This is a genomic window from Nostoc sp. CCY0012, assembly GCF_963920855.1.
Classification (GTDB): Bacteria; Cyanobacteriota; Cyanobacteriia; order Cyanobacteriales; family Nostocaceae; genus Cyanocohniella.
On the sequence record NZ_CAWUDM010000011.1, the window covers coordinates 1 to 57,671 of the forward strand.

A 57,671-nucleotide genomic window follows, 5' to 3' on the forward strand; every position below is an offset into this window, starting at 1 on the left:
GAAGAGGCAGGGGGCAGGGAGCAGGGGGGAATACTTCGGGCTACCACAATCTTCCAGTCCCTAGTCCCTAGTCCCCTACTAAGCCACCACAAAAACCCCGCCTCCATTGTGGCAACGGTTTCCTAGCTTATGTTTGGGGTGAGTTTGAACAAGTAAGCTGTCAGTTAACGTTGATCGATGGGGGTATACGGTACGTCGTGTCTACCGTTGTAAATCTGGGTAGGCCGGAAGATGCGGTTTTCTGCTAGTTGTTCTTTCCAGTGAGCTAGCCAACCAGCAACACGAGCGATCGCAAAGATTGGTGTAAATAAGTCTGTAGGAATACCCATTTTCCTGTACACCAAACCAGAGTAAAAGTCAACATTAGGATAAATCCCTTTGCCAGACAGTTTCTCAGCGACTACCTGTTCCATTTCTAGGGCAATGTCATAGTATTTGTCATGCCCAAACTTAGCGAACAACTGTTCTGCTAGGTTTTGCAAAACTGTAGCGCGTGGATCTTTGACTTTGTAGACACGATGTCCAAAACCCATAATCTTCGCTTTGCGTTGTAGAAGATTGTCTACATATGGGCGCACATTTGCTACAGAGCCGATTTCTTCTAACATCTGAATGACTTCTTCGTTAGCTCCACCGTGCAGAGGACCTCCCAAGGTTCCTACAGCACTGGCAACTACAGCATAGGGGTCAGTTAAAGTTGATGCTGTTACTCTGGCACTAAAGGTGGAAGCATTCATTGTATGCTCAACATGCAGTATCAAGCAGATGTCAAAAATTTTAGCTGCTAATGCATCCGGTTCTTTCTCGTTGAGCATGTAGAGAAAATTGGCAGCATATCCTAAATCATCACGCGGCTTTACAGGATCATTGCCTTTTCGCATCAATTGGAAGGCCGCTACCATTGTGGGAATAGTGGCTAACAGGCGCACTACAGAATCCCGAATGTAGACAGGATTATGTAAATCCCGGCGCGAATAAAACAAGCCTAAAGCCGCAGCAGAGGCTTGTAGAGCATCCATTGGGTGTCCGCTTTCCGGGAAGCATTTCATCATGTCCCGAATACGGTATTTAATTCTTCTGTGGTAAAGAATCTCATGCTCAAACGCTTCCAATTCTTCTTTACTTGGCAGTTCACCCCAGATCAAGAGATAAGCAGTCTCCAAAAAGGAACTTTTTTCTGCTAGTTCCTCAATCCGGATGCCACGATATTCTAGAATTCCCTTCTGCCCATCAACATGACTAATACTCGATTGGGCGGCGGGAATGCCTTCTAAACCAGGCTTATATTCGCACACCATCATGGCAACACCATTTGCTTATTGAAATATCTGATTGTGCAAAGCACACGCTAACTTACCAGAAATTAATGTCGTCATAACAGTAGCTAATCTCACAACATTTTTGAAAGAAATGTTGAAAAGCTGTTACAACAGGTACTTAGGCGGTGTCAACCAAAACATGTGACTCCGACCCAGAGGTGAACCTATTTCTGGTAGTTTTATCCCAATCATACCTGCTTTTTTCAAGACTAAACTGTCTTTGGTTTCTCCCCAAAGTAGATTTTCTGCCCAATTACTCAAATCAGGTTCATGCCCAACTAAGGCTATTTGGGCTTTTTGGGGATAATTTTTCGGTTCTAGCCAATAATTTAGCCAACTGGAAATATTCCCGTTGGGGGCAAGATGAGGAGATTTTTCCAATTGGGTACTTAGTCCAGTTGCTACTAGGATTTCCGATGTTTGGTACGCCCGTACTAAGGGACTGGTGACAATCACATCAAACTGTAAACCCAGTTGTTTAATTCTCTGAGCCACTTTCTGGGTTTTTTGCTTTCCTTCTTTGGTGAGCGATCGCTCTTCATCTTGGGTATCTGGTTGTCTTTCTTCGGCGATACCATGTCGGATTAAGTATAAGTTCATGATTTAAGTACTGCTATGAATATGGCAATAGATTTAAGTTGGGAATAAACTTGTAATCTCTTTGATTTTTTGTAATTAACGGATAATTCCATACTATTGCTGTCGCTGCAATTAGACTATCAGCAATCAGTAAGCCATGACTGAGCCGATAAGAAAGCAGTAAATTCACAGATGTGTCTGATATAGCTTGATCCAGTTTAATTATGCCAAAATACTTGAGAAAACTTTCTAAAGTTTTTAGTTCGGTTTTGTTAGCACAACCAACTATCAGCTCCATGTGGGTGACGATACTAATTGCCAAGCCAGAACTAGCTTTGAGATTTTGTAAACAGTTGACTGCTTCAATAACACCGCGACTAACATCAATAAGAATATCAGTATCAATAATGGTTGAGTTAGTTTTAGTCATAACCCTATTACCACTCACGTTCTCGCACAGCACGTACCCAGTTAGTACTATCAGTTAAATCTTGGCGATCGCTCCACATTCCAATGAAGTTATGATTGATTAAATCAATATCTGGTGACTGCGAAGCAGGTTCAATTACTGTATATTTTTGTCGTAAAAAAGCGATAAAATCTATAACTTGACGCTGTGCTTCAACAGGCAAGGATAAAAATTCATTTAAAAATTCTGACTGTGACATTTTTAGATATCTTTACCAGTAAAACTAATACATATATTACCTCTAAATTTATTTCTCCGTTACGAAATTAAATGATGAAAATTAATAAGGGTTTAGCAATGCTAAACCCCCGATAAATAAATGTTGTCTTTAAGTTAGTTGTAACGGACTTTTACTGACTATTTCCTGGGTAATTAATCACAAAGTTTACTCTGAGTCAATGGGGCTATCTTTGGGATTGACTAACTTCAATAGTTTTTGTTTGATTTGAGAATCATACACTTCCCATTTCATTTTGGCGTAAGTCGGATTTTCGTTACTGCCAGATAAGAAACCCATGGGAATTTCAAAGCCACCGGCACCTGTGCGTCCGCCACCGAAAAAGCGCCCTGTACTATCTTGTCCAAAGGCTTCTTTGATGAATTCGTCAGGGTCTAGGGTGAGTTTGGCGGTTCTCAAGGAACCAATGACTACTTCTAATTCGTCATCTTCATCGTGAACTATGCCATAAACTAGTGCAGTGTGGACGTTTTCTTCGGTGACTAGAAAATCCGCTGCTTGGGGAATAGCATCCCTGTCTTCGTAGCGGAGATAACCAACACCAGCAATGGAAAAGTTATTTTGGACGATACGATTTTTGAGCGATCGCTCGATCACATCCATGACCCGTTTGGAACGATTCGCCTGTAAAATGGCGTTCAGTAGCTGGGCATCATAAAACCGACTCAGATATGCTGCTGCCATGAAGTCTTCTTCTTGGGCTTGCATCAGCCGATTGGTATCTGACCGTAAGCCGTGCATTAAGGCAGTGGCACACTTGACGTGTTGACTGATGCTGCTATCTAAGGTCAGTAAACCTAATTGTAGGTACTGAGTAAAAATCGTGGAGGTTGCCCGCACATTTGGCCGGACATCAATAAACTCTCCTTTGAGTTCCGCCTGTAAACTGTGATGGTCAATGACTGCAACTAGGGGAATACCTGCCTGTTGCACTGCTGACAGTAGCTGACTTGTAGTTCCTTGGTTATCGATTAATACGAAACCTTGGTAAGATGACAAGTCACGATTCTTGGCTGTTTGTGCTGCCCAACGCTGGGCAGGTAAACCAGTAAGTTTGACTAAGGCAATATTTTCTTGATGGCTTAGGGTACCAGCATAAATAATTTCACATTTAATATCATATTGCTGCACAATTAACTGGTAGGCCCAAGCACAAGAGAGGGCATCAGGGTCAGGAAAATCTTGCAGAATTACTAAATGACGCTCATTTTGATGGGCTAAGAGGGTTCTTTGTAGTTCTTCAGATTTCTGAACAGCCACTGAATTTACCCGTTTACCTAAATATTTGCCATTTCCTCCTTCAGCATTTGATGATGGCAAGATTGGCTTGTTGAGTTCAACTTCGACTGCGTTCTTATCTATGTCAGCGTCCTCTGGGCTAAGTTCTGTGGTCGGTAAAAAACTTTCTGATTGCTTCAAGGAAGAATTCAATTGCATAGGGGACATTTTTGTAAGTGCGAGCCTCCGTTGATATGTTAAGAAATGATACAACCAGTGTTGTATTAATTTAGGAAGTTAGAGACATATTTTGATCTTCGCAAAAATCTAGTGATATGTGGATACTTATATAGGTCTATTTTTTGTGAATTAAATGGGTGAACTATCGGCTCAATTCCACCAAATTGTATATAGACGGTGAAAAGAAGGTTTTATGCTGATAATGGGACTTTTAACCAAATATGTTGAATATTTTTAACAAACAAAACTTCCTATGGAATATTTTTCTAGAAACCCATGTTTCTAGGACAATTTTGAGTCGATTTAGTTATTTTACAATATCTTGAGGTACAATGAAAGGCTTGGATATCGGTTGCCTAGAAATTTAGCAAATGGCTGTGGCCATTGCCGAAAAACATCTTTAACTATTTGTAGGCACAACAAATCCAGCAGACACGCAAATATGACACCTATGGCAGGTGACAATGCTTTTGGTCTGTTAGGGTTATTTTCTGATGCTCAAAGACCTATCACATATTTTTGCCACTCGTTATGCAGTCCACTTTTCAGATGTTTACTGACTTCAAAATAAAGGCTGCTGTAAGGTTGGCGTGGTGGATGGCGCAAAGGCATATGCGCTTCATATGGTGTGCGATTTCCTTTTTTGACATTGCAACGCACACAAGCCGTAACAATGTTTTCCCAAGTATCGCCTCCGCCCCGCGATCGCGGAATTACGTGGTCAAGTGTCAACTCATCTCCGGTATAACCGCAGTACTGACAAGCATGACTGTCACGGTGTAAAATATTTCGGCGAGTTAGCGGAATTTCTTTATAGGGAACACGCACATAATGACGCAACCGAATCACAGTCGGCAACGGAAAATCTGTGTACAAGAATTTACCGTTATGTTCAATGCGTTCTGCTTTGCCTTTAATTAACAGAATCACAGCGCGACGCCAGCTCGTAATATTGAGCGGTTCGTAAGAGGCGTTTAGGACTAAAACCTTCCCCATTGGTTAGCGCTCGAGGTATTAGTTTTACATATATTAACACAAAGATACCCTTCTTGGGAGATGAGAATAAATTATACTTTCGGAATAATTCAAGAACTAAAATTTACGAACTACTAATAATTTCTGGCAAATCCCGACAGGAAGAGACTTAAGATGTTTTTTTATGTCCCTAAAAAAATAGTCGGGTAGTCGTCATCAGCCCTCAGGCTTAAAAAAAATTTATTATTGACGGTGAACAAATGCCGAAATTCCTCGTACTGGCAGTATTAGCCAAACTGATGTAGCTCAACAATGATCAGCTACAAATGTTGCTAACAAAGAAAAATACAGCATTTTGATAACCAAAACCAAGATGAATTAACTCATCTGCCACCTCAGTATCTTGTGTAAATTCCCTAATCAACGGTAAACTTCCTGATTAACTCTGATGTGGCTGTTAATACTGTGCATAAGAATATATAGACAATCTAGAAGTGCAACAGTGGTGTGATAGGAGTGTATAAAAATGTTAAGTGGCAAACAAACCCCTACTTTTAGTGATCAGCAACAGTGCGACACCTACGCTTGGTTCTCGCAACGTGCTTGGGTAGAAATTGATTTAGGTGCGTTATCGCATAATGTACAGCAATTAGTAAAGTTGTTGTCGCCACCTACCCAATTGATGGCAGTAGTTAAAGCTGATGCCTATGGTCATGGCGCCGTGACAGTAGCTCAAACAGCAATACAAGCGGGAGCTAGTTGGTTAGGAGTTGCTACAGTTCCAGAGGGCATTCAATTACGAGAAGGTGGAATAAAAGCACCAATTTTGATTTTAGGTGCAACTCATACGCCAGAACAAATTCATGCGATCGCCCATTGGAAACTACAGCCTACTTTGTGCAGTCCCAAACAAGCTTTTGTTTTCTCTAATGTTTTAGAAAGCATTAATTACGGTTCTTCGGTACCTGTACACATTAAATTAGATACGGGAATGTCGAGATTGGGAACTGATTGGCAGCAAGCAGGTGAGTTTGTCCAGTTAGTCCAACGCTTACCATACTTAAATCTTGCCAGCATTTACTCACACCTAGCCACAGCCGATAGTCCTGATCCGGCAATCATGCAAGAACAGCATAGACGATTTGAGCAGGCGATCGCCCAAATCAAAGACATGGGAATTGAGCCACCCTGCTTACACTTAGCTAACTCAGCAGCCACTCTTGCAGATCCAGCATTACACTACGATATTGTGCGCGCAGGTTTAGCTATTTACGGACTATATCCAGCCACTCATTTACAAAATGTAATTAACCTCAAGCCCGTTTTGCAGTTAAAGGCACGAATTACCCACGTGAAAACAATTGCCGCCGGTACAGGGGTAAGTTACGGTCAACAATTTATTGCCCCCCGTGAACTCCGTATCGCCGTCGTTGGCATTGGTTATGCTGATGGTGTGCCGCGCAATCTTTCCAACAAAATGCAAGTATTAATTCGTGGTCAGCGCGTACCCCAAATTGGTGCTATTACAATGGATCAATTAATGCTTGATGTCAGCGCGATTCCAGACTTACAAGAAGGCGAAGTAGTTACCCTACTGGGAGAGCAAGGAAAAGCAGAAATTTCAGCTAACGATTGGGCAGAACAACTAAATACTATTTCTTGGGAAATTCTCTGCGGATTCAAGCATCGTTTACCTCGTGTTGCAGTTATGTGATGGGGATTAGGGATTGGGGAAAAATCTTCCTAATAAAAACACTCGTTGAAAGTGTCTTTAGACCGGAGAGTGTCAACTCCTCATTCCCTCTTCCCATATAAGATTTCGTGTGTTATCATAAAAAACTGATGCGGATGTGGCGAAATTGGCAGACGCGCTAGATTTAGGTTCTAGTTCCGAAAGGAGTGAAGGTTCAAGTCCTTTCATCCGCACTTTCAAAGCCAAACTAAAAAGTAGACTCAGAAGAGTAAGTGTAGGTAAATATTAATACTTTACCCACAGTTGCTTTTTGTTTTGAAATCATTTTGGCTGTTTTAACTGCCTACTTTTGCTTTGAGACTTGAGCGAGCCAAAGCTGTAGGCCATAACCATTTTCACAATGTCGAAATATGCAGGATGGTTGTCTTGGTTCACGACTGCCAAATATATCGAGCCAGCGACTAAAATAACCAAAATTGGCGAAAGAATTTCTGCTGGAGAACCGTTGCCATTGTTCTTTGACATGAATTATCATCTCCTGATGTGAAGCCCTTAGCTAAGTTGTAATTTAGTTAGCCAAAGGCAATGAATTAAGGGTTCTACTGAGTCAAGGGGCAAGAAATTAATTCCAGGACTCAGTTACAATTGCGATCGCAAATAAACAGAACAGAGAGATGGCTATTCTTGCCAGCCATACCCAAAAAATTGGAGATTCCAGCAGCCTCATCATCCAGGTAAAGTCAAAAACGCCGGATAGAATAAAGGCGATTGTCAAACCAAGCAGTGACAGTAAAAAATACTTGAGGCCTCTGCAAGCTAAATTGAACAGTAGATTTTGGTTATCTTGAGGATTGGATTTCATAGGTTTTTTCCTGTTGTGTGAGTACTCAATGGAAGTAAAAAAACTTAAGCAAAAAGCCGGTAAGTGCTTGAATTACACCTCCGGCTTGTAAACTTCTCATTTATCGAAAGCCAAATGTCCCAAAAAAAGGTAAATATTGAGTTGTACTAATACACTTTATTCAGCTACCAATCGTCTCAACCCTAAAGTAGCTGTAAAGCCTAGACAGCCTTAAATGAATCAGGTTTTTTTACGATATTGTTGCCAAAAAACTCCATAAATTCGGTCGTATAGTTGTTGCATTTCCTCTAACTCCTGGGGACTTAATTTGTAACGGTGACTAATATGTCCACACAATTCCACCATAGTTTCGTATTTGCCTTGCTTGCTGCGAGTAACGAACTCACCATGTTGTGTTTCTGCCAGTGTTTCAATCAATAAAAAACTCATGTGACAGAAAACTGGAGGTAATTCGACTGAATAAAAGGGTTGTGGAAAAAACTCCGGTTTCTCTTTAGCTGCTGGCTTAACTATCGGTGAGGTTCCCAGAAAGTGATCTTTTATCTTCAAATGCATGGTGATGGTGTGTGAATTCCTGATAAACTCTGGCAATCGTGAGAAGTTGGTCATATTCATTGCTCCATAAGACTGACAGTTTACATCTACCCTTACCTATCTGTCGCTCTCACACACATATACTATAGGTATAAGATACACACATTTGCTCAAAATTATCAAGTAGATAAATTTAACTAATTTTTAATAAAGGTCAGGATATGTAAAATTTTGTATAGTATTTAACCTGCTATCTCTCACATAACTATACAAAAAGAGTACTGAGTGTTTTTTGAACCAATAAATTATAAATGCTTTAAAAAGCAACGATCTTTCCCATATTACGTACAAATCTTACCCTGTATTTTAGTCTTACCTGCTCTAGGCAATCATGGACAAAAAACCAAAAGGCATGATTAACAGTAACTAACAAAATGTATGGTTATTGTGAAATAGAGATCAATACTCTTTTCCAGATTAGTGAGTCGTGCTATAAATTAATATCTCACATACTGATAATTAATAGATTATGTGGAGCTAGGACGAGATGAAAAGCCTTGCTGATATGTCTCAGCTTCCTGAAGATTTCATTACAGGAATAGCAAGCAAGTATGGTGTTACTCAAACCGAGTTAGACGCGCTTATACTGGCACTAAATGATTGTTCTGGTGCGGAGATTGCTAATAAGTTAAATATTTCTCAACCAGCCGTCAGAAAAAGACTAGGAGAAAGTTACCGTAAATTGGGCATAGATGGGAGAGGTAACAAAAAAATCAATTACCTCAAGCAAAAGCTATCGGCCCAATATCAAGCTAGTCCTGATCATGTCTTCTCAGTACATGAAGACTGGGGTGAAGCAGTTGATGTAGAAGGTTTTCGAGGTCGAAAAGAGGAGCTTTTAGAGTTAGAGCAATGGATGGTGGATGATCATTCCCTGCGCTGTCGGTTAGTGGCAATATTAGGAATTGGTGGTATTGGTAAAACAGTGATAGCCGCCAAAATTGCCAAAAAAGTTCAACCCAAATTTGATTACTTGATTTGGCGATCGCTGCGTAATGCACCACCCCTCGGAGACATTCTCACACAACTTTTGCGCTTTTTGCCCAATGATGCTGAAGCATATGCGGCAGATAGTGATAACAACAAAATTTTGCGCTTAATTGATGCTTTAAGAAAAAATCGTTGTTTAGTGATTTTAGATAATGTGGAATCAATCCTCAGTAGTGGTAAAGGTAAAACTCACGAACGGGCGGGAGAATATGAACCAGGATATGAAAATTATGGTTATTTATTCAAAAAGGTAGCAGAAGCAGCCCACCAGAGTTGTTTACTATTGACTAGCCGCGAAAAACCCAAAGAAGTAGCAGCACTAGAAGGTAAAAATTTACCTGTAAAAGTGTTACAACTTTCGAGTTTAAACTTAGCAGAGGCGAGAAAAATTTTACATGACAAAGGATGTTCTTGTTCTGATCAACAGTTAAAAGAACTAGTAGAAAGATACTCTGGTAACCCCTTGGCATTAAAAATTGTTGCTACAACAGTTTACGATTTATTTAGTAACGATATTAGAGACTTTTTACAACAAATTAACCAAGCTAGTGCAGTTTATGGAGATATCCGGGCTTTATTAGATCAGCAATTTAATCGCTTGTCAGACTTAGAAACCAAGGTGATCTACTGGCTAGCGATTCACCGAGAATATGTTTCTTTAACAGAACTCAAAGAAGATTTAGCAACTACAGAATCAGTTTTCCAAATTTTAGAAGTAGTCGAATCTTTGTTACGGCGATCGCTAATTGAAAAAGCAGCCAATACCAGTAGATTTCGTCAGCAGTCTGTTGTCATGGAATATGTGACCGAGCGCTTAATTGAGGAAGCAATTCAAGAAATTAAGTCGGGGGAGAAGTTAAAGATTGTCAATACCTATCCGTTAATGAAAGCGCGATCGCTTGATTATATCCGCCATACACAAGAAAGACTGATTTTAGAACAAGTCAAAAAAGAGTTACTGAATGTTTTTGGCAAAGAACTAGAGTCTCATTTACGGCGTATATTAGCCGCTTTACAGCAGGAGCCTGCGTTGAAAAAAGGATATGCGGCTGGCAACTTAATTAATTTACTGCGGCAACTTCAGATAGATCAATCGCAAATTGATTTGAGTGGGCGTGATTTTTCGGATCTCACTATTTGGCAAGCATATCTCAAAGATGTCAAGCTCCAAAATACCAGCTTTGCCAATGCTGACCTCACCGGTTCTGTATTCACTGAAACTATGTCAAGCGTGGTATCAGTAAGATTTAGCCCAGATGGCCAGTTCTTCGCCACAGGTTTAATCAATGGCGAAATTCGCTTGTGGCGAACTGCCGACAATCAGCAACTGCGGATTTACAAAGGTCACACTGTCTGGGTTTGGACACTTGCCTTTAGTCCAGATACCCGCGTCCTTGCTAGTGCTAGTGCCGACTACACCATTAAACTCTGGAATATTCATACTGGTGAGTGTCTGCATACACTTCAAAAACACACTAATAAAGTTTATTCTGTGGCTTTTAGTCCAGATGGCAGCATTTTAGCCAGCGCTAGTCAAGACCAGACAATTAAGCTTTGGGACGTGAACACAGGTGAATGCCTGAAAACACTACATGGTCATACTGACTGGGTGTGGTCAGTTACCTTTCAACCATCCCCAGCGATAGATAATACACCCTTACTTTTAGTCAGTGGTAGCGCCGACACCACCATCAAACTGTGGGATATCAATACAGGTGAATGCCAAAAAACTTTCATAGGTCACACCAAAGTGGTTGACTCTGTAGCCTTTAGTCCAGATGGGCAAAAAATAGCCAGTGGTAGCGAAGATAAAACTGTCAAACTGTGGGACATGACCACAGGCAAATGTGAGCAAACATTTTTAGGACATACGAAAAAAGTATACTCTGTCCGCTTTAGCCCCAATGAAAAAATTCTGGCTAGTTGCGGTGAAGACCGCACCATCAGACTATGGAATACCGAAATTAATGAATGTTTGCGAATTTTAGTAGGACATCACAGCCAAGTGTGGGCGATCGCTTTTAGTCCCGATGGACGGACACTAATTAGCTGTAGTGACGACCAAACAGCTAGGCTTTGGGATGTGGCTACAGGAAATTGTTTGAACGTCCTGCAAGGTTACACTCGTGATGTTTATTCCGTGGCATTTCATCCCCAAAATAGCCAAATTCTCGCCAGTGGTCGTGATGACCATACAATCGTACTGTGGAACTTACAGACAAGTGAACACCACATCATCAGAGAACATCAAGGTAGGCTTCGTTCTGTAGCTTTTCATCCAGATGGGCAAATGCTTGCTAGTGGTAGCGCCGATAATACTATTAAACTTTGGGATATTAAAGATATCTGCCACAGTCGATATATCCGGACGCTCGCAGGACACAGTAATTGGGTATGGACAGTTGTATTCAGTCCCAATGGGAAAACACTCGCCAGCAGCAGCGAAGACCGCAGCATTCGTCTGTGGAATATTTATACAGGAGAATGTCTCCAGAAATTAAAAGGACACACTCACTGGGTATGCACGGTAGCATTTAGTCCCGATGGGAAAACACTCGCTAGTGGCGGGGCTGATAGTCAGGTCAAGCTTTGGGATGTTGCGACTGGTGAATGCCTTCAAACCTTCGTAGATCATAAAAATATGATTTGGTCAGTAGCATTTAGTCCCGATGGGAAATTTTTAGCTAGTGGTAGCGAAGACCAGACAATTAAATTATGGAATCTCAGCACAGGAAAATGCTGGCAAACCTACACAGGTCATACAAAACAAGTTTATGCCGTGGCATTTAATCCTGATGGGCAGATTTTAGCCAGTGGTAGCGCCGACAGCACCGTGAAGTTGTGGCAAGTCAGCACCAATATTTGTTTAGATACTCTCAAGCGTGGACATACAGCAGCGATTCGTACCTTAGCCTTTAGTCCTGATGGTAAGTTACTGGCCAGTGGTAGCGAAGATGAAAAAATTCAGCTTTGGGATGTAGAAAAGTGTAGTCGATTGCGATCGCTTCAATCTGATCGTTTGTATGAGCGGATGGAAATTACTGGCGTTACCGGGATGACAGAAGCTGAAAAGTCTTCTTTAATTATGTTGGGTGCAATTGAACAACAGTTTTCTTAAACTCAACCCTAGGATTAGTCCGCCCAGCTACTTTGACAAGGCTCAGTACAAGTCAGTCGAGCCGCAACTTCTAGTCGCCAGGTATTTGTGCTTGAGGTTTAGTTAGCAGAGATCAGCAAGGAAGATATGCGATCGCACCACTAGCAGCTTTTGCAAAAATCTCAAATTGAGAAGAGAATTTTATCCCATCACATTAATATTAGTTCCTGAAGTGGGAATTATATAAACAATTGCACTAATACGAAGTTGAGGTATAGTTCATTGTTAATTTATATAAATCTCCCGTAAGTTTACTTAATTAGCCGTCTGAGATTCCTACTCTCAAGTGAATCTAAGTGTAAATACTGTCAAAAGCCAAGTGGAATTTTGTTAATTTAGCAGTACTGTTTCTCCGACTTTTTCTGAAAAATCCATCAGAGCCAAATGGCTGTATTTGGTCTTTATCTTTGCCTAAAATCTCATGATTAATTAGTAAGTAAATTTGCTTGTACTTACTTTGCAAAGAGAGATTTAAAATCACAACTGCTGCCTTTAAGTTTAACCACAAATTCCCCAGTGACATTTTTGTACCTGTGACAACGAAACGCTATTAACCAATATTTATTGGGAATTGTGGCCAAGCTTCTGCACAAATTTAGCTGAAGTAAAAGCAAAATGAGTACAACTTCTATAAGTAGTTATCGGTTACCCCAAAAACTACATCCATTATCTCTATTGGCTCAACTAACTGGTCGTCACGCTACGGGTTGTTTACGCATATTTACTGAAACAGCTTCTTGGTCAATTAATATAGAGGACGGTAAACTTACTTACGCCTCTTGTTCAGATAGACTGTTTGAGCGGCTTGATTACCAGTTGCAGCGCCTCAGTCAACAAATTCCCACTCTTAACAGCGCCATTCGTGTGCAAATGCGGTTGATGTTTGAACCGAAAAATGAACATCAGTCCATGCCATATGCAGATTATCAGGCAATTTGCTGGTTGGTGAATCAGGAATATATCACCTCCATCCAAGCAGAAACTCTGATATACGAATTAGCCAAAGAAGTGCTGGAGTCATTTCTGGGTTTAATCGAAGGGAATTATGAATTTTCTCCTGATAGTTCCTGGGAGGAACTACCAAAGTTTTGTTATTTGGATTTGCGTTTACTAGTCGAACATTGTCAAAGGCAGTTAAGAAATCGGACAAATGTCCAGCCACAAGTTAATCCGGGTAAGGGTTATTCACTTTTATCTAAAATCAAGCCGCCTGCCATTCAGACTAAATTTTCCCATAATCAACAATTTGCGCCATCAAAAACTTTTGAGCCGCCTGAACACATTCATCACAAAAATGACCAGCAGGTTATCAAAAAAACTTTATATACAATTGCCTGCATTGATGATAGTCAAACAGTGTTGAATTCCATCAAAATGTTTTTGGATGGCAAGACGTTTTCAGTGGTTACAATCAACGATCCTGTCAAAGCTTTAATGCAAATACTCCGCAGTAAACCAGACTTAATTTTACTAGACGTAGAAATGCCCAATTTAGATGGCTATGAACTGTGTTCTTTATTAAGGAGACATTCAGCATTTAAAAATACCCCAATTATTATGGTGACTGGAAGAACAGGATTTATTGACAGAGCAAAAGCAAAAATGGTCAGATCATCAGGTTATTTAACTAAACCTTTCACACAACCAGAGTTACTAAAAATGGTGTTTAAATACCTTGATTAATTCTCATGAATCTAGAAAAATCATGCTTAATATTGTTTTTCGCATCTGAAATAATTCTCACCATAGTTTGCATACAAGGTTTTTAATTACTAATTGATATTTTCAGGAGAGGAAAAAATGAACTTAACTTTAGTTGGCACAATTTTAATTGTTGAAGATTCGCCTAGTGAATTAGAACTAATGAGTTATTATCTCAAAGAAAGTGGTTATAACATCATTAAGGCAGTCAGTGCAAAAGATGCCTTAGAACAAGCCATATCACAGCAGCCAGACGTAATTATTACCGATGTAGTCATGCCGGGAATGAGTGGATTTGAGTTGTGTCGTTCCCTCAAAAAACATCCTATGACTCAAAAATTGCCCATAGTAATTTGCAGTTCTAAAAATCTAGAAATTGATAGATTATGGGCGATGAAACAAGGAGCAGACATTTATATTACCAAGCCTTATACACGAGAACAGTTACTGCGTGCTATTAAATCAGTTGTACTTTAAATAAATGAATAATTCTAAAATTATACTTGACCAAACACTTGACAAAAAACCTAAAAAAAATAAATTAGGAGATGGTTATCTCAAGTTTCAACTAAATCAGCAAATTACTGCTATTGTAGCTATGAATTATACGCAAGAAGCAGTTATTGTACCTGTTGAGTCTATAACTTCTATGCCGAATATGCTGCCTTGTATACTCGGTTTAATGAATTGGCGGAGTCGGATAATTTGGGCTATTGATCTACCCAGAATGCTCAATTTAGAATCTTTAGATAACAGATTGAGACAATACAATGTCATCGTTATCAAGGTGGAATCACTGCTTTTAGGCTTAGTTGTGCAAGAAATCAAAGGTATAACTAAGTTTATGCCTGATGATATTCAGTCTCCTGTGGGACAAGTCGCATCTAGCTTAGTACCTTATTTACGTGGATGTGTTGTTCAACAAGAGGAAATATTACTGGCATTAGATGCCCAAGCTATTGTGCATTCGCCTATTTTCCGCAGTGATTAGGTGCTACTAAAATCTAGATTTTTAGTGTTCTCATTTACCTATTCAAGCGAATTAGATTATGTTTAATAAAACTGACACGGCTAAGAGTAATAATACTCAAAAACAGGCAAACTTTTTTTCATTTCCTAAAATTACTGATCAGCAACTAGATTTGCCGATGCCAAATCATCCGGCAACGAATAACCATGCTCATAAAAATCAGGTAGTTGGATATTTACACCGACTCAGCTTGAGTAAAAAAGCAATAATTGTAGCGATAGCTATTGGCACTTTACCAACTTTGGTAATGGGGGCGATCGCCTATAGATTGGCTCATAAATCTATTACTCAACAAATCGCCCAATCTCAAACAGCGGCAGTTACTAGTCTATCAGATCAGGTAAACCGCTTTATGTTGGGAAAGTATGAAGATATTCAAATTCTCTCAAGTTTACCGTTTTTAACCAATGATAGAGTTAGTAGAAGTACCACTGCTGCCGAAAAACAGTTAGTTTTAAATCGCTTTGTTGAACCCTATAAGACATATAGTAGTATCGCCGTTTTTGATATTGAAGGTAACTTGATAGTCCAATCTGTCGGCAAACCTTTAGATCATGGTAAAGACCGTAACTACTTTTGGGAGACTCTGAAAAAAGATACTCCATTTATCAGTAAGCTAGAAAAATCAGTTATGGAAATCGCCGCACCCATCAAAAATGATGTTTCTGGCGAAACCATTGCTGTAGTAAGAGCAAGTATCCCCATCAAATCCTTAGAAGATACGCTGAAAAACTACACAGTCAACGGGCGTAAATATTATTTGCTCGATGCATCAGGAAAAGTTTTCCTAACTCCTCAAACAGAATTATTAGGTACTGAATATCCTGGTTTGGCTCAACTACTCAAAGCCAACAAAGTAGATAGTTTTACAGCAGTTAATCATCAACAACGACAACTAGTTAGTTACATCCCACCCGGCAGACTCGATGGCTTCCCTGGTTTAAATTGGCAGGTATTATTAACCACAGATACCGCCACAGCATTTGCACCCCAAAAACAATTACTCCAAACAATAGCAATTGGCACATTACTAACCGCAATCATCACAGCTGCGATCGCAGTTTGGTTAGCCAAGTGTACCACTCAGCCAATTTTAAATGCTGCTACGGCTTTATCGAAAATCAATCAAGGCGAACTGGATACTCGTTTGGCCACAGCCACCACAGATGAGTTAGGCCAAATGAATGCTGACATTAACCAAGTAGCATCCCAATTACAAGTCTTATTCAAAGAACAAGAAGTTATACACCAAGCCAGACATAACTGGGAACTTAATTCTGACCAAACACTGCAACTGCAACTTTTAGAACTACTCAATGAAGTAGAAGGTGCAGCCAGAGGAGACTTGACAGTACGCGCAGACGTGACGGCTGGGGAAATTGGGACTGTTGCCGACTTTTTCAACTCCATTGTCGAAAATCTCCGAGATATTGTCACCCAAGTTAAACAAGCTGCTACCCAGGTTAACGGCGCAATTGGTTCTAACGAAGGTGCAATTCGCCAATTAGCAGAAGAAGCACTCACCCAAGCTGCCGAAATTAACCGCACTTTAGATGCAGTTGACCAAATGACTTCTTCCATGAAAAGTGTTGCCGAAAACGCCCAACAAGCCGCTGTGGTGGCTAATCATGCCGCCCAAACTGCCACCAAGAGTGGAGAAGCAATGGATTTGACAGTCCAAAACATCCTGTGTTTGCGAGAAACCGTAGGTGACACTGCCAAAAAAGTCAAACGCTTAGGAGAATCTTCGCAACAAATCTCTCGCGTAGTTTCTTTAATTAACCAAATTGCCACCCAAACCAACTTACTCGCCATCAACGCCGGTATTGAAGCCGCCCGCGCCGGTGAAGAAGGCCAAGGTTTTGCGGTAGTTGCAGAAGAAGTAGGCGAATTAGCAGTACGTAGTGCCGCCGCCACCCAAGAAATCGAGCAAATTGTGGAGAACATCCAACGGGAAACCAGCGAAGTGGTGCAGGCAATGGAAATAGGCACTACCCAAGTTGTACAAGGTACTCAAATTGTCGAAGAAGCCAAGCACAGCCTGAGTGAAATTTTAGATGTATCACGACAAATAGATTCCTTGGTACAGTCAATTTCCACAGCAACGGCATCTCAGTTACAAACATCTCAATCAGTTAGCCAATTGATGCAAAATATCGCCGCCATTTCCCAACGCACCAGAGATTCTTCTCGCGCAGTTTCCGAATCTCTACACCAAACCGTGGAAATTTCCCAGCAATTACAAGAAACAGTGGAAACTTTCAAAGTTAATTGAATTAGCCAGTAGGAGGATATAGGGGCAAAATTTCCAGTCTCTAGCCTCTAGCCCCTAGCCTCTAATCCCCAATGACTAAATAAAACTATGTCAAAAGATAAAGAACTAGAAATCCAGATGCAATTTCTGGAAGAAGCCACAGATTACTTAAATACCTTAGAAGCAGTATTGTTGGAAATCAACACTATTCACCGCATTGATCTAGATAGAATTAATGCAGCACTGCGAGCTGCTCATTCCATCAAAGGCGGTGCGGGGATGATGGGATTTCGGGCGCTTAGTGATTTAGCTCATCGTTTGGAAGATTCTTTTAAAGTTTTAAAAACCCGCAAAAATTCTCTAGAAATTGATACAAATTTACAAACTTTACTGCTTTCTGGTGTTGACTGGCTGCGTCAGATAGTAGACTTACTCTCACAAGGAAATGTCATTGAAGACCAGTGGTTAACCACCTTTTGTTATCCAGTCTTTGACGAACTACGCGATCGCCTGGGTGAACCTAGCCCTGAAGACGCTTCTAGTATGTTATCGCCAGAGGATGGTCAAGACATTACGCCGTTGCTGTTTGAAACTGAAGTAGAAGGATGTTTACAACGCCTAGAAGCTGTAATTGCAGATAGCGCCCAGCCTTGTTTACAAGAAGAAGTAAGCATCATGGCGGCTGAATTGGGCGGCTTGGGGGAAATGTTGCAGTTACCGGCTTTTACCAGCCTTTGTGAGTCCATAGCTTATCATATCAGCAACACCACAAGCGATCGCGTGTCCGAAATCGCCCAAATAGCCTTACAAGCATGGCGGCGATCGCAAGCTTTGGTTTTAACAAATCAACGAGATAATTTACCGACAAAAATTGAGTTAACTGAAGTAGTAACTACTCCAGCAATTTATAATCAACATTCCAAAGCAGAGGCTATTGCTGAGTTTCTCGCCACCGAATCATTCCTAGAAGATGCACCAATAACTGATGTTGACATCCCAGAAGAAAGTCTGGTTTTGGCTCCCGAAATTACTACCACAGACTATACATTTATTGAACACACAGACGAGCTAAATAACGTTGGCAAAGACTGGGAAACACCAGACAATACTGTGCGGGTTCCCAGTAAACAATTGGAGCAAATTAATGATTTATTTGGCGAACTAATTGTCCAGCGCAATGGCTTAAATTCGCAACTAGAAAAATTACGTAAACTTGTGCGTAATCTAAATCAGCGAGTACAAATTCTCGAAAGAGAAAACCATGAACTGCGGACAATTTACGATAAAATTGCCATGCCGTTGGTGAAAACATCCGGCGTGCGCTCGCTTACAGAAATTGATATAGAACATATCTCAGAATTTGATACCTTAGAACTGGATCGGTATAACGGATTAAACCTGCGATCGCAGGAAGTAATGGAAACCATTGTCCAGGTACAAGAAGTCACAACAGATATTCAATTAAGTGTTGACGATACAGATCAAATCGCTCGTAAACTGAATAAAACATCGAAACAATTACAAACAAAACTCACACATATTCGGATGCGTCCCATTTCCGATTTAGTGGAGCGTTTTCCCAGAGCTTTACGTGACCTCAATGTAGAATATGGCAAAAATGTCCAACTAAAAGTTGAAGGTGGTAACACCTTAATTGAACGCAGCATTTTAGAAGCTTTAAACGAGCCGATGATGCATTTATTAAGAAATGCCTTTGATCATGGTATCGAAGATGCTGCCACACGCCGCACTTTAAATAAACCAGAACAAGGATTAATTGAAATTACGGCTACCCACCGCAGTAACCGCACAATCCTGACAATGCGTGATGATGGTCGGGGGATTTCTTTAGAAAAAATTCGCTCCCGTGCCGCAGCTATGGGATTAGATACTACTTTAGTCGCTAGTGCTAGCGACGAAGAACTATTATCACTAATTTTTGAACCAGGGTTTACCACCTCCGACCAAGTAACCGCCTTATCTGGTCGCGGTGTCGGCATGGATGTAGTTCGCAATAACCTCAAATCGGTGCGAGGAGACATAACAGTAGACACCGAATTAGGAGTAGGAACTACCTTTACCCTCTCAGTACCATTTACACTTTCCGTGGCGCGAGTACTGCTAGTAGAAAGTAACAAAATGCTTTTGGCATTTCCCACAGAAGTCGTTTCCGAAATATTTTTACTGCAAAACGAACGAGTATTTTCAATGGCAGGTAGCGAAGTCCTCAACTGGCAAGGAACTATGCTGCCATTGATTCGCCTTGGTCGCTACTTCGAGTTTAATTGTCCGCGCTACGATAACCCAGAACGGGAAACTCCCCCAGCCATCAACGCCAGCAGTGTCTTAATAGTTAAAGGTAATAATCAGCCAGTAGCCATCCAAGTAGACCGTTGCTGGGGTGAACAAGAAGTAGCCATTCGCCAAGTCGAAGGGAATATACCTTTACCAGAAGGCTTTAGTAACTGCACAATTCTCGGTGATGGTCGAGTATTAGCGTTAGTTAATACCAACGAATTACTATATTGGATTGCCACTAATCAACGCACTCCTAAAAATAAGCAATTACCATCAGTTAGGTTAAAAACACCTTTTCTGTGCTTTGATAACAACAAACTACCAGTACCTACTACTAATAACAAAGGCACGATTTTAATTATTGATGACTCAATTAACGTGCGGCGTTTTTTAGCCTTAACTTTAGAAAAAGGCGGGTATCAAGTAGAACAAGCCAAAGACGGTCAAGATGCCTTAGAAAAACTAGAAACTGGCATAAAAGTCGCAGCAGTAATTTGTGATATTGAAATGCCGCGCCTTGATGGTTATGGCTTCTTAGGTCGCATCAATTCCCACCTAGATATGAAACATATTCCAGTTGCCATGTTGACCTCTCGCAGCAGTGATAAACATCGACAATTAGCCATGCAATTAGGAGCGCGGGCGTATTTTTCTAAACCTTACAACGAACAGGATTTACTCAAAACTCTCGAAGAAATTATTGGTAATATTCCCGCAACGGCAACATCCCATTAAGCCGCAAACTAGTGGAGACTCGCCTAAATGAATCACGAACAAAAAGCTCTCCGAATTTTTGAGAAAGTCCGGGATATGAGCCTTGCGCTCACAGATTAAGACAAAATTGCTATAGTTTGCTGAATTTCAGTGATATACTGACAAACAAAATCAGTACTTTCACTCTCATGAATGAATAATGGTATCCCTGTAAAAATCCTGTTTTTAGCTGCTGATCCTAGTGATGCGTCTCGGCTACGCTTGGGGCAGGAATTACGAGATATCAAAGAAAGACTGCGAATAGCTAGAGACGCAGATAAGTATCAATTAGAGCAACGGGAATCAGTTCGCGTAGAAGATATTACACAAGCAATATTTGATGTTAACCCGCAAATAATACATTTTTCTGGACATGGTAAAACTACTGAAGAACTTGGCTTTGAGAATAAAATCGGTCAAATTCAGCCTGTAGAACCTGAAGCTTTGGCAGCCATGTTTGGGTTATTCGAGCAAGTTGAGTGTGTGCTACTTAATGCCTGTTATTCTGAGATACAGGCGAAAGCCATTGCTGAACATATCTCCTTTGTGATTGGGATGAATGATGCCATTGGTGATGCCGCTGCGATCGCATTTGCCGTTGGTTTTTATAAAGCATTAGAACGACTTTTTAACAATAGTCAAGATGAAGGTAAAACATCACCACTGGCTGGGATTTGTCAAGAGGAATATATCAAGCCTTGGGATAAAACCAGCGCCATTGATTTTATTAATAGTCGTTTAGCTTTAACTTCCGTGAGTTTTACTGAAGCAGAAATCATGCAAATAATCCGAGAAAGTGGTGGACATCCCCGGAAACTCATGCAGTTATGTTATCGAACTTATTCACGTTATACGGAGGGTATGTGATTCACCATAGCCTTTTGACCTCACCCCCAACCCCTCTCCGACGCAAAGCTACGGTGTACACACAAGTAGACCCAGAGCGAGTTTCCAGCCAAAAAAAGTGGATTCAAATTGCTCAAGACCGCGAACCAAAGTAGTAATACCGGGAGGTTTGTGAGACTTGTAACCAGACCAACCACCAAATCGAGCAATAATCCAAGTAGCCCAAGGTAAAGAATGAGGAGGATAGGGATTTTGTTGAAGTAAAGTGTTGCCTTCGACAGTGGGTGCAAGAGTGGATAAACATTGGAGTTGTTCATCATTGAAAGCAACAGTTGCGCTTAAATCAGAATTATCCCGTCCCTGAATCAGTTGTAAAATTCGCACAGCCACAGACAAAGCTAAAATACTCAGTTGTGTTATTTCCGACTACACCTAGACCCTCTGCTTTCAACCTGCCAAAATGAGACTGCAAGTTAATTTCGCTGCTATCACGCTCTGGCTAATATATGCTTGTCTTCTACCTTTGATACACAGTTGTCTCTTTGGCTTTGGACTAATTCCCCTATTGTCACATTTTCATTCTCCAAAAAGCGGTAGTAACCCACCTGTTCGGCTCTATTTCTACTTATTTGGCGAATGCTGACTGATTGATGTTTTTCCATTGCTTCGTACAATGCTGCCCCCTTTTTGTCAGTCTTGGGTCTCCAAAAGCAATTCCATCCCACTGCTGAGCATGAATCATTATTGGATTTTCCACCACCTTTTTCTCCCCACAACTCCTTCCCTTAGTAGTTTACTCGCACTTGTGTGTACACCGTAGGCATAAATGACGGGGGATTCTGGGTTCAAGTTGAAGAATTATCGTTTGAGCATTTGGGTCAGTTTATCAACTAGTCGTACTTCCTGCTTGTTATCTGCCAGTGTACGTGCCAGAATTATCGCCCTTTCATAAAAATTCTGGGCAGTTGGGTAATTGCCTAGCTGCTCATATAAATTAGCGTAGGACTCAAAAGAAATTAATTCTTCTCGGAGATTTTGTAATTCTTGGGCGAGGATTAAGCGCTGTTCTAGTAAATCAAAGGCACGTGGATAACGTCCTACTGCACTGTGTGCTATGACTAAACCGTCAATTGCCCGTAATTGATTGGTGCGATCGCGGCTGATTTTAGCGATTCGCATGGCTGCCCCATAAGTACCAATGGTATCTGGATAATTGCTGGCAGCTAAATAAGCATCTCCTAAATTATTCAGAGTATTCGCTTCACCGATAGGATCGCCAGTTTGACGGCGGAAACTTAGGGCAGTTTCATACAGCTTAATTGCTTTGTTGTAGTCTCCCAACCTGGCAGATACCAATCCCAAATTACTTAAAGATAGTCCTTGCCCTTCAATATTTTTGACATGGCGGGCAATAGTCAGGGCCTCTTCCACCGTTTTACCGGCGGCGACAGCTTCACCTTGTTGCAGCAATAAAGTACTAATGTTATTTAAAGCAAAAATTTGAGCTTGAAAGTCTTTCGTATCACGAGCGATCGCTAACCGGCGGCGCAAGGCGTTTTCTCCTTGTTTGAACCGATTTAGCTGGAGATAAGCCTTGGCCATTAAATCGTAAGTCACCCCTTGGGCTTTAAGGTCACCAATGGAGTGATAAATTTCCAAGGCTTCTAGACAAGAGGCTACAGTTTTCTCAGCGAATCCTGAAGCATATTGTTGTTCACCAATCCGCACTAAGCTATCTGCTTCTTCTCGAGATTGCCGCCAACTAGAATTACTTAATGGGCGGTGCAGTTGTTGTGTAATATCCGCAGCACTGGCCACTGTCGGACTCAGTAAAACAATAAAAAGTAAAACGTAACACCCAGGTAATAACTGCCGTTGTTTCATAAAATTTACCGGTGAAATTTCGGCTCTAAGTAAAAGGTTTAAGAAGAAGATTTATTTTTCTGAAAACAATACCCGTAAAATACGCGTTTATACTTAGATTATTCTGAGGCAGAATCTTCTCCCAAGTAGATGGCGCGGATGTCTGCGGGTAATTTGTCCTCTAGCATACGATAGCCTTCCTGGAGAAAATTGGCTACTTCGAGAGGCGATATCTTTTCTCCTTCTGCTTGCAAATAAGCGGCAATTCTGGTTTCACTCCAGTGGAAAGTTTGCGCCATCAACACCATCAAACGCAAAATAGGTGGTAATTGGTCTAATGCCTGTTCTACATAGCACCACAGCGGCGGTGATGTCGCCTGAAGAGAATAATGAATGGCTTCTGTGGGCGGTAGTTGAATTTCGTTGATACAAAAAGCTGTGATATTAATCAGCCAATTTTGTAAAGTCAACGCATCCGGGCTGGATGTGGGATCAGCTAACTTTAATCCTCCGAGTTCGTAGTAAATATGTTTCCAAGTGAGAGCAAACAAATAATCTGCCTGGACAGGCGATCGGGCTGAATGCTGAATCAAGGTGTAGACTATGGGGCTATAACGGCAAAAAATGACTGTAAAGTACTTGCCAACATCTGGATAAGTCTGAAACAGATTCAGCAATTCTAGGTCACTGTGATGAAACAATGACTTCACTAAAGGGTGATTAGCTTCGGGAAAATGAGGAATTTGCATAAGCTTACGGGTGGCTGGTAGTTAAAATAGTATTGTGAGTTAGTGGCCATCTAGCGCTGATCTGCATACAATCAAGGTTGTGGTCTGTTAGTTGCTAAGACTCAGACTACTTTAGTATTGATAAACTAAGAATAAGGACTTAAATTTAGTTCTGATAGAGAATAATAAAAGCCGCTCCTTTATATAATCTTTGGTTTGTTCATGGTTATAGCAGCTAATGTAATGACTTTCTTGTTTGCCCCTTTGACTTTAGGCTCTTTTTTACCATCCCTGCCTTTGGATAGCTTGTTTTCCACCCAAGGCATTATGGTGATGTTGCTGGCAGCTTATGCCGGTGCAATGTGGATGTTTCTCACCAGCGCCCCCAAAGTCCATACTGTAATGGTGTCTGATCTGGAAATTGCCCGACAGTTGTATGAAGGGCTGCTAGATTTGCCAGCCGCCGAAGTGCCTTTGCACTACTACTACAACTACGAACAAACCCTAGGCACCACTGGCATCGATCCACTATATATGTCTACCAGTCCCAGTTGGTCTAACAAAGTGATGAATAATGCCAACGATGGGTTGTGGTATCAAATGAAAAAAAATACCCAGCTACACGTGATTACAGGTGCTAGTTTGGGCAGCAAGAATCAACAACGTCACGTTTGTTTTGACCGTGACTGTTTAGATATGATTTTATTGCGAATAGAAATGCGCGGATTAAAATTCAAAATTCGCAACCAAAAGCCCCTCAATTTTCTAGTTAAAGACTATGAAGGGCGCATTATTGAAGTATCTGAAGTAGCTAATTAGTTTTGATAATTGCCAGGCCTATTGCTGATAGTGGACTGACACGCCTAAAATAGTGTGATAGATATAACTCTTGTAGTGCGGGCATTTTGCCTGCACTGGACGGGCGAGACGCCCATCTACAAGATAAATTTAATGCAACATTTTAGCTGTGTTAGTCCAGTAGCCTTGGTAAGAATAGGGGTTGTGGGATGAGGTTATTTATTTTATTAAATCTTGATGCCTTCGTACATTTCAAACTGGATGATACTACAAACTTGTTCCCGTTTTCAGGTAATGAGATAATATTAACTACTTAAATATTACTTTTTATTCGCAATCAATTTTAAATCTTTCTCTTGCATTTCGAGAAGTTCGGGAATAGTCACAAAGCTATAGCCTTGCTGACGAAACTTATTAATAATTTCTGGTAAAGCTTGTACAGTTTGGGCGCGATTACCACCACCATCATGCAATAAAACAATTCCACCAGGTTTTGCGTGTCCAAAAACGTTATTAATTAACCTTGGTACGCTGGGACGCGCATAGTCTAAGGAGTCAGAAGACCACATAATAATGGCATATTTTCTATTTCTCGCGTAGGCAGCCACCCCATTATGCATGATTCCTCCAGGTGGCCGAAACAAATTAGTTTTCACCCCTGTAGTTTGATAAATTAAATCTGTTGTGTTATCAATCTCATAGGCAGCCGCCTTGGGATTCATATAATGATACCAGTGATGCCAAGTATGGTTGCCAATAGCATGACCATCAGCAATTACCCGTCTCACCATGTCTGGATAATTTTTGACATTTTGCCCAACAACGAAAAATGTCCCTTTAACATTATTTTCTTTAAGAATATTCAGTACTTGCACAGTAGTATCCGGCCAAGGGCCATCATCAAATGTCAGTGCAATTACTTTCTGACCCTGACTGAGGTTTGCCGCCTTAATGGTTGCCCCTTGAAAGCGTGGTGGCACAGCATAAGAAAGACCCTTGATTTTGGCTTCTTGCTGCCAACTTGTGAGCATTGTTGCTTTTAATCCCTCAATGCGCTTTTGAGTGCCAACTTTGGCAGCAGATAAGTTATTTATATTTATATCTTGTCGGTTCTGCGCCTCAGAAGCATTTGGCTTGATTAGTAACATTAAAGCAACGCTTAAAGCAGCACTCAAGGCAAGCAAGGCAATCAATATTCCTTGTGGCCAAAGAAACGACCTATTATTTTCCACTTCATAGCTCCTTCAAAGGTAGAACCATCAGTCGCATTTCTGACGGTACTTTGTAGCACACTTGCTTTTAAATATCTGTGATAGGTAGATGTTTTCTGATAATTGAGAACTTATGGATCAAGAACTTACAGAAATCTTAGAAAAAATATGAGCTATGACTGATGAAGCTTCAACTGTAACCAAGAAAATCCGGTTTCAGAGGATGACTAGCCATAGAATATTTATTAATAATTAATGCTTCCCACTTCATGGCATTAACAAAATATTTTGTTGGCCACAGGTTATTTATACAAGAGGGTTTTCGGACAACCTTAATGCCATAGCTGATAATTTATATTTTAATCTTTTTTTTCATTGTTAACTTGTTAAAAAATAGTTAATTTTTACCTTGATTGCTGTTCTTTTTTGTCTACTATAGAGTGAACATGAGGGCAATCAACTGCATATAGTTTCCCATTCTTTAGGTAAACTTAGCCGTTAATTTCTATACTTTTTACTTGTTCATTCTGAATAATCTTAATCAGCATTTGAGTGTTTTTTAGATGCTGATGCATCAGCTACTTAAATAGCTAAAAGCCTAAATTTCTCATTTTTTCACTTGCGAACAAAGATAGCAAATTAATTAGGGATATTACATCATTGATATGAGAATTACAGCATATATAGATACAGTGTAATTACCGAATTTTATTAGGGCTTGATAACTTAACCATATTCTTGAAAATTTTATGTATTAAATTTAACTATTCATAACAGTAAAGTTTTTGACAAAAATAGCTTGTTTAAGTGACAGTTATTATCGAATAATTACCAAAGAATGATTCTAATTTACAAAATATGCGTCCATTCCGAGAAAAAGAATGGCTATTTAGCTTGCTGATAGCATCGGTGATCCTGTGGCTGATATTTTTGGGAAGCTTGCCTTTACGAGACTGGGACGAAGGGACTGTAGCCCAGGTTGCCCGTGAAATTTGGCGCGCCCCCGCGGGTTCTCTGCGTTGGCTTTATCCTATTTTGGGAGGTGAACCATATCATAACAAGCCACCTCTGATTCACTTACTCATTGCTGGGGCTTACTTTCTCGGAGGAGTGAATGAGTGGACTACACGTTTGCCCAGTGCAATGTTAACTGCGTTGGGAGTCCCTTTGCTGTATTTGGTGGGGCGGTTGCTGTTTAACCAACATTTACCAGCTTTGTTTGCTGCTTTGGTTTACTTGACAATGTTGCCTGTGGTGCGTCACGGACGACTGGCGATGTTAGATGGCGCGAGTATTTCTTTTTTTCTCCTGTTGTTATTTTTTTTACTGAAAGCCCGCCAGCATCAACGGTATGCGTTAGGTGTAGGAATATGTCTGGGACTAATTACTCTCACCAAAGGAATGTTAGTTTTGTTGTTAGGGGCGATCGCTTGTTTATTTGTGATTGCCGACGGACAATTATCTTTGGGAAAAAACCCCTATTTCTGGGCGGGGATGTTGTTGGGAAATGCAGTACCTTTGGCTTGGTATACTGCCCAATGGCAACATTATGGAGGAAGTTTTTTACAAATCAATTTTCAGGCACAAACCTTTAACCGAATTACACAACCCGTAGAAGGTCATAGTGGTCCTCCTTGGTACTATTTAATTGAGTTAATTAAATATGGTTTTCCCTGGCTAATATTTTTGCCAGGAGGGTTACATCTAGCTGTGCGAAAACGTCATACTACCTGGAGTCGTTTAGTTCTTATTGGGACAGTTGTTTATTTTGTCGCCATTTCTGCGATGAGAACCAAACTTCCGTGGTATGTCCTGCCGATTTATCCATTTTTAGCTTTAGCAATTGGTGCCAAACTGAGCGAAATTTGGCAACACCGAAATTTGATTAATAAATATTGGGCTATATTTCTAGTTATTATTGCCATTGCAGGTATAGGAGGATGTATTTACTTTGTTATTGCTGATCCCCAGCCTGTATTGATAGTTATGAGTTTGGTTTTGGCAATCAGTATGGGTATAGCTGCATGGCTAATTAAACAGCGCGATCGCCTGGTTGTTCCTGTGTTATTTTCGGGAATGTATCTAGTTTTGTTACTGTTGATGAGTTCGCAATCCTGGATATGGGAATTAAATGAAGCTTTCCCGGTCAAACCTGTGGCTGCATTGATTCGTACTCATGTTTTCCCAGGAACAAAAATCTACACTTCTTTTGCTTATAGTCGTCCGAGTTTAGACTTTTACTGTGACTGCCAAGTTATTCCCGCAGACATCACAGGGTTACAACAAATGCAGTCAGAGCAATCTTATTTATTGATAGATAATGCAACTTTACAAAATATCGACTTATCTAGCAGTAAAGTATTAGGTCAATCGGAAGATTTTACCTTGATTGCCCCAAAGATTAATTAGTTTTTTGTTTTCCCGTATTTAGCCACTGATCCCTGACTGTTAAATAATGCCATACCATCTGGTACGAGAGAGTGTCAAACTGGAAGTTGTCCGTAAATTCTTAAGCAATTGTGAAAGCTATTACTCTTGTTGGTTCCACTGGCTCAATCGGTACTCAAACTTTAGATATTGTTACTCAGTACCCAGATCAGTTTCGGATTGTGGGATTAGCTGCTGGGCGGAATGTGGAAATGTTAGCAGATCAGATTCGGCAGTTTCGCCCCAGTATCGCAGCGATTTCTGCTGAGGAGAAATTACCGGAATTACAAGCAGCTATTAAAGACCTCGACCCGCAACCGATTTTACTAGCTGGCGAGGCTGGTGTGATAGAAGTAGCTCGTTATGGTGATGCTGAGGTGGTGGTCACGGGGATTGTTGGTTGTGCTGGGTTACTACCTACCATTGCTGCTATTGAAGCCGGTAAAGATATTGCCTTAGCAAATAAAGAAACTTTAATTGCTGGTGGCCCTGTGGTTTTACCTTTAGTAGCAAAACATGGGGTAAAGTTATTACCTGCTGATTCTGAGCATTCAGCCATATTTCAATGCCTACAAGGTGTTCCCCAGGGTGGCTTGCGGCGAATTTTGCTGACAGCTTCTGGTGGGGCTTTTCGGGATTGGGATGTAGAAAAGTTAGCCGAGGTGAAGGTGGCTGATGCTCTCAAGCATCCTAACTGGTCAATGGGGCGCAAAATCACCATCGACTCGGCCACTTTGATGAATAAGGGACTGGAGGTGATTGAGGCTCATTTCCTGTTTGGCTTAGATTATCAGGATATTGAAATTGTCATTCATCCCCAAAGTATTATTCACTCGCTGATTGAGTTACAAGATACTTCGGTTTTAGCTCAACTCGGTTGGCCGGATATGCGCTTACCTTTACTTTATGCTTTATCTTGGCCAGATCGCATCTACACAGACTGGCAAAGACTAGATTTGGTGAAAGCTGGCAATTTAACCTTCCGTGAACCAGATCACCAAAAGTATCCTTGTATGCAGTTGGCTTATGCTGCGGGTCAAGCTGGGGGTTCCATGCCGGCTGTCTTGAACGCCGCTAATGAACAGGTTGTGGCGTTATTTTTAGAAGAGAAAATTCAATTTTTAGATATTCCCCGATGTATCGAATTAGTTTGCGATCGCCATCAAAATGATAACTGTGCAAGTCCTTCTTTAGATGACATTTTGGCAGCAGATAAATGGGCTAGACAAGAAGTTTTAACTGCAACTAAAAAATTAGCAACCTCAGCGCAGATAATTTCGCTGCACTAAACGAATCAATAGTACAAAAACATTAGTGAGGATGGTATAAAATCAAGCTATCCTCGCTAATTTTATAATTTTTATATATATCTACTAAAAAATAAAAATGTTTTTACTATGCTAGTTCAAAATTGAATTTTAACTGAAATAAACACTAAAAATTAAGGTATATTGGAGAAGAATAATTCTCGAAGACTACTAGTAGTAATTATTTTAATTAGGGTGCAGTAAATTTTACATCAGTAATTGTTACACAGACAAAAATTTACTCGATAAATAAAAGACTGCCCAGACAAAGGCAGATTTTAAGGAATTTGCATTTATGATTCCCACCCTAATTCTTGCTTGGATAGTATTTACATTTTTGTGGAAAATACTCAAAACAACTCTCAAAAATGCTTTAACTGTGGCGGCTCTCTTGGTTTTACTTAATATCGGTTATGGGATTACACCGAGAGATATTTGGCATCAAATCATGCATTTTGCTCAAATACTATCGCAGAGTAGCAGTAGTAACTAATAAATTCCCAGCCTATTGTTAAATTTTGGCAAAGCATCTACACTCTTCATCGTTTACAGGAATTTTCAAGCAAATATCCCAAAGGAACTTCTGGCTAAAATGGTTGTCTCCTCCCGTCCTACATTGAGGACGGGCAGGATACCCAATATAAAAGTAGAAATCAATTATTATGTGAGGTGGTAATCTTAGCAAATGCGTCCTTCATACTTGCAGGTAACTGACGCATAATTTTACCTCTTTCACGATCTAGTGCTACTAATGTCACCTTGGCAGTAGCATACAATTGTTGTCCATTAATTGAGACAATTTCATAATCCCAGTTCATTCGCACACCAGTCACCCCAGTCATGCGTGTTTTGACAATCACTGCTATCCCCAACTCAATGGCCCGATGATAGCGTACTGAAAGTTCTACAACTGGTAAATCACAGCCTAAAGCCACTAAATTGGCAAATTCAATCCCTATTGATCGCAAAAACTCCACCCGTGCTTCTTCCATCCAGGTGAGATAAATACCATGCCAGGCAATACCTGCATAGTCAGTATGATGAGGTTGCACTCTGACTGGATATTCAAACCAACTGTCAAATTCGTGATTCGATGGAACGTCAATAGTGCTAGTTGGAGGTAGTTTCGCTTGCCTTGATTGTTTTTCAGACATCTTGGAATTTCTTTACAGCTATGAATTTTTCACATCTGAAAGAATTCTCTCATAAGGTTTTGATAATCTCACTGAAAAGACATGACACAGCCCAGCAACGGACACATCACTTAACGGTAATCGCCAATAGGTAATGTGGAATTGCCAAATCAGCCACAATTACCTATTACTAATTACCTGGCCTAGATGGCCAATTCTCAATCGATGATTGGAACCTGTTGTGAAGTACCCCATGAGATACAGAAATTCCTAACACTTTTTAGCTAAGGCTTTATTGCCTGCATTAGCTGGCGCACAGTGTTTGACAAGATTAGCTAGTTCCTGCAACTGACTAATTGCCTCAGCACCCTCTAACTTCATTAATTCACGGTCATCACGCATTTCTGTCCAGGTGATCCCATAATCGGATACCAAAAACCGAATCAAGTGATTATCGCCCAAGCTAACCATAAATGAAGCACTATTCATTTGGTCGCCGCAGGTATAACAAGACGCAGGGTATCCGCGTCGTTCTAGGACAATTGCCAAGGCTTGTAGGTTCATTACCAAGTCTTGAACAAATTGTCGGTGTTGATGCGCTAGTCTCAGAAACACTTTTTTCCTCCAGACACCACAGTCATTTTAGTCTCTTTTATATTTTCTTTAGATTTTCTTACCCACTGGTATTGTAAACTATCCATTACATTTACCAGAAACTCATAAAGTCGTTGATTGACTACCTTGATTAGGGTAGGGGATAAATCATCAACTTGCCGTATCAAAATATTCAATTTGCTAACTCGATTCAACGGACAGATTTTACAAGTTTAATTTTTTATTTATTATTTCTGTCCGGTTTTATGCCCGGTTTACATCCTGAGATAATATGATCCGCCTTAAGAGTAACGCAAATTTGGCGTCAGTTAACAACAGAAAACTTACGGATATTAATTTTTTTGGACATATACTGCCAATCCTTTGGTAAATAAAGCCTTTCACGCCACTTCAGTATTCTTTATCTACTCTATCAAGTATAATCAGTGTGTTCATAAGTGGTAATTCAGTGTACCTGAATCCTAGGTACACTTAGTCTATTCCTCCTGTCAATATAGATGTTTATAGATGATTTGGGGTTTGGGTTGTGGGAGTACTAGCCGTATTTGCGTAAATTATTAAGTGTTATGTTCTTCAGGACAAATTCGCCACACTACTATCTCTGCCTTGATACAGAGAATAACTGAACACATAATGAACGTGTTGCCATTTCGCCAGTATTTTCACGCTGATTGCAGTTATGGTATAAAACTTACTCAACATTCAAGAGACTTCTGCGTAAAAATTAAGAAATATTATGCCGATTACGTGAATAAAGTCCATTGAGAGCAGAGTAAATTATGGGACTAACAGTCCATAAACCTCTAAAACTTTGATTGCCAGACTGTTAGCACCATCCATGCTTGGTAATGTGAGTTAGGAGTGGGTAGTTTAAGAGACTACTTGCCACCAACCGAAAGCCGGGCCAATAAAACGGATAGTCAACCAACCCACAACCATAGCCCCAATACAGAACCAAGTTCCCCGAGTAGTCCACTCCACAAACAAGTCTGCTTGGGTTTTGGTGATGGGAACCCAAGGTAAGATGCGAGACTCTTGACCGTAGTTTTCTTTCAATGTAGTTTTACGACGCTTTGCTTCACCCATAATCAATAATTCACAATTCAATTGAGGTTTTGATTTTAGGGACTGCCAAATAAAAATATCCAAAAATTGCTTGTATGGTGAGCATCTTACCTACTAATCACGAATAATGGGCCGGATGCCATTTCACAAGGGGGGATAATTTTTTTGGTGTTCCCTAATTGTGGCAGTTAACATAGTTGCACCAAAATCGATAATAACGTTTGCTTTCAGGCGATCGCACAGCGGTTGACAAAACGTAAATAGCTAACTAAGCCGAATCTTCTGCACTCGGATGGGAAAACAGACTGGGATCGAGATAGTTAATCCGGGCTAGAGGACTGAGAACAGCCAGAACTTGAGCGCCATAGCTACGATTCACTACACGACTATCAAGTAAAGCCACAATACCTTGACTTTCGCGGACTGGTGCGATCGCTCGTTGTAATTCATTTAAAGCTGCTGGTAACAAGAATAATCTAAACCAATCTTGATGCGATCGCTTGTAATGAGCAACTCTACCAGCCACCAAAGGATTTTCTAAAGATGGTAAGGGCAAAGTGGCAATAATTAACAGATGGGGTGCAGGTAAGACACTTTGATGTTCTCGCCAAAATTCCCAACCACTAATCAAAATGCCATTTTCATCCAAACAAGTTTTTTCCACCTGTACCCGTGAACCAAATTCCGAGGCCAAAACAGCACCTACCTGGGCTTTGAGTGGCACATCTCCCACCAATATCACCGTTAATCCTGGGGCTGTCGCACTTAAACACAGCAATGTCCGGACTTTATGAATAAAAGCAGCCTGAAATTCTGGGGTATTGGGTAAGGGTATTTTATGAGGTACATATAACTGAATCGCTGACCCTTGAGTATCAGAAGAAAACTTCAAACAAGTGACATCATCTAAACCCAAACGCTGACGGAACAATGGGGCTTCAGTTTCTGGTTCTAAGGCGCTACCAATTAACACTACTGGTTGTCTTTGCCAAATCGGGGTCAAAATACTGCCTAATTCAATGGGGGCATATTTTAGAGAAAATAAGCCTTGACGACGGGAAATTGTCGCCCAAAACAGCGGCGGCGGAGATAAAGGGGCGGAATTTTCCGTAATCAGTGGAAATTGCTGCCAGAAATGCTGCCAAGGTTTTGGGAGTTCTGGTATTGATGCCAATTCTAAATAAAGTTCACTTAAAATCTCTACTTCTGACTGCGAAATTAAATAGCATTCATAGGGATTAGCTGGATGCTGGAACAGTTCGTGTGTCAGTTGTGTCCTTGCAGAGCGAATTACCTCGGCTTGTTGGGGACAAGCTAACATCAGTTGATCCCAGTCTTGGGGTTGAATAGTTTGGGTTAGTTGATCACGTACCCAATCTTCTAAATCATCTACCCCATCAATAATGGTGGGAATACCTGGAGGAAAATCATCAACAGATGTGATTTGCCCCCGCAACCAAGCTTGGGGGGTGGTTAGAAGTAGTCCTTGGAACTCAGAACCAGGCCAAGCGTCGCCGGTTCTAATGGGTTTGTTAGCTTGTAACCACGGCTGGAGACGGGGAATTTCTACTTTTAACAAACGTTGCTGTACTGATTCTGGGGCGACAATAATGACAGGGCCATGCCACATCAAAGCCGATGCGACAAAACTGGTACGATATCGACCTTGATAGCCACAAACCGCCCCGACTTGAATTAAGGCGCTACGTCCTAAACGCAAGGCCCGTGCTACCAATCTTGCCATCGTTAAATGATGGGGCCAGGAAGGAAACCCCGCCTGCGATCGCAGAAAGTTATGTAGTGACAAATGAACTTCAGCCTCAATCACAAGCTTTTAATCCCATACAAAGTGACTTCTACTTCCAATAGCCCCATTTCTATTATGTTGTCATTAGCCATCAGTCATTAGCAAACACTAACGACCAATTACCAATTAACCTAAATTATGCCAACTTACACAGGAATCTCCAGCGAAGCCTTCAGGCATCCACTGGATCGCCAAGCCGAGCAAGCTTTACGCAATTTACCGGGTTTTGATTTAATAGCTCGTAAATTCGTGGAATTTGTCTACGAACGCCCTCAGTTAGTCTATCTAATGGGCAACACCATCCAAGTAGGGCCACGCCAATATTCCACTATTTACCATATGTTCCGTGAATGCGTGCGGGATTTGGACATTTACCCAGAACCGGCACTGTTTGTCCAACAAAATCCCCAAGCCAATAGTTATGCTTTGGGGCAAGAAAATCCTTACATAGTCATAAATACAGGGATACTAGATTTACTCAACGAAGCCGAAATTAGGGCGGTGTTAGCCCATGAACTGGGGCATATTAAATGTGGTCATACTATTTTAATTCAAATGGCGATGTGGGCGATGAATGCTGCTTCTGCCTTGGGAGAATTAACCTTCGGGATTGGCAATTTCGTGTCTCAAGCCTTAATTTATGCCTTTTTTGAATGGCGGCGCAAGGCAGAGTTAACCGCAGATCGCGCTGCTTTGTTAGTCATGGATGACTTAAATCCTGTGTTGTTATCCATGATGAAAGTATCTGGCGGTAGTATCAAATATGCCCACGAATGTAGCTTACAGGAGTTTATTAAACAGTCTCAAAGTTATCACTCATTAGATGAAGATGGACTGAATCAAGTTTATAAATTCCTGATTTACAACGGCTCTCAAGGCAGTATGTTGAGCCACCCTTTCCCTGTGGAGCGTGTACGCTACTTACAAGAGTGGGCTGTATCAGAAGAATATCAGCAAATTCGCCGAGGTAATTATCAGCGATCGCCTGCATCTGGTGCAGTAAATGTGGCAGCAGAACCTTCCGCAGAGGAAGTGGAAACTTTGCGTCGCCAAATTGAAGAATTACAACAAGAAATTAACAAAATGAAAGACTCTGAATAGACGCTCGACACCTTGACTAAGCTCGCCTGTGCGGGCTTAGAGCTTCACTTCCTCACCAAAGTTTTGTAGGGTGAGTATCTTACCTATTCAAACAGGCTGTAGCAGAATTTATCATTCAAGATTCCCTGACGTTGGATAATACTTTTTGGGTGGACTGCTTCTTTTGTGACTAATACAGGTTCAAAAAGCACCAAGCTCTCATCTTTTGAGAGATGGCAACAAATCCATACTCCAAAATTCAAACTTGCAAGTTGCTGGAATATATTTCCACGTTAATTTTGATCTAGGTATTTCTCAATATGGTAATTCACCTTACAAAATGGCTGTCTGTGTTCGCTAATATTCTGGCCCTTGTGATCTTCATTCCGGGAATTGCCTTAGCTGCACCAGTTCAAATCAATGCTGTTCCTAGTATTATTTTTAGTCCAATAGCCAGTGTTCCTACTGTCTTAAACTCATTTGCGGAAATTGACCTAACGCCCCAACAACAGCAACAACTCCAGGCTGTGCGTCAGAGAAGAAATCGGGAAATCGGTGCAGTATTAAATTCATCTCAGCGTGACCAACTAGCTCATAGCCTGCGTGCTGGTAATGATATTAATCAGGCATTAAAAAAACTGAATTTGCAACCAGAACAGCAAGACTTAATTAAGGCGATCGTTCAATTTACTAATCTGAAAATGCAAGCCATCGCAACTCGGCATTTGTCATAAGTGGCACAAAATTAACTAGCTTTCCCCACTCCCCACTCCCTACTCCCTACTCCCTACTCCCTACTCCCTACTCCCTAGTTTGTGACATGGTGTATTTCTCCAAGTGATCGCCTTGTCAACTTTGCCAGCATCTATAATGAATCTTGCCCTCTTTAGTTCGTTACCATGTCGGAAGAAGATATCCGTGCGGCTAGGCTGGAAAAAGTCAACCAACTCAAGCAGCTAGGATCTAACCCCTATGCCTATAGTTGGCAATCTACACATCACACAGCCCAATTACAAGAAAAGTTTGCTGACTTACCCAGTGGTGAAGAAGTTGATTTAGACGTTGCCGTTGCTGGACGCATTATGGCGCGTCGCGTTTTCGGTAAACTGGCTTTTTTTACCCTGCAAGATGAAACTGGCACTATTCAACTTTATCTAGAAAAAAATCGTATCCAAGAATGCATGGCAGATGCTGATGCTGATGCCTTCGCTCACCTCAAACAACTCACAGATGCAGGTGATATTCTGGGAGCCAAAGGTACTATTAAACGGACTGAAAAGGGCGAGTTATCTGTCTACGTCAAAGAATACAGCATCCTGACAAAATCTCTGTTGCCGCTACCCGACAAGTGGCATGGGTTGACAGATGTTGCTAAACGCTACCGTCAGCGTTATGTTGACTTGATTGTCAATCCCGAAGTGCGGCAAACTTTCCGCCGTCGCGCCCAAATTACAGCGGGAATTCGTCGCTATTTGGAACAACGAGATTTTCTCGAAATTGAAACCCCTGTTTTGCAAAGTGAAGCTGGCGGTGCCGATGCGCGTCCGTTTGTCACCTACCACAACACCCTAGAAATGGAGTTGTATCTGCGAATTGCTACAGAACTCCATCTGAAGCGATTAATTGTGGGTGGATTTGAAAAGGTGTTTGAATTGGGGCGGATTTTCCGCAATGAAGGAATTTCCACACGGCACAATCCTGAATTTACCTCAATTGAGGTATACCAAGCCTACGCCGACTACAATGATATGATGGCGTTGACAGAGGGAATTATTACCACTGTGGCCCAAGAGGTACTCAGCACACTGCAAATTACCTACCAAGGGGAAGCTATAGATTTATCACCACCTTGGCGGCGGGTAACAATGCACGATTTGGTGCAAGAACATACAAGCTTGGATTTCAATTCTTTCTCAACTTTAGAAGAAGCTAAAACAGCGGCTAAAAATGCTGGACTTCAAGGTATAGATGATTGCCCATCAATTGGCAAACTGTTAAATGAAGCCTTTGAACAAAAAATTGAAGAAACATTAATTCAGCCTACCTTTGTCATTGACTATCCTGTAGAAATTTCACCCTTAGCCAAGCCTCACCGGAGTAAGCCCGGATTGGTAGAACGATTTGAATTATTTATCGTTGGGCGCGAGACAGCTAACAGTTTCTCAGAATTAACAGATCCCATCGATCAAAGAGAACGTTTAGAAGCCCAAGCAGCTAGAAAAGCCGCCGGCGATTTGGAAGCCCAAGGTGTCGATGAAGACTTTCTCACAGCTTTGGAATACGGTATGCCGCCTACAGGTGGTTTAGGTATTGGGATTGATCGGTTAGTAATGTTATTAACTGATTGTGCCAGTATTCGGGATGCGATCGCCTTCCCTCTACTCAAGCCCGAAGGCAGCGTTATTAAGCAATTTAGCTATGTTCCAAAAACTCAAACACTGACTATTGAATTTGATAGTGGCAGTGTGTACGAGTATTTCAAAGTACCTCCTAGCGTCAAGGAAGATTTAGACAATGCACCGTCTAAAGGCCAATACTTTAACAAGTTCATTAAAGGTAAATTTAAGTATGAACAATTGAGTTGACATACTTAAGTACATAACCAGTAGGGTGCGCTGTGGCTTTGCCTAACGCACCCTTTTTATTGAAGAAGAAATTCCCCCCGAAGAAAAACATCCAAAAAATCTACAAAAGCCGTTACTGAGATTTTTGGGATAACTTTTCTAACCCATCTTCCGCACCCTAAACTGTCACACAACGAAAAATGGTCGTTTGGGGGTTTGGGATTAGCGATCGCCACCTAAGATTTCGACCTTTTTGTATAAAAAACATCCTAAAATGAATTCAAAAATACGAAATTACCGATTGTGACACCGGGGGGTGCGGAATGTGGGTTCTAAACAATAAAATCCCCGACTGTAAAAAATCGGGGATCTTAGATGGAAACTTTTTATAATGTCAGCTTAAACTGAACTCAACTGTTTCTCTACAACAGCTTGGGGATTCGCTTCTGCGCTATCAGCTTCCGAAGGTGGTACTAACTGCCAGAACTTAGGCAAATATGTTTGCCAATTTTGCAGAATCATTTTCGCTTTTGGTGAATTAGTGCGATCGCAATGACTTCTAATTAATTCTTGCAGTTGTTTGGCACCTGCTTCTGTAACCACTCGCTGGATTTTGACAATTTCGGGATTGACTAATTCAGGGAAGGAGTTATCTTCATCTAGGAAGTACGCTAGTCCCCCAGTCATCCCCGCACCAACGTTACGTCCTACTTTACCGAGGACGACAATCACGCCACCAGTCATGTACTCACAACAGTGATCGCCAGCGCCTTCAATTACAGCCACACCTTTGGAGTTTCTGACAGCGAAGCGTTCTCCGGCTAAACCGTTGGCGAATAAGACTCCACCTGTAGAACCATAAAGACAGGTATTGCCAACTATCACATTTTGTGCAGGGTCATAGTTAGCATCTGCTGGGGGTTTAATAATGATTTCCCCACCATGCATCCCTTTACCTACGTAGTCGTTGGCTTCTCCTTCTAGCGTCAAAATAATCCCAGGAAGGTTAAATGCACCAAAACTTTGCCCTACACTACCTTGGAAGTTGAGGTTAATTTGTCCTTCAAAACCATCATCACCATATTGGGAAGCGATCGCCCCGGCTAATCTTGCGCCTACTGTTCTGTCGGTGTTGACTATCCGTAAAGATTTGGTCACAGCCGATTGGTTGCTAATGGCTACTTGAATGTCGGGATCGGCAAGCAATTGGTCATCCACAACCACGCCATTGCTATGAACTTCTTCATGTACTAACCAGCTACGGTCATTTTTGGTATCCGGTAGTTGAAGTAAACAGTTAAGGTTGAGTGATTGTGTTTTGGTGATTTTTGCTTCGTCGCGTGTTTTCAACAAATCGGCACGTCCGACGATTTCCAACAAAGAACGGTAGCCCAGTCTTGCTAATAGATGACGCACTTCTTCAGCAATAAAGTAGAAGAAGTTGACAACGTGTTCTGGCATTCCTGTAAACCGTTTGCGGAGTTCTTCCTTCTGAGAAGCAACACCCACGGGACAGTTATTGGTGTGGCAAATCCGCGCCATGATACAACCTTCGGCAATCATGGCGATGGAACCAAAGCCAAATTCTTCCGCACCCATCAATGCACCTATTACCACATCCCAACCACTTTTTAGTCCACCATCTACACGCAAAACCACGCGATCGCGCAGGCTGTTTTGCATGAGGACACGATGTACTTCGCTCAAACCTAGTTCCCAAGGTGAACCAGCGTGTTTAATGGAACTCAAGGGCGATGCACCTGTACCACCATCATGACCAGATATTTGAATAATATCGGCGTTAGCTTTAGCTACACCTGCTGCAATGGTACCGATGCCAATTTCTGCCACCAGTTTTACTGATACCTGGGCTTTGGGGTTAATTTGGTGCAGGTCAAAAATCAATTGCGCCAAATCTTCAATGGAATAAATATCATGGTGCGGTGGTGGTGAAATCAGTGTCACACCAGCCTTAGAGCGCCGTAACATGGCAATGTAAGGGCTAACTTTTTTCCCTGGTAATTGTCCACCTTCCCCTGGTTTTGCACCTTGGGCAATTTTGATTTCAATTTGTCTGGCGCTGCTGAGATATGCGGGTGTCACACCAAAGCGTCCCGATGCAACTTGCTTAATGGCACTAGAAGCAGTGTCACCATTTCTTAAGCCATGTAAATGGGGTAGGGTGGGTGATTTACCAGATGCATCTACATCATTGAGAACTTTGTAACGTACTGGATCTTCGCCACCTTCCCCAGAGTTAGATTTGCCGCCAATGCGGTTCATGGCGATCGCTAGAGTTTCATGGGCTTCTCGTGACAATGCACCTAAAGACATTCCACCTGTACAGAAGCGTTTGACAATCTCGCTGACTGATTCTACTTCTTCTAAAGGAATTGACGGGCGATCGCCTTGAAAATCCAGCAAGTCACGTAGGGCTGTTACTGGACGGCCTTGTAGGTGCTGTTTGTAAACTTCGTAGTGGTTATATTGCTTGCCATCTACAGCCTTATGCAGCGCCTTAGCCAGTTCGGGATTGTTCATGTGGTACTCACCGTGAGGACGGTAGTTAACAAATCCCAGGTTTTCTAATTTTTTGGCTGTCAGTTCCGGGAAAGCTTTGCTATGGAAGGACAGCACTTCTTGTGCAAGTTCGCTGACACTCAACCCACCGATACGGGAAGTTGTCCCCCGGAATCCCAATTCTAGTAAATCGCCACCGATACCAATAGCTTCAAAAATTTGGGCGGCTTGGTAGCTGGAGAGTAGCGAAATTCCCATTTTGGAGAGAATTTTCAGTAACCCCGAATCTACAGCTTGGCGATAATTATTTAAAGCTTGTTCTAGGGTGAGAGTGGGGATTTTGCCCCGTTCCATAAACTGTTGAGTTTTGGGTTCAAACCACCAATCACGTACAGTATCCAAAGCTGTGTAAGGACAAACCGCATCAACACCGTAGCCAATTAGACAAGCAAAGTGATGAGTACTCCAGCACTGGGCTGTATTCACAATTAGCGATGTTTTGGTTCGCAATCCTTGGCTAATTAGGTAATGATGAACTGCACCTACAGCTAATAAGGAAGGAATGTAAGTATATTCTGTACTGATCTCACTATCTCCACCCTGGCGATCGCTCAAAATCAAAATCTTGGCACCTGCCTTGACTGATTCCGCTGCTTGTGCTTGTAAAGACTGCACTGCAACTTTCAATCCTTCTGGGCCGTTGGCAATGGGAAATAAAGTGGACAATTCTGCTGTGGCAAATCCTGATAACTGAATCGCCTCCAGTTCTGCTTCTGTCAATACTGGGGATTCTAATTTCAGTTTGCGGGCGTGTTCCGGCTTCACTTCTAATAAGTTACCTCGTTCGCCCAGTTCCACGTTCAACGACATCACCAATTTTTCCCGTAAAGGGTCAATGGCTGGGTTCGTTACTTGGGCGAAACGCTGTTTGAAATAGTCATACAGCAAGTGGGGTTTTTCTGACAGCACCGCCAAAGGAATATCATCTCCCATGCAGAAAGTCGGCTCTTTGCCGTCAATTGCCATCGGTTGAATCACCATTTCCACGTCTTCTGTGGTGTAGCCAAAGGCCAGTTGATGACGCAGCAAGGTTTGTTTATCAATGTTGTTAGTTGCCACATGACCCTTGCCGTTCCCGTTCCCGTTGCCGTTACCATTCACAGATGACTGACCAACAAGATGTTTGAGTTCTTGGCGATGCTGTTTTAGCCATTCTCCATAAGGATACTGCTTGGCAACGCGCTGCTTAATTTCCCAATTTTTCAACACTTCATGGTTAACTAAATCCACAGCAATCATTTGCCCAGGGCCTAGTCTACCTTTCTCGATAATGTTGGCTTCGGGAAATTCCACTACACCTGCTTCGGAGGCGACAACGATGTAATCATCATTGGTAATCATGTAGCGAGCTGGTCTTAAGCCATTACGATCTAATGTGGCACCGACTTTTTCGCCATCGCTAAACACCAAAAGTGCCGGCCCATCCCATGCTTCTTGCAGACCACTGTAGTATTCGTAAAAATCGACAATTTCTGGATATTTCTGCAACGAAGGCTGATTTTGGTAAGCCTCAGGCACCATCATCATTAAGGCTTCCAAGGGGCTACGTCCCGAACGTACCAATAATTCTAGGACGTTATCTAAGGTAGCTGAATCGCTGTTGTCAATGTGAACTAATGGCTTGAGTTCATCTGATCTATCTTTCCATATGGGATGATTCAGGCTGGATTCTCTGGCCATCATCCAGTTGATGTTACCCAACAGTGTGTTAATTTCGCCATTGTGACCTAACAACCGCATCGGTTGAGCTAGGGGCCACTTGGGCATGGTGTTAGTGCTAAAGCGACGGTGATAGACGACAAAAGCACTCTTGTAAGCTGGGTTTTTTAAATCGAGATAAAAGTCTCCCAAGACAGCAGAACGCACCATGCCTTTATACACAATTGTGCGGCTGGACAAGGAGCAAACATAAAATTCTTCGGAAATATTCTTAGCAGCTTTGAAAATTCTTCGGCGGGTAATATATAGTTCTCTTTCTAATTCATCACCGCTTTTATCAGCTGACGATAAAAAAACTTGTTCGATCTGGGGTTGATTTTCTCTAGCTTGTACCCCCAACAATTCAGGTTGCACTGGCACGACTCGCCAACCCAGGACAGTCAATTTTTCTTCGGCGGCTATTTGCTCAACAGTTGCCCTAGCTTTTTGAGCTATTTCGGGATTTTGCGGTAAAAATATCATTCCCACAGCTATATTTCCCTGGAAATTGTCTTTTTGGAACAACTCCCAAGGGATAGCTGTCAATATCCCTGCACCATCACCAGAGTCTTGGTCTGCACTACAACCACCCCGGTGTTCTAAGCAAGTCAAGGCAGCTAAAGCTTTGGTCACAATTTCGTGACTGGCATGATTCTGGCGATGAGCAATAAAACCGACACCACAGGCATCCCGTTCTTCTACTAACCATCTTTGCCCTTGGTAATTACCCTGAGAGTCAATATCCGAAAATTTCATTGTTTGTGATTGTTGATGCATCGCTTTATCTTTCATAGCCTGTTCCTGAGATCGTGAGTCACAAATTTTGCCAGTATTTGTGAGAAAACTTTGCTAAAGTTAGTTCCTTGAAAAATAGATAATTAACCGAAATTTAGGGAAAAAAAATTTTAACTTCGGTTTTCTTTTAATCTTTGCCCGTGTTAAAATGTCTACGTTATTTTTTATTATGTTGTGTATTTCTGCTGAGTTAGATGAATTGCCTTTGCTTGTACAGCCCTTTACTTACGTCGTCATAGCGTGGCGTTAGCCATAGTTAATTTTTTGCTCAGTTCCTAATTCCCAGATGAAAGTTTGCTCTATGGTCAAGATGTTTTAGCTTACCTGTAACACAACTTAGTTTTAAACGCCGAAATAATCCTGATTCAGCAACAAAATCAGCGTATTACAATACATGCCCATTTGACAATTCCTAAAAATCTTGATTGTAAATATTTCTGGTTTGCTGATTGTGCTGCTGCCACCTGTGTTATGACGAAACAGACCTCACTTGAGTAGCAACAGTAGCAACCATTGGTGAGGGTTTAATATTTTAAACCAGTTGTGATCACTAAAACTACTGTGCATAGTCTGACTGAAACTAGTGATAGTTAAAACATTTAGTGACAGTGGTTCTAGTGGGAAGATTATTTCTTGGATTTTACAAGAGATAGATAGCCAATATATACACTATCACGTTTTAGTCGAAATTAAATCCCTATTTTTTAAGATTTCCCCACAATTAGTTTTAGTTAGTTGCTTGGGTGATACTTATCCAAAGTACCGAATAAATCATGGTCAAAATGCCGCATCGCCGCCAACGAAAATACCGCAATAATATTGCCAGCCAGTCTCATCAAAGGTTGTTCTGGGCTGCTGTACTAACAGTTACTACGATTGTATTGTGCTTATCTACTACTGGGGCTATTAGTGCCAAGCAGCCCCCGACGCTAACCACAGTACCAGAATTAACTGCCCAGACCCCAGTACCTCCCGCATCTAGGGCATCAGCTGGTGGTAATCAAATTTCCCTCAACGGTCGTACTTTGGCAGGGGCTTGGTTACAGCAACCCGGAAGCAGTGGTCAAATAACAACTCATCTAAGTGACGGCGCTTTGAGGCAATTCATTGGCGTCAATTTTTTAAGTAGCAATAATCCAGATAGACAACCAGTAGAGTGGTTTTCATCGGTCACTCAGCCAACAGTTTTAACCACCAGACTGCAAGGAGGATATCGCTATTTAGACATTACTAATTTTGCTCAAACAGCAGGATGGCAGATCCAAGCCAATAGCAATACATTAGTGATTGCTACCCCAAAATCACAAATCAAAAATATTCGCCAGAGTCAGCAAAAAGCCACCACACCGAATACACCTTTCCAATCAGCACGCATCGTTTTAGATTTAGATCAACCAGTTCCTTGGTTAGTTTCACAAGGGTTACCCATAGCCAGACCTGTTGACCCGAAAAATCCCACCCCTCAAACTACTACACCACCCGATACAGAATGGGTAGTAGCCTTGGATGGTATAGCAGATCCGGCTTTGCTCCAACGCTATGCACCCCAACCCACATCACCACCAAATTTACTCAAACAATTACCGGTACCAACCGTTCCAAATTCACTAATTAGACAAATAGAAATAGTCAATAACCGCACAATCATCAGTTTAAGTGTGCCTTTTGGGATGTCGCCCCAGATCATCACCTTACCTGAACCCAATCGCCTAGTAATCGATCTGCGCCCCGATGCACTAGTGCAAAAAGATATTGCTTGGGCCCCAGGATTGCGCTGGCGGCAGCAGTTTGTCAATTTAGGCACAGATCGTTTCCCTGTGGTTTGGTTAGATGTAAATCCCCGACAAGTTGGGCTAACTTTAAAACCTATTGGTATAGATACTAATAACCAGACAGGAACTGCACCTTTAATGCAAATGGCGGCGCAATCCTCAGCTGTGGCGGCAATCAACGCTGGTTATTTCAATCGCAATAATCGATTACCATTAGGAGCAATACGTCGAGATAATCAATGGCTATCAGGGCCAATTCTCAATCGCGGAGCGATCGCCTGGGATAATTCTGGGCAATTTTACTTAAGTCGCCTCACCTTGCAAGAAACTTTAGTTACTCCTAATAACCAAAAATTACCCATTTTATTTCTCAACAGTGGCTATGTCCAAAGTGGGATTGCTCGTTATACCCCGACTTGGGGCCCTAGCTACACTCCTCTTACAGACAACGAAATTATTCTTGTTGTCCAAACAGACCGAGTTACTAATCAGTTACCAGGTGGCAAAGCCAATGAAACAGCCATTCCCATTCCCCGTGATGGCTACCTAGTAACTTTCCGCGCCAGTGCTGCTGCTTCTGCATCACAATTGCCCATCGGTACAGCAGTTAGCATTAGCAATAGTACTAATTCAGCTGAATTTAACCGTTATCCTCACATTATGGGAGCGGGGCCACTATTAATCCAAAATAATCAAATTGTGCTGAACGCCGAAAGTGAACAATTTAGTAAAGCCTTTATTAGACAAAGAGCCATTCGCAGTGCCATTTGCACCACAGCCAACAATTCTCTCATCATTGCTGCTGTGCATAACCGTGCTGGTGGTTTAGGTCCAACCTTAGCGGAACACGCCCAAATCATGAATCGTCTCGGCTGTGTGAATGCCTTAAATTTAGATGGTGGTAGTTCAACCAGTCTTTACCTGGGGGGACAACTCCTCGACCGTTCTCCGAATACCGCGGCTCGTGTTCACAACGGCATTGGGATTTTTCTACAACGTCTGTAATGAGAACTAGGTAAGGGGACTTCCAACTAAATAAATGTCCAATCACTGGGTAAGTAGGGGAGCCGCACTTCGGCTACGCTCAGTGGCAGGGAGCAGGGGGGAGAAAGACAACCTTGCATCCCAGTAAATTGGATAATTTAATTTCTGGAAGTCCCTAGCCTCTAGCCTCTAGGCCATAACCCCTTTTTAAAGTTAAGAAAAAGCTGCCATTTGTTGCATGAAGAATTAGTGTAGACACATAGTTTTAACAGTAATTCTTTAGACCCTAAAGTTTGATTTTGCTATGTTTAGCAAGGTGCAACAAAATTAAGATTTTCACGGTTGCAAAATTGCGCCAAATTTTCCATCAATGGTTAAGAGTAATGACGGTTTGTTATGTCTCCAAATGAGGTAACTATGGCTCAATATCAAGAATCTGCACAAGTTAACACTCTGCCCCTACCTGTGGCCATTGCGAATAAAAGTGTTGCCGCCACTGAATTGCGTCCTTGGGGTTCTTTTACCGTTTTGGAAGAAGGACGCGGATACAAAATTAAACGCATTGAAGTCAAGCCTGGACACCGCCTCAGTCTGCAAATGCATCATCACCGCAGTGAACACTGGATTGTTGTTTCTGGTACTGCTAGGGTTGTTTGTGGCGAACAAGAAGTGCTGTTGAGTAACAATGAATCGACTTATGTCCCTCAATGTACAGCCCATCGTTTAGAGAACCCTGGTGTGATTCCCTTAGTTTTGATTGAAGTGCAAAATGGCGAGTATTTAGGTGAAGATGATATTATTCGCTACCAAGATGACTATGCCCGTACTAAAAACTAAAACCGCAACAGGTGTATTGGGGTTTAATGGCCAAAATAGGGCTAAAAAAAGCTAATATACTGATTATTTTTGCAACCCGTCTGAAGTAAATATTATTAGCTTAATGTCCCTACCTCAATTTAGGTGGGGACTAACTTCTCAGTTAATGATATGCTTGATCAATCAATACCTTAAACTAGCAAAAAATCTCTTACTGTAGAATAGTGGGGAATTATAGGCAAAGCTCAAATCTGTTCTTTAAGAGAGCTTTAGCCTAGTCATAGGTAAATTATTGTGATTTACAGCCTATGGATGTTTATTCGATAGTTCACCCGTCTGTAATACTGAAAGATGGGGTTTAAATAGACAAAAATAATTCCATGATTCATTTGAGTCAAGCAGCCGTCAGTGAAATTGAGCGACTACAGTTAAAACATCAGCCAAATTCTTTGTTGAGATTAACAGTTAAATTAGGTGGCTGTTCGGGTTTATTTTATGATATGTCATTTGATGAAGATGTGAAAATTGATGATCGGGTTATGGAAGTTAACGGTATTAAAGTTATTATAGATACTGAAAGCTTTGATTATTTAAATGGGTTGGCATTAGATTATTCAGAAGATTTAATAGGTGGGGGATTTCGCTTTCACAACCCTCAGGCGATCGCTACCTGTAGTTGTGGTAATTCTTTCTCTACAACTGCCCCAACTTCGTAACTGAAAAAACAAAATTATCAGTTTGACATAAAAGCGAAAAAAAAGATATAATCAGGATTTGTTAAAACTTAGACCTCTAAGCAGCTTCACGCGCTGTAACTCATGCCAACAATACAGCAACTCATACGTAATGAACGCGAAGTAGCGCGTCAGAAAACCAAATCTCCCGCTCTGAAGCAATGCCCACAACGTCGGGGTGTTTGTACCAGAGTATACACAACTACTCCTAAAAAGCCTAACTCAGCTCTACGGAAAGTAGCAAGGGTAAGACTGACATCTGGATTTGAGGTCACAGCCTATATTCCAGGTATCGGCCACAACTTGCAAGAACATTCAGTAGTAATGATCCGTGGCGGTCGGGTAAAAGACCTACCAGGTGTGAGATATCACATTATCCGCGGCACCTTGGATACAGCCGGGGTTAAAGACCGCAAACAAGGACGTTCCAAGTATGGAACCAAGCGTCCAAAAGAAGCGAAAAAATAGGAAATAGGAGGTTAATCGTGTGCGATGGCGATTAAGCATTCTCCTGGGCAGCGTCGAGGAACATAAAACTAGCGGCGCTTGCTTTTTCCATAAATCTAGCTACACCCAGAAGCGGGTAAGTATAGACAATTTTTAGCAGCATTCTGTAAGCGTAGCTTGCCAACTTAGGCATCGCAGCGGTTGCATCTAAAAGATAAAAGTTTATGATGTTGTCGCCTTCTCTGGTTGTAGTAAAGAAAATTCATCGGTTATTCTCGCTGCAACTGTAGAGAAGAAAAAAAAGAAAGTTTGATCGGCGGCTTTTACTGCCCATATATCCAGTGTCTGATAGCATATAATTTCGTTGCCAATTCCGAATTAAAGGTGAAGTATGTCTCGTCGTGGTGTTATTCAAAGGCGTCCAGTTCCGCCTGATTCCGTATATAACAGTCGCCTGGTAAGCATGATAATCCGGCGGGTAATGCGTCATGGAAAAAAATCACTAGCTGCACGGCTAGTTTATGATGCTCTCAAAACTATTGAAGAACGCACTGGTGCTGCTCCTTTGGAAACCTTTGAAAGAGCAGTACGAAATGCCACACCTTTGGTAGAAGTAAAAGCTCGACGAGTTGGTGGAGCAACCTACCAAGTACCGATGGAAGTCCGCTCTGATCGCGGTACAACCTTAGCATTGCGCTGGTTAGTACAATTTTCTCGTTCTCGTCCCGGTCGTACAATGGCTAGTAAATTGGCCAATGAATTAATGGATGCTGCCAACGAAACCGGAAATGCGATTCGCAAGCGCGAAGAAACACATCGGATGGCAGAAGCTAACAAAGCGTTTGCCCACTATCGTTACTAAGAAAATGAGCGGTATATCGTGGATATCACAGCGATATATCGCGTACTTAGAAAAACGCAGACGGTTTTCCGTAAAAGTATAGAATCTTAACAAAGAGTAATATACAAGATATCATGAGGCAAAAACTATAGGAGGCTACTGTGGCACGTACGATCCCGCTAGAGAGAGTACGCAATATCGGTATTGCGGCGCATATAGATGCGGGCAAGACAACGACAACCGAGAGAATATTGTTTTACTCTGGCATAATTCATAAAATTGGCGAAGTTCATGAAGGAACTGCCGTCACCGACTGGATGGATCAAGAGCGTGAGCGGGGAATTACCATCACCGCAGCGGCAATCAGTACCAGTTGGAAAGATCATCAAATTAACATTATCGATACTCCAGGACACGTTGACTTCACAATCGAAGTAGAACGTTCCATGCGCGTGTTGGATGGTGTAATCGCAGTATTTTGTTCTGTGGGTGGCGTGCAACCGCAGTCCGAGACAGTGTGGCGACAAGCAGACCGCTACAAAGTGCCTCGCATAGCCTTCATCAACAAAATGGATCGTACAGGTGCGAACTTTTACCGAGTTCACGAACAAATGCGCGATCGCCTGCGGGCTAATGCCATTGCCATTCAACTGCCCATTGGTAGTGAAACTGAATTTACAGGAATCGTTGATTTAGTACGTCAGCGTGCCTATATTTACAACAACGACCAGGGAACAGATATCGAAGAAACCGATATCCCCGCCGACATGCAAGACAAGGCACAAGAATATCGCAGCAAGCTGATAGAGGCTGTAGCAGAAACAGATGACGTTCTGATGACTAAGTACTTCGAGGGAGAAGAACTTACAGAAGCAGAAATTCGTACTGCGCTACGTAAGGGTACAACAGCGGGAACCATTGTCCCAGTACTTTGTGGTTCAGCCTTTAAAAACAAAGGCGTGCAGTTGATGTTGGATGCAGTTGTAGATTACCTACCAGCACCAACTGAAGTGCCACCAATTCAAGGCCTACTGCCCAATGGCGAAACTGTGGAACGTCGGGCTGATGATAACGAACCTTTATCAGCACTAGCATTTAAGATTATGGCTGACCCTTATGGTCGCCTAACCTTCGTTCGCGTTTATTCTGGTGTGCTGAAAAAAGGTAGCTATGTCCTCAACGCTACCAAGAACAAAAAAGAGCGCATTTCCCGTCTGGTGATTTTGAAAGCAGACGAACGTATGGACGTGGACGAAATGCGGGCTGGCGATTTAGGAGCAGCATTAGGATTAAAAGATACCTTAACAGGTGACACTATCACTGATGAAGGATCACCAGTAATACTGGAATCCCTGTTCATTCCTGAGCCTGTGATCTCGGTGGCGGTTGAACCCAAAACCAAGAATGACATGGACAAGCTGTCCAAAGCGCTGCAATCTCTTTCAGAAGAAGATCCAACATTCCGTGTCCATGTTGATCCGGAAACGAATCAAACTGTGATTGCAGGGATGGGAGAACTACACCTGGAAATTCTGGTAGACCGGATGTTACGCGAATTTAAAGTGGAAGCTAATGTGGGTGCGCCACAGGTAGCTTACCGCGAAACGATTCGTAAACAAGTCTCCAAAATCGAAGGGAAATTCATCCGCCAAAGTGGTGGTAAAGGTCAATACGGTCACGTTGTGATCGATTTAGAGCCAGGTGAACCCGGTAGCGGTTTTGAATTTGTTTCCAAAATTGTTGGTGGTACTGTACCCAAAGAGTACATTGGCCCCGCAGAACAAGGAATGAAAGAAAGCTGCGAATCCGGTGTTTTAGCTGGATATCCATTGATTGACGTCAAAGCAACGTTGACTGATGGGTCATACCACGATGTAGACTCTTCAGAAATGGCTTTCAAAATTGCTGGCTCAATGGCAATGAAAGAAGCAGTGTTGAAAGCTTCACCTGTACTCTTAGAACCTATGATGAAAGTTGAGGTAGAAGTTCCCGAAAACTTCCTTGGGGATGTGATGGGCGACCTTAATTCCCGTCGTGGGCAAATTGAGGGTATGGGATCTGATGATGGTCTTGCCAAAGTAACTGCTAAAGTCCCATTGGCAGAAATGTTTGGCTACGCTACTGATATCCGTTCGAAGACCCAAGGTCGGGGTATCTTCTCAATGGAATTTAGCCACTACGAAGAAGTACCTCGTAACGTGGCTGAAGCAATCATAGCGAAAAGCAAAGGGAACGCTTAATTAAAAAAGGAAACGAGCATTCATGGCACGCGCAAAGTTTGAAAGGACTAAACCCCACGTTAATATCGGCACAGTTGGTCACGTTGATCATGGTAAAACCACTTTAACAGCAGCTATTACCATGACTTTGGCCGCTATGGGTCAAGCAACAGGTAAAGGCTACGACCAAATTGATAACGCCCCAGAAGAAAAGGCGCGGGGTATTACCATCAATACGGCTCACGTTGAGTATGAAACCGGCGAGCGGCACTATGCTCACGTAGATTGCCCAGGACACGCTGATTATGTAAAAAACATGATCACGGGTGCTGCCCAGATGGATGGTGGTATTCTCGTAGTTTCTGCTGCTGATGGTCCCATGCCCCAAACCCGTGAACATATCCTGCTAGCAAAGCAAGTAGGTGTTCCGAGTCTAGTTGTTTTCTTGAACAAAGAAGACATGGTAGACGACGCAGAACTACTAGAATTGGTGGAATTAGAAGTCCGGGAGCTATTATCTAGCTACGATTTTCCTGGTGACGACATTCCTATCGTTACAGGCTCCGGTCTCAAAGCACTGGAAGCAATGACTGCTAACCCCAAAACTAAACAGGGTGAAGATCCTTGGGTAGACAAAATCTACGCCCTCATGGAAGCAGTAGATTCTTACATTCCTACTCCAGATCGTGCTATAGATAAGCCCTTCTTGATGGCTGTGGAAGACGTTTTCTCCATCACAGGTCGGGGTACTGTTGCCACCGGTCGGATTGAGCGTGGTAAGGTCAAAGTCGGTGATAACGTTGAATTGGTGGGTATTAGAGATACTCGTAACACCACCGTAACTGGCATCGAGATGTTCAAGAAGAGTCTCGATGAAGGTATGGCTGGAGATAACGCTGGTGTACTCCTGCGCGGTATCCAAAAAGCCGACATTGAACGCGGTATGGTGCTAGCTAAACCAGGTTCGATTACTCCTCACACTCAATTTGAAGGTGAAGTGTACGTTCTGACCGATAAAGAAGGTGGTCGTAAAACTCCCTTTTTTGCTGGCTATCGTCCTCAGTTCTATGTGCGGACAACCGATGTAACTGGTACTATTAAGGCCTTTACTTCCGATGATGGTAGCGAAGCCGAAATGGTGATGCCAGGCGATCGCATCAAAATGACAGTAGAACTAATCAACGCGATCGCCATTGAGCAAGGAATGCGCTTCGCTATTCGTGAAGGTGGTCGCACCATTGGTGCTGGTGTCGTCTCCAAAATCATTAAATAGCACCTTTTGCCCCATAACAAAGGAGCAGAGATGATAAATTTCCTCTCTGCTTTTTTCTCGTCCCTGAAAAAGGTATTGAGTATTAGGGATTTGGCAAACACCAGTCCCTAATCCTTACTCCTAGTCCCCAGTTCCTAATTAATCAGAACCAGGAAAATTAAAAATGGCAACTCTACAGCAGCAGAAGATTAGAATTCGTTTACAGGCCTTTGACCGCCGCTTATTAGATACATCTTGCGAGAAGATTGTAGACACAGCTAACCGGACTAACGCTACAGCCATAGGTCCAATTCCCTTACCCACAAAACGCAAAATCTACTGTGTGCTGCGATCGCCTCACGTAGATAAAGATTCTCGAGAACATTTTGAAACCCGCACCCATCGCCGGATTATTGACATTTACCAGCCTTCTTCTAAAACTATTGATGCCTTAATGAAACTGGATTTACCCTCTGGTGTAGACATTGAAGTAAAACTGTAATTTAACCATTAGTTATTAATCAAATGTCTAGAGGCTAATTTGACGTCGCCTTTAAAGTTCCATTCTTTAAAAATCTCTGTACCTCCAGTGCAGAGAGTGTCAAAATACTATGAATATTTACCCAGCCCTGTGGAAATTTATCCCAGGGCTTTTTATTGCCTGAAAAACAAATGATAGAATGTATATAAAGTACGGGAAAAGCAGAAAATAAGAAATTTTAAAATTAAATTTATACCAAATTAACAATGACATCTTCTTCTAAAATTGCAGTTCGTGAACTACCTCTGTTCCCGTTACCTGAATTAGTCCTATTTCCTACTAGACCATTACCTCTACATATTTTTGAATTTCGCTACAGAATCATGATGAACACGATTTTGTCAAGCGATCGCAGGTTTGGAGTGTTAATGGTCGATCCAGTGGCAGGTACAATTGCAAACATTGGTTGTTGTGCAGAAATTATCCATTACCAAAGGTTGCCAGATGATCGCATGAAGATGTTAACCTTAGGCCAGCAAAGGTTTCGGGTTTTAGAATATGTTCGAGAAAAACCCTACCCTGTAGGCTTGGTGGAATGGATAGAAGACCAGCCACCATCCAAAGATTTGCGTCCTTTAGCTACTGAGGTCGAACAACTACTACGAGATGTGGTGCGTCTGTTGGGCAAATTAACCGAACGGAAGATGGAACTGCCTGAAGAATTGCCCGATTTGCCAACAGAGTTATCTTATTGGGTAGCGAGCAACATCGATACTATAGCCGCCGAGCAGCAAGCATTACTGGAGACTCAAGATACCGTACTTCGCCTGGAAAGAGAAGCCGAAATTTTGACTTCTACTCGCAATAATTTGGCAGCTCGTGCTGTTCTCAAAGACACTTTTAATAATTCGTAATAGCAGCCCAAGACAGGTTCAGCGTTAAGCGCAGTTATGCCCGCAAGGGCTTTGCGTAATTTTGTAATTAACAATTATTCAGTTAATCTCCAATGTTGATTGGCAGAACATGATAGCTACCGAAAATTTTCAAAATTTCTGTATACGTACTTAATTGTGCTAAGGCTGATTGCATTTGTGCTGACTTGACATCTGCTTCTAAGTCAATAAAAAATAAATATTCTCCTAGCGATCGCTTGGTTGGTCGAGATTCGATGCGGCTAAGGTTAATTCCTAGTTGAGCAAATACCTGTAACGGTTTCACCAGCGCTCCTGGCATATTAGCAGGTACACTGAAAGCCAGGGATGTGTGACTAGCACTTTCTGAGGACATCTGCTCAATCGCTTCTACCTCACTCTGACTAACCACCCAAAAGCGTGTACAGTTTTCTGGATAATCGTTAATCTTGCTGGCTAGTATGGGTAAATTATAAAGTTGCGCTGCTCTATGAGAAGCGATCGCAGCTGTTGTCCAATCTTGTTGAAGTCGCTCTAGAGCTTCAGTTGTAGAATTACTGGGAATTAGCTGTACCGTTGGCAAAAATTTCCCTAACCATCCTTGACACTGAGCTAAGGCTTGCGGATGAGAATAAACAGTTTGAATACTATCTAAACTGGTAGCACAGGAAATTAAGGCATGAGCGATAGGCATTACCAAAGCCAACTGAATTTGCAAACTATCCAATTGCCAAAGTGTATCCATTGTCATAGTGACACTACCTTCAATGGAATTTTCTACTGGCACAACAGCTAATTGGGTTTGTCCAGATCCCACCGCTTGGAGTGATTGGGCAATGCTGGGATAAGGATATAAGATAGCTGCAATTCCTGTTTGTTTAGCTAGCCAATTTGCATAAATAACGGATGCTTGTTCTGCATAAGTGCCAGGAGGGCCTAAATGGGCAATGGATAAAGTCATAATATCGAACTTGAGTTATCTGTTAAATATATAGACCATATTGGATGCCAACCAAGCTTTTAGCTGAATCATCCCTTAACAAGATAATAAAGTTAATAAATTCATTAATAATAGAAGTATTAAACAATTAATGCCTTTAATTCATGGCTACCAAGTTTATTGCCTTCCAGTCGGTGAAAATCGACGTTCCACAGCAGCCTATTCCTATTCAGCACTACTTGCGTCAGCCTCAACGTTTAGTTAATGCGTTAGTCGATAACAGCCGTATTCATCAAATTTCTGAGGAAGTATTTCGCTTAAAAATGCGTCCTCTAACTTTTATGTCATTGAGTATTCAGCCTACTGTAGATATGAGGGTCTGGGCTGAATCAAATGGGACGATTAATTTGCGATCGCTAAGTTGTGAAATCCTGGGATTTGAGTATATTAACCAGCGTTTTTCCCTTAACTTACAAGGCCATTTGTCTCCTTACCAATCAAAAAATGGTACTAGTCTGCAAGGAAGAGCCGATTTAGAGGTGCAGGTAGATTTCCCACCACCATTTTCTTTTACACCTAAACCAATTTTAGAAGCTACTGGTAATGGTTTGCTCAAGAGTGTACTGTTGACAGTTAAGCAACGTTTGCAACATCAACTGTTAACTGATTATCGTCACTGGGTCAAATCACAAATGCAAGAAAAAGCACTAGATGACGACAACACAGAATTGCCCATCTTGAATATGGAATAGTTTTTTCCCCATGTAAATTGGGTTGATTTGCGAAACCCAACAAATAAAACTTTTGTATATGTTAGGTTTCGCTTGGTTCATCCTCGATTCCGTATCTGTCCCTTTATCTTGGGCAATTGGTATTAATTAAACCAACTATAATTACTACAGCAGAAAACATACACTGCTGGCAACATACTGACATCTCAGTCATCAACATTGAATTTGACAAGGACGAAAGGACTGGCGATGCAGAGGTGACGGCCCATATTTTTGTAGTGCCACCAAATGCTTTTGGCTGCCATAGCCCTTGTTATCTTCTAAGTGATATAAGGGATACTTTGATGCTAGACGCATTACTAGGTCGTCGCGCCAAACTTTAGCAACAATACTAGCAGCTGCAATATTCAGCGATCGCTCGTCTCCCTTGACAATTGTTTGTTGTGGCACAAGTAAGTCTTTAATTGGCTGATTACCATCAACTAAACAGAGTACAGGCTGTACTTTCAGTTTCAGTACAGCCCGTTTCATGGCTAACAGCGTTGCCTGCAAAATATTCATTTGATCAATTTCAGCAGTTGCGGCAAAACCGATTTTCCAGTCTGTGGCCAATTCGCAAATTTGCTGTGCTAACCAAGTTCTGCGAGAACTAGACAGCTTTTTACTGTCTTTAATGTCAAATGCTATCAGTTTTGGTAAAGCACAAGCTGGCAATATTACCGCTGCCGCAACTACAGGACCAAATAGCGCACCCCGCCCAACTTCATCGATGCCCGCAACCAACCCTGGAATACTAGATAAACTGGAGGATAACTCCAACCAACTCTGTTTGCCAAGAAGTGCTGGGGAACCAATAACAGCAGCAGTTTGCTTTGTTTTACCATACGTCAAGTTAATTATCCTCTGGGTTAGACATGTCTGAGTCTAGTGCAGAGGAGCGACGGCGACGACGACGATTGCCAATAGATGTGTTATTCGCTTCAGTTTCCTCTGGATTTGGCAAGTTTGCCGGCGCAGGCTTGACTTCCACCTCCTTTGGTTCAGTTATTTCTCTCGTTTCTCTCAGTAAAGGTTTTTGTTCTAGATCGACTTGTGGTGTATTTACTTCCTCGCTGGCTCTTTCAACTGTAGTAGAGTTGAAAGTTGTTTCAGGTAATGTAGTTCCTTGTTGTCCAGGTTGAATGATGTTAATGATCACAGACTTGGGATTTTTAACTTCACTCTCTAACTTTACTAAAGGAGACACTCCCATCAAAGCGAAAACATCTTGTTCCTCTAGGGTCATTTCTACAGTTCTAATTTCCGGTGGTTCAACCACTGGTTTAACTGGCTCAACCTTGGTTATTTTAGTCCGCTCTGTCCTTTCAGACCAACCTGATTTACCTAGAGTCGGTGAGGGAATATCTGGTGTAGTTCCTAGTTCTGCTTCATTATCGAGGTCTAAGTCTGGCTCGTTGTCAAAATTTAGGGGATTAGGAGTTAGTCGTGGTATGACTTCGCCACGCAAGCTCTCATCTTTTCCATTCGCTCCATTGATACCAATGCGACTGCGACGGTTACGGGTACGACGCTTGCTATTGTCACCCATTTCTTGATAACTGGGATGATTGATTAAATCAAAAGCACCCACATCAGATTCACCATCAAATCCTATGGCTGATGGCTCCGACACATTACCGCGAACGCCACGCAAGCCATCGTTAAACGCATCATATGTTTCCCGTGGTTCTGTAATCCGAGCAGTACTCAGACGTGGCTCTTTGTGAGGTAGGGAGACAAAACGCTCTGGTACTTCTGCTGTTGTGGGTAATCGAGGTTCTATTTCTCCAGGCAGATGCACAATGTGGCCTAAACCACCACAGGTTGGGCATGTACTCCCGAACAATTCGTAAATATTTTGACCTTGACGTTTGCGTGTTAGTTCGACTAAACCCAGCTCTGTCAATTGAGCAATCTGGGGACGAGCTTTGTCTGCTTTGAGAGCTTTATTAAAATGCTCGAGAACTTGCAATTGGTCACGCCGTGATTCCATATCAATAAAATCAACGACAATTACCCCGGCAATATTTCGCAGACGCAACTGACGGGCAATTTCTGTTGCGGCTTCGCAATTTGTCCACAAAACTGTTTCTCTCGCTGTTGCCGATCGCGTGAAGGAACCAGAGTTAACATCAACTACTGTTAATGCCTCGGTTGGCTCTATGATAATGTACCCACCAGAAGGTAAATCTACTCTGGGTTTGAGTGCTTCCCGGATGGCGGCGCTGATGCGGAAATACTCTAAAATCGGCGAGCGATCGCGGTGATGGTCAATCAATAATCCCTGTGGTGTTTGACCTCCGCTCCAGTTCTGTAAATACTGTTTGACTCGCTTCAATCCGGTACTAGAATCCACGACAATCCGATTCACATCGGCACCGTACATATCCCTCAAGACACGTTGGATAAAGTCATCGTCTCGATTAAGTAATGCTGGCGCACGGGTGGAGTGAGCTTCCTGCTGAATGGCTTCCCATTGCTTTTGCAACATCTCCATGTCTTCCATGATCGCTTCTTCTGGTTTGCCTTCGGCTTCTGTCCGCACCAGCAAACCCATTCCCGCCGGTTTAATCAAAATAGCTAATGCCCGTAAGCGATTGCGCTCACTTTCACTTTT

The 57,671-nt window shown here is 41.9% G+C and carries 47 protein-coding genes, 1 tRNA gene and 1 pseudogene (1 of these 49 running past the window's edge); 26 read left to right on the forward strand and 23 right to left on the reverse strand.

The genetic code is table 11. From position 1 onward, the window contains the following. Nucleotides 1-164 precede the first annotated feature (164 nt). The 6 genes from ACM0OS_RS04545 to ACM0OS_RS04570 all read right to left on the reverse strand — a co-directional run bounded on the left by ACM0OS_RS04545 (nt 165) and on the right by ACM0OS_RS04570 (nt 5,059). A complete protein-coding gene (locus ACM0OS_RS04545; RefSeq protein ID WP_414541974.1) occupies nt 165-1,301 on the reverse strand; it encodes a citrate synthase in 1,137 nt (378 codons plus the stop codon). Between the two features lie 123 nt (nt 1,302-1,424). Continuing rightward, complete coding sequence (sixA, locus tag ACM0OS_RS04550) at nt 1,425-1,919, reverse strand: phosphohistidine phosphatase SixA (protein WP_414541975.1); 495 nt, start codon at nt 1,917-1,919, stop codon at nt 1,425-1,427. 13 nt (nt 1,920-1,932) lie between these two features. After that, a complete protein-coding gene (locus tag ACM0OS_RS04555; protein ID WP_414541976.1) occupies nt 1,933-2,328 on the reverse strand; it encodes a type II toxin-antitoxin system VapC family toxin in 396 nt (131 codons plus the stop codon). 7 nt (nt 2,329-2,335) lie between these two features. After that, nucleotides 2,336-2,566, reverse strand: a complete 231-nt coding sequence (locus ACM0OS_RS04560) for a hypothetical protein (protein ID WP_414541977.1) — start codon at nt 2,564-2,566, stop codon at nt 2,336-2,338. Between the two features lie 186 nt (nt 2,567-2,752). After that, the gene (locus tag ACM0OS_RS04565; RefSeq protein ID WP_414541978.1) at nt 2,753-4,042 is read right to left on the reverse strand and encodes a DHH family phosphoesterase; all 1,290 of its coding nucleotides are present in this window, start codon (nt 4,040-4,042) and stop codon (nt 2,753-2,755) included. Between the two features lie 519 nt (nt 4,043-4,561). Further along, the gene (locus tag ACM0OS_RS04570) at nt 4,562-5,059 is read right to left on the reverse strand and encodes an HNH endonuclease (RefSeq protein WP_414541979.1); all 498 of its coding nucleotides are present in this window, start codon (nt 5,057-5,059) and stop codon (nt 4,562-4,564) included. 505 nt (nt 5,060-5,564) lie between these two features. Here ACM0OS_RS04570 and alr point away from each other — a divergent pair. Together alr and ACM0OS_RS04580 are read left to right on the forward strand one after the other, a co-directional pair. Then, nucleotides 5,565-6,752 carry an alanine racemase gene (gene alr / locus ACM0OS_RS04575; RefSeq protein WP_414541980.1) on the forward strand — a complete coding sequence of 396 codons (1,188 nt, stop codon included), beginning with the start codon at nt 5,565-5,567 and terminating at the stop codon, nt 6,750-6,752. A gap of 130 nt (nt 6,753-6,882) precedes the next feature. Beyond that, a tRNA-Leu gene (locus ACM0OS_RS04580) sits at nt 6,883-6,964 on the forward strand. Nucleotides 6,965-7,052: 88 nt separating this feature from the next. Here ACM0OS_RS04580 and ACM0OS_RS04585 read toward each other — a convergent pair. The 3 genes from ACM0OS_RS04585 to ACM0OS_RS04595 form a co-directional block, all read right to left on the reverse strand. After that, on the reverse strand, nt 7,053-7,256 hold the full coding sequence (locus ACM0OS_RS04585; protein WP_414541981.1) for a hypothetical protein: 204 nt from the start codon (nt 7,254-7,256) through the stop codon (nt 7,053-7,055). Between the two features lie 97 nt (nt 7,257-7,353). Beyond that, nucleotides 7,354-7,593 (reverse strand): hypothetical protein, encoded by a 240-nt coding sequence (locus ACM0OS_RS04590; RefSeq protein ID WP_414541982.1) that lies wholly within the window; start codon nt 7,591-7,593, stop codon nt 7,354-7,356. A gap of 219 nt (nt 7,594-7,812) precedes the next feature. Next, nucleotides 7,813-8,202: a hypothetical protein gene (locus tag ACM0OS_RS04595; protein ID WP_414541983.1), complete on the reverse strand. Its 390-nt coding sequence runs from the start codon at nt 8,200-8,202 to the stop codon at nt 7,813-7,815. A 472-nt stretch (nt 8,203-8,674) separates the two neighbouring features. Here ACM0OS_RS04595 and ACM0OS_RS04600 point away from each other — a divergent pair, with 472 nt between their 5' ends. The 7 genes from ACM0OS_RS04600 to ACM0OS_RS04630 all read left to right on the forward strand — a co-directional run bounded on the left by ACM0OS_RS04600 (nt 8,675) and on the right by ACM0OS_RS04630 (nt 21,237). Further along, entirely contained in the window at nt 8,675-12,295 is a 3,621-nt protein-coding gene (locus tag ACM0OS_RS04600) for an NB-ARC domain-containing protein (protein ID WP_414541984.1), read from the forward strand. A 654-nt stretch (nt 12,296-12,949) separates the two neighbouring features. Next, nucleotides 12,950-14,017, forward strand: a complete 1,068-nt coding sequence (locus tag ACM0OS_RS04605; RefSeq protein WP_414541985.1) for a response regulator — start codon at nt 12,950-12,952, stop codon at nt 14,015-14,017. A gap of 117 nt (nt 14,018-14,134) precedes the next feature. Then, entirely contained in the window at nt 14,135-14,512 is a 378-nt protein-coding gene (locus ACM0OS_RS04610) for a response regulator (protein ID WP_414541986.1), read from the forward strand. Nucleotides 14,513-14,516: 4 nt separating this feature from the next. Continuing rightward, entirely contained in the window at nt 14,517-15,026 is a 510-nt protein-coding gene (locus ACM0OS_RS04615; protein WP_414541987.1) for a chemotaxis protein CheW, read from the forward strand. 58 nt (nt 15,027-15,084) lie between these two features. Continuing rightward, on the forward strand, nt 15,085-17,340 hold the full coding sequence (locus ACM0OS_RS04620; RefSeq protein ID WP_414541988.1) for a methyl-accepting chemotaxis protein: 2,256 nt from the start codon (nt 15,085-15,087) through the stop codon (nt 17,338-17,340). A gap of 87 nt (nt 17,341-17,427) precedes the next feature. After that, nucleotides 17,428-20,352, forward strand: coding sequence for a response regulator (locus tag ACM0OS_RS04625; protein ID WP_414541989.1), 2,925 nt, complete (start codon nt 17,428-17,430; stop codon nt 20,350-20,352). 171 nt (nt 20,353-20,523) lie between these two features. Then, nucleotides 20,524-21,237 carry a hypothetical protein gene (locus tag ACM0OS_RS04630; protein WP_414541990.1) on the forward strand — a complete coding sequence of 238 codons (714 nt, stop codon included), beginning with the start codon at nt 20,524-20,526 and terminating at the stop codon, nt 21,235-21,237. Between the two features lie 48 nt (nt 21,238-21,285). On the opposite strand, the pseudogene ACM0OS_RS04635 reads toward ACM0OS_RS04630, so the two are convergent. The 4 genes and pseudogenes from ACM0OS_RS04635 to ACM0OS_RS04650 all read right to left on the reverse strand — a co-directional run. After that, nucleotides 21,286-21,642: pseudogene (locus tag ACM0OS_RS04635) on the reverse strand (IS4 family transposase); the annotation flags it as partial. Nucleotides 21,643-21,704: 62 nt separating this feature from the next. Beyond that, entirely contained in the window at nt 21,705-21,878 is a 174-nt protein-coding gene (locus ACM0OS_RS04640) for a hypothetical protein (protein ID WP_414541991.1), read from the reverse strand. Nucleotides 21,879-22,074: 196 nt separating this feature from the next. Then, nucleotides 22,075-23,100, reverse strand: coding sequence for a tetratricopeptide repeat protein (locus ACM0OS_RS04645; RefSeq protein WP_414541992.1), 1,026 nt, complete (start codon nt 23,098-23,100; stop codon nt 22,075-22,077). Between the two features lie 98 nt (nt 23,101-23,198). Continuing rightward, nucleotides 23,199-23,828, reverse strand: coding sequence for a sigma-70 family RNA polymerase sigma factor (locus tag ACM0OS_RS04650; protein ID WP_414541993.1), 630 nt, complete (start codon nt 23,826-23,828; stop codon nt 23,199-23,201). A gap of 201 nt (nt 23,829-24,029) precedes the next feature. Between ACM0OS_RS04650 and ACM0OS_RS04655 the strand changes: the two genes are divergently transcribed. Beyond that, a complete protein-coding gene (locus ACM0OS_RS04655) occupies nt 24,030-24,626 on the forward strand; it encodes a glyoxalase-like domain protein (protein ID WP_414541994.1) in 597 nt (198 codons plus the stop codon). A 299-nt stretch (nt 24,627-24,925) separates the two neighbouring features. Here ACM0OS_RS04655 and ACM0OS_RS04660 read toward each other — a convergent pair whose 3' ends face one another. After that, the gene (locus ACM0OS_RS04660) at nt 24,926-25,837 is read right to left on the reverse strand and encodes a polysaccharide deacetylase family protein (protein ID WP_414541995.1); all 912 of its coding nucleotides are present in this window, start codon (nt 25,835-25,837) and stop codon (nt 24,926-24,928) included. 837 nt (nt 25,838-26,674) lie between these two features. Between ACM0OS_RS04660 and ACM0OS_RS04665 the strand changes: the two genes are divergently transcribed. The 3 genes from ACM0OS_RS04665 (at nt 26,675) to ACM0OS_RS04675 (ending at nt 30,043) form a co-directional block, all read left to right on the forward strand. Continuing rightward, nucleotides 26,675-28,225, forward strand: coding sequence for an ArnT family glycosyltransferase (locus tag ACM0OS_RS04665; RefSeq protein WP_414541996.1), 1,551 nt, complete (start codon nt 26,675-26,677; stop codon nt 28,223-28,225). 110 nt (nt 28,226-28,335) lie between these two features. Next, nucleotides 28,336-29,532, forward strand: coding sequence for a 1-deoxy-D-xylulose-5-phosphate reductoisomerase (gene dxr / locus ACM0OS_RS04670; RefSeq protein ID WP_414541997.1), 1,197 nt, complete (start codon nt 28,336-28,338; stop codon nt 29,530-29,532). A 313-nt stretch (nt 29,533-29,845) separates the two neighbouring features. Continuing rightward, nucleotides 29,846-30,043 (forward strand): hypothetical protein, encoded by a 198-nt coding sequence (locus ACM0OS_RS04675; protein WP_414541998.1) that lies wholly within the window; start codon nt 29,846-29,848, stop codon nt 30,041-30,043. Nucleotides 30,044-30,203: 160 nt separating this feature from the next. On the opposite strand, the gene ACM0OS_RS04680 is transcribed toward ACM0OS_RS04675, so the two are convergent. From ACM0OS_RS04680 to ACM0OS_RS04695, 4 genes are all read right to left on the reverse strand, one after another. Next, nucleotides 30,204-30,704 (reverse strand): acyl-CoA thioesterase, encoded by a 501-nt coding sequence (locus tag ACM0OS_RS04680; RefSeq protein WP_414541999.1) that lies wholly within the window; start codon nt 30,702-30,704, stop codon nt 30,204-30,206. A 249-nt stretch (nt 30,705-30,953) separates the two neighbouring features. Further along, complete coding sequence (locus tag ACM0OS_RS04685) at nt 30,954-31,298, reverse strand: DUF1815 family protein (RefSeq protein ID WP_414542000.1); 345 nt, start codon at nt 31,296-31,298, stop codon at nt 30,954-30,956. A gap of 870 nt (nt 31,299-32,168) precedes the next feature. Beyond that, the gene (locus tag ACM0OS_RS04690) at nt 32,169-32,384 is read right to left on the reverse strand and encodes a DUF2839 domain-containing protein (RefSeq protein WP_414542001.1); all 216 of its coding nucleotides are present in this window, start codon (nt 32,382-32,384) and stop codon (nt 32,169-32,171) included. Nucleotides 32,385-32,631: 247 nt separating this feature from the next. Further along, nucleotides 32,632-34,191 carry an ATP-dependent DNA helicase gene (locus tag ACM0OS_RS04695; protein ID WP_414542002.1) on the reverse strand — a complete coding sequence of 520 codons (1,560 nt, stop codon included), beginning with the start codon at nt 34,189-34,191 and terminating at the stop codon, nt 32,632-32,634. 117 nt (nt 34,192-34,308) lie between these two features. On the opposite strand from ACM0OS_RS04695, the gene ACM0OS_RS04700 reads away from it, so the two are divergent. The 3 genes from ACM0OS_RS04700 to lysS all read left to right on the forward strand — a co-directional run bounded on the left by ACM0OS_RS04700 (nt 34,309) and on the right by lysS (nt 37,835). Beyond that, on the forward strand, nt 34,309-35,271 hold the full coding sequence (locus tag ACM0OS_RS04700) for a M48 family metallopeptidase (protein WP_414542003.1): 963 nt from the start codon (nt 34,309-34,311) through the stop codon (nt 35,269-35,271). A gap of 299 nt (nt 35,272-35,570) precedes the next feature. Further along, a complete protein-coding gene (locus ACM0OS_RS04705) occupies nt 35,571-35,984 on the forward strand; it encodes a hypothetical protein (RefSeq protein ID WP_414542004.1) in 414 nt (137 codons plus the stop codon). A 165-nt stretch (nt 35,985-36,149) separates the two neighbouring features. Then, a complete protein-coding gene (gene lysS / locus ACM0OS_RS04710; RefSeq protein ID WP_414542005.1) occupies nt 36,150-37,835 on the forward strand; it encodes a lysine--tRNA ligase in 1,686 nt (561 codons plus the stop codon). A 378-nt stretch (nt 37,836-38,213) separates the two neighbouring features. Here lysS and gltB read toward each other — a convergent pair whose 3' ends face one another. Then, entirely contained in the window at nt 38,214-42,884 is a 4,671-nt protein-coding gene (gene gltB / locus ACM0OS_RS04715) for a glutamate synthase large subunit (protein WP_414542006.1), read from the reverse strand. A 776-nt stretch (nt 42,885-43,660) separates the two neighbouring features. Between gltB and ACM0OS_RS04720 the strand changes: the two genes are divergently transcribed. The 4 genes from ACM0OS_RS04720 to rpsL all read left to right on the forward strand — a co-directional run bounded on the left by ACM0OS_RS04720 (nt 43,661) and on the right by rpsL (nt 47,661). Beyond that, nucleotides 43,661-45,664: a phosphodiester glycosidase family protein gene (locus ACM0OS_RS04720; RefSeq protein WP_414542007.1), complete on the forward strand. Its 2,004-nt coding sequence runs from the start codon at nt 43,661-43,663 to the stop codon at nt 45,662-45,664. A 396-nt stretch (nt 45,665-46,060) separates the two neighbouring features. Then, the gene (locus tag ACM0OS_RS04725) at nt 46,061-46,480 is read left to right on the forward strand and encodes a phosphomannose isomerase type II C-terminal cupin domain (protein ID WP_414542051.1); all 420 of its coding nucleotides are present in this window, start codon (nt 46,061-46,063) and stop codon (nt 46,478-46,480) included. A gap of 359 nt (nt 46,481-46,839) precedes the next feature. Further along, complete coding sequence (locus ACM0OS_RS04730; RefSeq protein WP_414542008.1) at nt 46,840-47,175, forward strand: HesB/IscA family protein; 336 nt, start codon at nt 46,840-46,842, stop codon at nt 47,173-47,175. Between the two features lie 102 nt (nt 47,176-47,277). Beyond that, entirely contained in the window at nt 47,278-47,661 is a 384-nt protein-coding gene (rpsL, locus tag ACM0OS_RS04735; protein ID WP_414542009.1) for a 30S ribosomal protein S12, read from the forward strand. A 31-nt stretch (nt 47,662-47,692) separates the two neighbouring features. Here rpsL and ACM0OS_RS04740 read toward each other — a convergent pair whose 3' ends face one another. Then, nucleotides 47,693-47,833 carry a hypothetical protein gene (locus tag ACM0OS_RS04740; RefSeq protein ID WP_414542010.1) on the reverse strand — a complete coding sequence of 47 codons (141 nt, stop codon included), beginning with the start codon at nt 47,831-47,833 and terminating at the stop codon, nt 47,693-47,695. Between the two features lie 198 nt (nt 47,834-48,031). On the opposite strand from ACM0OS_RS04740, the gene rpsG reads away from it, so the two are divergent. From rpsG to ACM0OS_RS04765, 5 genes are all read left to right on the forward strand, one after another. Beyond that, nucleotides 48,032-48,502, forward strand: a complete 471-nt coding sequence (gene rpsG, locus ACM0OS_RS04745; protein ID WP_414542011.1) for a 30S ribosomal protein S7 — start codon at nt 48,032-48,034, stop codon at nt 48,500-48,502. A 140-nt stretch (nt 48,503-48,642) separates the two neighbouring features. Further along, entirely contained in the window at nt 48,643-50,721 is a 2,079-nt protein-coding gene (gene fusA / locus ACM0OS_RS04750; protein WP_414542012.1) for an elongation factor G, read from the forward strand. A 22-nt stretch (nt 50,722-50,743) separates the two neighbouring features. After that, nucleotides 50,744-51,973 carry an elongation factor Tu gene (gene tuf / locus ACM0OS_RS04755; protein WP_414542013.1) on the forward strand — a complete coding sequence of 410 codons (1,230 nt, stop codon included), beginning with the start codon at nt 50,744-50,746 and terminating at the stop codon, nt 51,971-51,973. Nucleotides 51,974-52,136: 163 nt separating this feature from the next. After that, nucleotides 52,137-52,454 (forward strand): 30S ribosomal protein S10, encoded by a 318-nt coding sequence (gene rpsJ / locus ACM0OS_RS04760; protein ID WP_010998474.1) that lies wholly within the window; start codon nt 52,137-52,139, stop codon nt 52,452-52,454. 245 nt (nt 52,455-52,699) lie between these two features. Next, on the forward strand, nt 52,700-53,347 hold the full coding sequence (locus ACM0OS_RS04765; RefSeq protein WP_414542014.1) for an LON peptidase substrate-binding domain-containing protein: 648 nt from the start codon (nt 52,700-52,702) through the stop codon (nt 53,345-53,347). Nucleotides 53,348-53,429: 82 nt separating this feature from the next. Here the strand turns inward: ACM0OS_RS04765 and pheA are convergent, their stop codons facing one another. Then, nucleotides 53,430-54,305, reverse strand: coding sequence for a prephenate dehydratase (gene pheA, locus ACM0OS_RS04770; protein ID WP_414542015.1), 876 nt, complete (start codon nt 54,303-54,305; stop codon nt 53,430-53,432). Nucleotides 54,306-54,448: 143 nt separating this feature from the next. Here pheA and ACM0OS_RS04775 point away from each other — a divergent pair, with 143 nt between their 5' ends. Next, on the forward strand, nt 54,449-55,036 hold the full coding sequence (locus ACM0OS_RS04775) for a DUF1997 domain-containing protein (RefSeq protein ID WP_414542016.1): 588 nt from the start codon (nt 54,449-54,451) through the stop codon (nt 55,034-55,036). Nucleotides 55,037-55,228: 192 nt separating this feature from the next. On the opposite strand, the gene ACM0OS_RS04780 is transcribed toward ACM0OS_RS04775, so the two are convergent. Together ACM0OS_RS04780 and ACM0OS_RS04785 are read right to left on the reverse strand one after the other, a co-directional pair. Beyond that, the gene (locus ACM0OS_RS04780; RefSeq protein ID WP_414542017.1) at nt 55,229-55,906 is read right to left on the reverse strand and encodes a ribonuclease HII; all 678 of its coding nucleotides are present in this window, start codon (nt 55,904-55,906) and stop codon (nt 55,229-55,231) included. Nucleotide 55,907: 1 nt separating this feature from the next. Then, a protein-coding gene (locus ACM0OS_RS04785; protein WP_414542018.1) for an Rne/Rng family ribonuclease crosses the window boundary here: on the reverse strand, nt 55,908-57,671 show its 3' portion. 402 nt of this gene lie beyond the right edge of the window; 1,764 of the gene's 2,166 nt are visible here — the last part of the coding sequence; its start codon lies beyond the right edge, outside the window; its stop codon occupies nt 55,908-55,910.

Coding starts and splice junctions, on each gene's coding strand:
- ACM0OS_RS04775 (WP_414542016.1), top strand. CDS start 54,449: ATGGCTACCAAGTTTATTGCCTTCCAGTCGGTGAAAATCGACGTTCCA.
- rpsJ (WP_010998474.1), top strand. CDS start 52,137: ATGGCAACTCTACAGCAGCAGAAGATTAGAATTCGTTTACAGGCCTTT.
- ACM0OS_RS04765 (WP_414542014.1), top strand. CDS start 52,700: ATGACATCTTCTTCTAAAATTGCAGTTCGTGAACTACCTCTGTTCCCG.
- ACM0OS_RS04690 (WP_414542001.1), bottom strand. CDS start 32,384: ATGGGTGAAGCAAAGCGTCGTAAAACTACATTGAAAGAAAACTACGGT.
- ACM0OS_RS04740 (WP_414542010.1), bottom strand. CDS start 47,833: ATGCCTAAGTTGGCAAGCTACGCTTACAGAATGCTGCTAAAAATTGTC.
- ACM0OS_RS04620 (WP_414541988.1), top strand. CDS start 15,085: ATGTTTAATAAAACTGACACGGCTAAGAGTAATAATACTCAAAAACAG.
- ACM0OS_RS04605 (WP_414541985.1), top strand. CDS start 12,950: ATGAGTACAACTTCTATAAGTAGTTATCGGTTACCCCAAAAACTACAT.
- gltB (WP_414542006.1), bottom strand. CDS start 42,884: ATGAAAGATAAAGCGATGCATCAACAATCACAAACAATGAAATTTTCG.
- ACM0OS_RS04665 (WP_414541996.1), top strand. CDS start 26,675: ATGCGTCCATTCCGAGAAAAAGAATGGCTATTTAGCTTGCTGATAGCA.
- ACM0OS_RS04650 (WP_414541993.1), bottom strand. CDS start 23,828: ATGCAAATTCCTCATTTTCCCGAAGCTAATCACCCTTTAGTGAAGTCA.
- ACM0OS_RS04570 (WP_414541979.1), bottom strand. CDS start 5,059: ATGGGGAAGGTTTTAGTCCTAAACGCCTCTTACGAACCGCTCAATATT.
- ACM0OS_RS04640 (WP_414541991.1), bottom strand. CDS start 21,878: ATGGAAAAACATCAATCAGTCAGCATTCGCCAAATAAGTAGAAATAGA.
- ACM0OS_RS04630 (WP_414541990.1), top strand. CDS start 20,524: ATGAATAATGGTATCCCTGTAAAAATCCTGTTTTTAGCTGCTGATCCT.
- ACM0OS_RS04585 (WP_414541981.1), bottom strand. CDS start 7,256: ATGTCAAAGAACAATGGCAACGGTTCTCCAGCAGAAATTCTTTCGCCA.
- ACM0OS_RS04720 (WP_414542007.1), top strand. CDS start 43,661: ATGGTCAAAATGCCGCATCGCCGCCAACGAAAATACCGCAATAATATT.
- ACM0OS_RS04600 (WP_414541984.1), top strand. CDS start 8,675: ATGAAAAGCCTTGCTGATATGTCTCAGCTTCCTGAAGATTTCATTACA.
- ACM0OS_RS04680 (WP_414541999.1), bottom strand. CDS start 30,704: ATGTCTGAAAAACAATCAAGGCAAGCGAAACTACCTCCAACTAGCACT.
- tuf (WP_414542013.1), top strand. CDS start 50,744: ATGGCACGCGCAAAGTTTGAAAGGACTAAACCCCACGTTAATATCGGC.
- ACM0OS_RS04615 (WP_414541987.1), top strand. CDS start 14,517: ATGAATAATTCTAAAATTATACTTGACCAAACACTTGACAAAAAACCT.
- ACM0OS_RS04730 (WP_414542008.1), top strand. CDS start 46,840: ATGATTCATTTGAGTCAAGCAGCCGTCAGTGAAATTGAGCGACTACAG.
- ACM0OS_RS04595 (WP_414541983.1), bottom strand. CDS start 8,202: ATGACCAACTTCTCACGATTGCCAGAGTTTATCAGGAATTCACACACC.
- ACM0OS_RS04565 (WP_414541978.1), bottom strand. CDS start 4,042: ATGCAATTGAATTCTTCCTTGAAGCAATCAGAAAGTTTTTTACCGACC.
- sixA (WP_414541975.1), bottom strand. CDS start 1,919: ATGAACTTATACTTAATCCGACATGGTATCGCCGAAGAAAGACAACCA.
- lysS (WP_414542005.1), top strand. CDS start 36,150: ATGTCGGAAGAAGATATCCGTGCGGCTAGGCTGGAAAAAGTCAACCAA.
- ACM0OS_RS04655 (WP_414541994.1), top strand. CDS start 24,030: ATGGTTATAGCAGCTAATGTAATGACTTTCTTGTTTGCCCCTTTGACT.
- ACM0OS_RS04705 (WP_414542004.1), top strand. CDS start 35,571: ATGGTAATTCACCTTACAAAATGGCTGTCTGTGTTCGCTAATATTCTG.
- ACM0OS_RS04625 (WP_414541989.1), top strand. CDS start 17,428: ATGTCAAAAGATAAAGAACTAGAAATCCAGATGCAATTTCTGGAAGAA.
- ACM0OS_RS04700 (WP_414542003.1), top strand. CDS start 34,309: ATGCCAACTTACACAGGAATCTCCAGCGAAGCCTTCAGGCATCCACTG.
- ACM0OS_RS04590 (WP_414541982.1), bottom strand. CDS start 7,593: ATGAAATCCAATCCTCAAGATAACCAAAATCTACTGTTCAATTTAGCT.
- alr (WP_414541980.1), top strand. CDS start 5,565: ATGTTAAGTGGCAAACAAACCCCTACTTTTAGTGATCAGCAACAGTGC.
- ACM0OS_RS04555 (WP_414541976.1), bottom strand. CDS start 2,328: ATGACTAAAACTAACTCAACCATTATTGATACTGATATTCTTATTGAT.
- ACM0OS_RS04545 (WP_414541974.1), bottom strand. CDS start 1,301: ATGATGGTGTGCGAATATAAGCCTGGTTTAGAAGGCATTCCCGCCGCC.
- ACM0OS_RS04560 (WP_414541977.1), bottom strand. CDS start 2,566: ATGTCACAGTCAGAATTTTTAAATGAATTTTTATCCTTGCCTGTTGAA.
- pheA (WP_414542015.1), bottom strand. CDS start 54,305: ATGACTTTATCCATTGCCCATTTAGGCCCTCCTGGCACTTATGCAGAA.
- ACM0OS_RS04645 (WP_414541992.1), bottom strand. CDS start 23,100: ATGAAACAACGGCAGTTATTACCTGGGTGTTACGTTTTACTTTTTATT.
- ACM0OS_RS04675 (WP_414541998.1), top strand. CDS start 29,846: ATGATTCCCACCCTAATTCTTGCTTGGATAGTATTTACATTTTTGTGG.
- rpsL (WP_414542009.1), top strand. CDS start 47,278: ATGCCAACAATACAGCAACTCATACGTAATGAACGCGAAGTAGCGCGT.
- ACM0OS_RS04610 (WP_414541986.1), top strand. CDS start 14,135: ATGAACTTAACTTTAGTTGGCACAATTTTAATTGTTGAAGATTCGCCT.
- ACM0OS_RS04725 (WP_414542051.1), top strand. CDS start 46,061: ATGGCTCAATATCAAGAATCTGCACAAGTTAACACTCTGCCCCTACCT.
- rpsG (WP_414542011.1), top strand. CDS start 48,032: ATGTCTCGTCGTGGTGTTATTCAAAGGCGTCCAGTTCCGCCTGATTCC.